45 protein-coding genes (2 of these 45 cut by a window edge) are annotated in these 57671 nt (G+C 58.2%); 15 read left to right on the top strand and 30 right to left on the bottom strand.

What is annotated here, in order from left to right; all coding sequences use genetic code 11:
• The 12 genes from hisF to HFP54_RS20225 form a co-directional block, all read right to left on the bottom strand.
• Positions 1-364, bottom strand: partial view of an imidazole glycerol phosphate synthase subunit HisF gene (gene hisF / locus HFP54_RS20280; protein WP_146416355.1) — the 5' portion only. The gene continues 404 nt to the left of window position 1, outside the view; the window shows 364 of its 768 coding nt (coding positions 1-364); its start codon is at positions 362-364; its stop codon lies beyond the left edge, outside the window.
• A gap of 202 nt (positions 365-566) precedes the next feature.
• Positions 567-1466, bottom strand: a complete 900-nt coding sequence (locus HFP54_RS20275; RefSeq protein WP_168566569.1) for a fructosamine kinase family protein — start codon at positions 1464-1466, stop codon at positions 567-569.
• Positions 1467-1485: 19 nt separating this feature from the next.
• Positions 1486-2568: a transglutaminase family protein gene (locus HFP54_RS20270; RefSeq protein WP_235952104.1), complete on the bottom strand. Its 1083-nt coding sequence runs from the start codon at positions 2566-2568 to the stop codon at positions 1486-1488.
• On the bottom strand, positions 2565-5267 hold the full coding sequence (locus HFP54_RS20265) for a circularly permuted type 2 ATP-grasp protein (RefSeq protein ID WP_168566568.1): 2703 nt from the start codon (positions 5265-5267) through the stop codon (positions 2565-2567). The genes HFP54_RS20270 and HFP54_RS20265 overlap by 4 nt, the downstream gene beginning before the upstream one ends.
• Positions 5268-5407: 140 nt before the next feature.
• Complete coding sequence (locus HFP54_RS20260) at positions 5408-8842, bottom strand: transglutaminase family protein (RefSeq protein ID WP_168566567.1); 3435 nt, start codon at positions 8840-8842, stop codon at positions 5408-5410.
• Positions 8839-9786 (bottom strand): alpha-E domain-containing protein, encoded by a 948-nt coding sequence (locus HFP54_RS20255; RefSeq protein WP_168566566.1) that lies wholly within the window; start codon positions 9784-9786, stop codon positions 8839-8841. Before HFP54_RS20255 ends, HFP54_RS20260 begins: the two co-directional genes overlap by 4 nt.
• A gap of 83 nt (positions 9787-9869) precedes the next feature.
• A complete protein-coding gene (locus HFP54_RS20250; RefSeq protein WP_168566565.1) occupies positions 9870-11435 on the bottom strand; it encodes a circularly permuted type 2 ATP-grasp protein in 1566 nt (521 codons plus the stop codon).
• Positions 11436-11770: 335 nt separating this feature from the next.
• Entirely contained in the window at positions 11771-13678 is a 1908-nt protein-coding gene (gene asnB / locus HFP54_RS20245; protein ID WP_168566564.1) for an asparagine synthase (glutamine-hydrolyzing), read from the bottom strand.
• A gap of 4 nt (positions 13679-13682) precedes the next feature.
• Entirely contained in the window at positions 13683-14681 is a 999-nt protein-coding gene (locus HFP54_RS20240) for a serine/threonine protein kinase (protein WP_146416348.1), read from the bottom strand.
• 288 nt (positions 14682-14969) lie between these two features.
• Complete coding sequence (locus tag HFP54_RS20235) at positions 14970-15989, bottom strand: glutamine synthetase beta-grasp domain-containing protein (RefSeq protein ID WP_146416347.1); 1020 nt, start codon at positions 15987-15989, stop codon at positions 14970-14972.
• A gap of 298 nt (positions 15990-16287) precedes the next feature.
• Entirely contained in the window at positions 16288-17919 is a 1632-nt protein-coding gene (locus HFP54_RS20230; RefSeq protein ID WP_168566563.1) for a sulfatase family protein, read from the bottom strand.
• Positions 17919-18605, bottom strand: coding sequence for a HEAT repeat domain-containing protein (locus HFP54_RS20225; protein WP_206036314.1), 687 nt, complete (start codon positions 18603-18605; stop codon positions 17919-17921). The genes HFP54_RS20230 and HFP54_RS20225 overlap by 1 nt, the downstream gene beginning before the upstream one ends.
• A 445-nt stretch (positions 18606-19050) precedes the next feature.
• Between HFP54_RS20225 and HFP54_RS20220 the strand changes: the two genes are divergently transcribed.
• The 4 genes from HFP54_RS20220 (at position 19051) to HFP54_RS20205 (ending at position 22680) form a co-directional block, all read left to right on the top strand.
• Positions 19051-19587: a hypothetical protein gene (locus HFP54_RS20220; protein WP_145292636.1), complete on the top strand. Its 537-nt coding sequence runs from the start codon at positions 19051-19053 to the stop codon at positions 19585-19587.
• 150 nt (positions 19588-19737) lie between these two features.
• On the top strand, positions 19738-20172 hold the full coding sequence (locus HFP54_RS20215; RefSeq protein WP_168566561.1) for a peptidylprolyl isomerase: 435 nt from the start codon (positions 19738-19740) through the stop codon (positions 20170-20172).
• Positions 20173-20205: 33 nt separating this feature from the next.
• The gene (locus HFP54_RS20210) at positions 20206-21288 is read left to right on the top strand and encodes a hypothetical protein (RefSeq protein WP_168566560.1); all 1083 of its coding nucleotides are present in this window, start codon (positions 20206-20208) and stop codon (positions 21286-21288) included.
• 15 nt (positions 21289-21303) lie between these two features.
• Entirely contained in the window at positions 21304-22680 is a 1377-nt protein-coding gene (locus HFP54_RS20205; RefSeq protein ID WP_168566559.1) for an MBOAT family O-acyltransferase, read from the top strand.
• 10 nt (positions 22681-22690) lie between these two features.
• Here HFP54_RS20205 and HFP54_RS20200 read toward each other — a convergent pair whose 3' ends face one another.
• From HFP54_RS20200 to msrA, 8 genes are all read right to left on the bottom strand, one after another.
• Positions 22691-23542 (bottom strand): ABC transporter permease, encoded by an 852-nt coding sequence (locus tag HFP54_RS20200; protein WP_146416340.1) that lies wholly within the window; start codon positions 23540-23542, stop codon positions 22691-22693.
• A complete protein-coding gene (locus HFP54_RS20195; protein WP_168566558.1) occupies positions 23539-24213 on the bottom strand; it encodes an ABC transporter ATP-binding protein in 675 nt (224 codons plus the stop codon). The genes HFP54_RS20200 and HFP54_RS20195 overlap by 4 nt, the downstream gene beginning before the upstream one ends.
• Positions 24214-24256: 43 nt before the next feature.
• On the bottom strand, positions 24257-26809 hold the full coding sequence (gene hrpB, locus HFP54_RS20190; protein WP_168566557.1) for an ATP-dependent helicase HrpB: 2553 nt from the start codon (positions 26807-26809) through the stop codon (positions 24257-24259).
• Positions 26809-28113 (bottom strand): alpha/beta hydrolase family protein, encoded by a 1305-nt coding sequence (locus HFP54_RS20185; protein ID WP_168566556.1) that lies wholly within the window; start codon positions 28111-28113, stop codon positions 26809-26811. The genes hrpB and HFP54_RS20185 overlap by 1 nt, the downstream gene beginning before the upstream one ends.
• Before the next feature lie 46 nt (positions 28114-28159).
• Positions 28160-28717: a DinB family protein gene (locus HFP54_RS20180; protein ID WP_197138451.1), complete on the bottom strand. Its 558-nt coding sequence runs from the start codon at positions 28715-28717 to the stop codon at positions 28160-28162.
• A 4-nt stretch (positions 28718-28721) separates the two neighbouring features.
• Positions 28722-29576 carry a sugar phosphate isomerase/epimerase family protein gene (locus HFP54_RS20175; protein WP_168566660.1) on the bottom strand — a complete coding sequence of 285 codons (855 nt, stop codon included), beginning with the start codon at positions 29574-29576 and terminating at the stop codon, positions 28722-28724.
• 297 nt (positions 29577-29873) lie between these two features.
• Entirely contained in the window at positions 29874-30365 is a 492-nt protein-coding gene (locus tag HFP54_RS20170; protein ID WP_206036312.1) for a hypothetical protein, read from the bottom strand.
• A 27-nt stretch (positions 30366-30392) separates the two neighbouring features.
• A complete protein-coding gene (gene msrA, locus HFP54_RS20165; protein ID WP_146416334.1) occupies positions 30393-31118 on the bottom strand; it encodes a peptide-methionine (S)-S-oxide reductase MsrA in 726 nt (241 codons plus the stop codon).
• A gap of 324 nt (positions 31119-31442) precedes the next feature.
• On the opposite strand from msrA, the gene HFP54_RS20160 reads away from it, so the two are divergent.
• Together HFP54_RS20160 and HFP54_RS20155 are read left to right on the top strand one after the other, a co-directional pair.
• On the top strand, positions 31443-31877 hold the full coding sequence (locus HFP54_RS20160) for an acyl-CoA thioesterase (protein ID WP_146416333.1): 435 nt from the start codon (positions 31443-31445) through the stop codon (positions 31875-31877).
• A complete protein-coding gene (locus HFP54_RS20155; RefSeq protein ID WP_168566554.1) occupies positions 31874-32290 on the top strand; it encodes a hypothetical protein in 417 nt (138 codons plus the stop codon). The genes HFP54_RS20160 and HFP54_RS20155 overlap by 4 nt, the downstream gene beginning before the upstream one ends.
• Positions 32291-32303: 13 nt before the next feature.
• Here HFP54_RS20155 and HFP54_RS20150 read toward each other — a convergent pair whose 3' ends face one another.
• Together HFP54_RS20150 and HFP54_RS20145 are read right to left on the bottom strand one after the other, a co-directional pair.
• Positions 32304-32924 (bottom strand): hypothetical protein, encoded by a 621-nt coding sequence (locus tag HFP54_RS20150; protein WP_168566553.1) that lies wholly within the window; start codon positions 32922-32924, stop codon positions 32304-32306.
• The gene (locus HFP54_RS20145) at positions 32924-34228 is read right to left on the bottom strand and encodes an ArnT family glycosyltransferase (protein ID WP_168566552.1); all 1305 of its coding nucleotides are present in this window, start codon (positions 34226-34228) and stop codon (positions 32924-32926) included. The genes HFP54_RS20150 and HFP54_RS20145 overlap by 1 nt, the downstream gene beginning before the upstream one ends.
• A 395-nt stretch (positions 34229-34623) precedes the next feature.
• Between HFP54_RS20145 and HFP54_RS20140 the strand changes: the two genes are divergently transcribed.
• A complete protein-coding gene (locus HFP54_RS20140; RefSeq protein WP_168566551.1) occupies positions 34624-35436 on the top strand; it encodes a hypothetical protein in 813 nt (270 codons plus the stop codon).
• Between the two features lie 143 nt (positions 35437-35579).
• Positions 35580-37946, top strand: coding sequence for an efflux RND transporter permease subunit (locus HFP54_RS20135; protein WP_168566550.1), 2367 nt, complete (start codon positions 35580-35582; stop codon positions 37944-37946).
• Here HFP54_RS20135 and HFP54_RS20130 read toward each other — a convergent pair.
• From HFP54_RS20130 to HFP54_RS20115, 4 genes are all read right to left on the bottom strand, one after another.
• On the bottom strand, positions 37895-38383 hold the full coding sequence (locus HFP54_RS20130) for a PilZ domain-containing protein (protein ID WP_168566549.1): 489 nt from the start codon (positions 38381-38383) through the stop codon (positions 37895-37897). The two genes, HFP54_RS20135 and HFP54_RS20130, sit on opposite strands and share 52 nt — an antisense overlap.
• The gene (locus HFP54_RS20125; RefSeq protein ID WP_168566548.1) at positions 38344-39300 is read right to left on the bottom strand and encodes an HD-GYP domain-containing protein; all 957 of its coding nucleotides are present in this window, start codon (positions 39298-39300) and stop codon (positions 38344-38346) included. The genes HFP54_RS20130 and HFP54_RS20125 overlap by 40 nt, the downstream gene beginning before the upstream one ends.
• A 464-nt stretch (positions 39301-39764) precedes the next feature.
• Positions 39765-40832: an NAD-dependent epimerase/dehydratase family protein gene (locus HFP54_RS20120; RefSeq protein WP_146416325.1), complete on the bottom strand. Its 1068-nt coding sequence runs from the start codon at positions 40830-40832 to the stop codon at positions 39765-39767.
• Between the two features lie 144 nt (positions 40833-40976).
• Entirely contained in the window at positions 40977-42311 is a 1335-nt protein-coding gene (locus HFP54_RS20115; RefSeq protein ID WP_146416324.1) for a UDP-glucose dehydrogenase family protein, read from the bottom strand.
• 241 nt (positions 42312-42552) lie between these two features.
• Between HFP54_RS20115 and HFP54_RS20110 the strand changes: the two genes are divergently transcribed.
• Positions 42553-43131 (top strand): MogA/MoaB family molybdenum cofactor biosynthesis protein, encoded by a 579-nt coding sequence (locus HFP54_RS20110; protein ID WP_168566547.1) that lies wholly within the window; start codon positions 42553-42555, stop codon positions 43129-43131.
• Between the two features lie 60 nt (positions 43132-43191).
• On the opposite strand, the gene HFP54_RS20105 is transcribed toward HFP54_RS20110, so the two are convergent.
• Positions 43192-45735: a serine/threonine-protein kinase gene (locus tag HFP54_RS20105; protein ID WP_168566546.1), complete on the bottom strand. Its 2544-nt coding sequence runs from the start codon at positions 45733-45735 to the stop codon at positions 43192-43194.
• A 403-nt stretch (positions 45736-46138) separates the two neighbouring features.
• Here HFP54_RS20105 and glgA point away from each other — a divergent pair, with 403 nt between their 5' ends.
• The 3 genes from glgA (at position 46139) to HFP54_RS20090 (ending at position 51772) form a co-directional block, all read left to right on the top strand.
• The gene (glgA, locus tag HFP54_RS20100; RefSeq protein WP_146416321.1) at positions 46139-47659 is read left to right on the top strand and encodes a glycogen synthase GlgA; all 1521 of its coding nucleotides are present in this window, start codon (positions 46139-46141) and stop codon (positions 47657-47659) included.
• 233 nt (positions 47660-47892) lie between these two features.
• Entirely contained in the window at positions 47893-49038 is a 1146-nt protein-coding gene (locus HFP54_RS20095) for a galactose-1-phosphate uridylyltransferase (protein WP_168566545.1), read from the top strand.
• A gap of 568 nt (positions 49039-49606) precedes the next feature.
• The gene (locus tag HFP54_RS20090; RefSeq protein ID WP_168566544.1) at positions 49607-51772 is read left to right on the top strand and encodes an alpha-amylase/4-alpha-glucanotransferase domain-containing protein; all 2166 of its coding nucleotides are present in this window, start codon (positions 49607-49609) and stop codon (positions 51770-51772) included.
• Positions 51773-51880: 108 nt separating this feature from the next.
• Here the strand turns inward: HFP54_RS20090 and HFP54_RS20085 are convergent, their stop codons facing one another.
• Together HFP54_RS20085 and HFP54_RS20080 are read right to left on the bottom strand one after the other, a co-directional pair.
• Positions 51881-53290 (bottom strand): Lpg1974 family pore-forming outer membrane protein, encoded by a 1410-nt coding sequence (locus HFP54_RS20085; protein WP_235952102.1) that lies wholly within the window; start codon positions 53288-53290, stop codon positions 51881-51883.
• 416 nt (positions 53291-53706) lie between these two features.
• The gene (locus HFP54_RS20080; RefSeq protein ID WP_145292687.1) at positions 53707-54444 is read right to left on the bottom strand and encodes a sensor histidine kinase; all 738 of its coding nucleotides are present in this window, start codon (positions 54442-54444) and stop codon (positions 53707-53709) included.
• A 137-nt stretch (positions 54445-54581) separates the two neighbouring features.
• Between HFP54_RS20080 and HFP54_RS20075 the strand changes: the two genes are divergently transcribed.
• Together HFP54_RS20075 and HFP54_RS20070 are read left to right on the top strand one after the other, a co-directional pair.
• Positions 54582-55235: a hypothetical protein gene (locus HFP54_RS20075; RefSeq protein ID WP_146416317.1), complete on the top strand. Its 654-nt coding sequence runs from the start codon at positions 54582-54584 to the stop codon at positions 55233-55235.
• A gap of 131 nt (positions 55236-55366) precedes the next feature.
• Complete coding sequence (locus tag HFP54_RS20070) at positions 55367-56626, top strand: LL-diaminopimelate aminotransferase (RefSeq protein ID WP_168566543.1); 1260 nt, start codon at positions 55367-55369, stop codon at positions 56624-56626.
• A gap of 284 nt (positions 56627-56910) precedes the next feature.
• On the opposite strand, the gene rpsT is transcribed toward HFP54_RS20070, so the two are convergent.
• Positions 56911-57180: a 30S ribosomal protein S20 gene (gene rpsT / locus HFP54_RS20065; protein ID WP_145292693.1), complete on the bottom strand. Its 270-nt coding sequence runs from the start codon at positions 57178-57180 to the stop codon at positions 56911-56913.
• Positions 57181-57542: 362 nt separating this feature from the next.
• Between rpsT and cobA the strand changes: the two genes are divergently transcribed.
• Positions 57543-57671, top strand: the beginning of a protein-coding gene (gene cobA, locus HFP54_RS20060) for a uroporphyrinogen-III C-methyltransferase (protein WP_315853944.1). 1419 nt of this gene lie beyond the right edge of the window; 129 of the gene's 1548 nt are visible here — the first part of the coding sequence; it begins with the start codon at positions 57543-57545; its stop codon lies beyond the right edge, outside the window.

The raw sequence follows: 57671 nt of genomic DNA, 5'->3' as shown, positions 1-57671 counted from the left end.
TGCCGAATCGGTCCGCCGCTTTGCGAACGAAGTCCGGGTCTTTGCATGCAGCGGAATTGATTGAGACCTTGTCGCACCCCGCTGACAACAGACTGCGAACGTCGTCGATGGTTCGGACGCCACCGCCGACGGTCAGCGGCATGAAGACCTGTTCGGCAGTCCTTCGAACCACGTCCAGGATGATGTCCCGTTCTTCGTGGCTGGCGGTGATGTCCAGATAGACCAGTTCATCGGCACCCTCAGCCTCATATCGCTGGGCGACTTCGACCGGATCACCGGCGTCACGCAGATTGACAAAGTTGGTGCCTTTGACGACGCGGCCTCCGTGGACGTCTAAGCAAGGGATCACTCGGGCGGCAAGCATGGCAGGGTCGTAATCGGCAGCGGCGCTGGAATCAAAAAACGAAATTCGGAAACATCAACGGGCCGGTGGATCCAAATTGATCCCAGTGGATCTGAATCAAAAGTCGGCCCGCAGGTTCGGACAACGTACCGCGAAAATCGGTCGGATCCCAGATCCCGCGATTCGGTGCCGATGCGTGGCCCCCGAACGGGAAATCGCCGGGCTATCGACCTCGCAGCACCATCGCTGCCGTCCGCTGGCACTGGGAAAGGTATCCACCGCCGAACAAATTCAAATGGTTCAGCAGATGATAAAGCACATACACCTGAACGCGGCGCCGCCATCCGTCGGCCAAGGGGCGAACGTCTTGATAAGCATCATAAAACTCGGGTGGACATGATCCGAACAGTTGGATCATCCCAAACTCCGCTTCGGCACACCCGCGGTACACCGCGGGGTCGATCAGCGCGACCCGCCCGCCGTCGGTGCACAAGTAATTGCCGCTCCACAAATCGCCGTGCAACAGACTGACGGTCGAATGACGTCCGGATAACAAATCATCCATGTGGTCAATGATTTTTTGGACGTCCGATATCAGTCGCGAATCTGACCATCCGTTTTCGATCGCAAGACTTAATTGGTGCCCGATGCGTTGTTGGGCGACAAAGGCCACCCAGCTTTCGCACGGTTGGTTCGGCTGGACCGTGGCACCCAAGAAATTGTCCCGGTGCCAACCGTGCCGGTCATCGGTCATCTCCGATGCGACGTGATGTTCGGCCAGGCGACGGCCAAACCCGGAAAAGAAATCGGCCGTCGGAGGTTCTGATGGGATCCAACGGGTGACCAGAAAGCTGTGGGATGCATCGATACCGGTCGCGATTGGTTCCGGGATGTGGATCACACCCGTCGATCGTAGCGCGTTCAAACCGTCCAATTCGCAGGCAAAGTTCTCCGCGAAGTCGACCGTGTTGGTTTTGACGAACCAGGTTTCCGGTTTGTCTTGATCGCTAATGCCTCGGACACAGACGGCGTCGCTGATGCAACCGCCACCCACCGAGTCGACTGAATCGATCCGGCGGATTTGCGGAACGTGCCGGGGCAACCAATCTTTCAACATCATCATCGATGGTGTCGGTTACGTGTTAGACTACTGCGACATCCACGCTGACATATAAATCGGCGGTTCCGCCGCCGATCGCGACGCCACGCATGGGGCTGACGTCGCGGTAGTCTCGCCCCAGACAAATCGGTATATGGTCACGACCCGCGATGCATCCGTTGGTCGGATCCAAATCCAACCAACCATGATCCAGGCCCATGAAGACACTGAGCCAAGCATGCGATTCATCGGCACCGACCAGTTTTTCTTTCCCCGGTGGTGGCAGCGTCCGCAGGTAACCGCTGACGTATCGTGCCGCCAGCCCCATCGATCGCAAGCATGCGATTTGGACTTGGGCGAAGTCTTGGCAGACACCCGCCTTCAAATCAAATGACTGGTGGACCGGCGTGTCCACGTTGGTTGCCGTGGTGTCGTACCGGAAATCGGCGTGAATGCGACGCGTCAGATCTTCCACCGCGTCGTACAACGATTCGTGCGCATCAAATGACGGCTGGGCGTACTGGCGGTACCGTGCACCGATCGGAATCACGGGTGATGCGAAACGAAACTCCGCGACGTCAAAGAGGGCCAGATCGATTGGTGTGGCCAAGTCGTCACAGACTTGTTTCCACCGAATGCCGCGCGCTTGATCGTTCCAAACCAGACTGGTCACTTGGACTTCGCTGTCCACGTCGACCACCAAGACGTCATGCAATGCTTCGATCGAAAACGTTTCGACTTCGTTGCCGAAGTAATCGATATGCGTTTCCTGGGAATCTGGGTTTGGCGAAATCGTGGTGCCGCTGCGCAACACTTGGACTGTCGGCAACGGACGCGGTCGCATCCGAAGTTGGTTTTGGCACACCGCGACAGGCCCGGCATAGCTGTACCGCGTCTGGTGACGAATGCGATACCGCACCGAGGTTTCCCCGGCGTCGGTCTGATCGGCAGGCGATGGATCGGCCGCCACGGGCGGTGTGGCCAAAGGCGGCGTTGTCGCGGATGTCGCCTGGCCGTTGCCCAATGCCGGAACGTTCTCTGGCAGAACCGGTTTGGCAGGATCCGGAACAGGGGCCTGGGCCGACGAGTCAGGGTTTTCTGGTGGCGGATCGGATGACTGCATCATGGTTGCGACGTCCCACGTGTCGTTGATGACTGGGATTGAGATTGGGACTGTGACGCCTGATCGGTTGTCGGGTCCGGTTGTGAATCGGTTGCCGACGCGTCGGCGGATCCACTTTCGGTGGTTCCCTCTGACGCATCAGGGCGATCGCGATAGCGAATCCCCGTCAGTTCTTGGGTTGTGGCGGTGTGGAAGAAGTACTGTGCGGCAATCGCGTCGGACAATCGCGGCAGTCCTTCGCTGATCCGCTGAAGTAAGATCTCCAATTGCTCGCGACGCTGGCCGTTGCTGACTCCCAACGCTTTGGGATTCGCCATTTCGACTTCGTGCAATAACGACTTGGCCTGCAACTGGTCGTCACGCAGGCTGGTCGAATTTGGGTCGCGTGGCAATTCGCTGACGAAACGGTCGATGTCCTTCAGTTGGAACGCCAAGGAACGTGGGTTACTGTCGTCGGTAACCAGCAAATCGATCACGGGGATCGGACGTACCAGGTTCATGTACCTGGCGTGATAGGTCATCAGGCTGTCGCTGGCTTCCAACACGGCTTCGAACACATTGCGTTCATTCTTGATCGTCGAAACGAGTCCCGCGGAAATCAATTCGATGGTCTGGTTGGTTCGTTCAATGCGACGGCCCAATTGCAAGAACCGCCATGCGTGGGTCCGGGTCATGCTGTCGCTAGACAGGCCGGCGAACGCCAACAGGTCGACCAACAATCGATTCAGCTTTTCGATCACAAAGCCGATGTCGCTGGTGGCCCGAGACGGACGACGGCTGAGTTCTTCGGCGACACGTTTGAGAACGCGATAGGCATCGGTCGACAATCGGTCGCGAACCGCCGTGGCGTTGGACACGACCAGCTTGGCGGCGGACTGAAGGCCTTCGGGTTGGATCGTGTCGAACACGCTTTCGGGCAACACGGTTTCCAACGATGGAAATGATCCGCCCAATTCGTCGATCGCATAATCGGGTTCGATTTGGCCGATGCCCGCCAACGCAGCGATCAATTGCGGGATCTCGCTTTGCCGTGACGTACTGCCTTCGCCCGCCAGACGACGCAAAGTGGTTCGCAACAGACGAGCGATCGATTCGCAGCGTTCGACATAACGACCGAGCCAAAACAGGTGTTCCGCAACGCGGCTGGATAGATCGCTGCCGCCCCGCTGAAGTTCAAGCGGCGAATTCGGATCGGGCAACAACGATACGTCCCACGCGGCGGGCTGTTCGTCGACGACCCAACAATCCATCGTCAGTTGGCCCGAGGTGGGCGATCGGAACATGCGGTTTTCTTCCGGATCGGCACGCGCCAAACCGCCCGGCAGAACTTCGACCTGATCCCCGTCCAAAATCTGAAACGAACGCAACGAAAAATGCCACGAACGAAATTTGCCTTCGTGCCAAACCGGCGTCGTCGCATGGTTCATTGTCTGTTGGGCGACGAAGGCGGCCGGGTTAGCCCGGATGCGACTGGCCAGTTCCGCTTTTTGATCCGATGACAGACTGCCGGCAAACTGGGGCGGTTCACGATCGATGACAAATGCCGGACGAATCATGAACTGGTCCAAGTTTGCCAAAACGTGTTCGCGTTCTTTCAAACCGCCGCACCAATACGTGTCGATGCTGGGCAGTTTTAGGTCTTCACCCAACAGGTGTTTGCACGCGGCCGGCAAGAATGGCAACAACGCCGGCATCTGGACCAGGGCACTTCCGATGGCATTTCCGATCGCCACACTGCCGCGTCGCACCATCCGCAATAAACCGGTGACGCCCTGCGCCGAATGCGGATCCAATTCCAGCGGATCACACTGTCGATCCGAAACGTGCCGCCAAACGACTTCGATCGGAACCAGTCCGCCCAAGGTGCGAAAATTTAACCGGTCGCCGCGGACCGCCAAATCGCTGCCCTGGACCAGCATGTACCCCAAGTAGCGGGCCAGATAAGCGTCCTCGAAATATCGATAGCTCTTTTCCCCCGGGGTCAACAAAGCGATCCGGGGATTCTCATGCATCCGCGGGGCCAACGATTGCAACCGCGACCGCAACTTGACGAAGAACGCGGCCACCCGACGGACGTTGCATTGCCGAATCAGATTGGACAAGGTCTGTGACGTGACGACACGGTTTTCCAACAGATAGCCCAGACCGCTGGGGGCCCGAGTGCGATCACCGACCACCCACCAGGATCCGTCCACACCGCGTGCCAGATCGGTTCCCGTGACGATCAGACGCTGGGCTTGGCCCGTGTCGTCGACTGCGACCGGCAATCCGTGATAGACCCGGCGAAAGGACGGGTTTTTCCAAAGCAGTTCGGGGGGCAAGATCCGCTGGCGGATCAAGGTTTGCGGCCCCAAAAGGTCATCCAAAACGGCTTCCAACAACCGGGCACGTTGCTGCAGCCCGACTTCGACGAATGACCAGGACGACGCATCGATCGCGTGGGGGACGGTCGCCAATTTCCAGGGTCGGCCGGGGCTGCGTTCGCCGTCGGTCGCGACGCTGGCGGTTTCGGCGGCCGAACGGAACGTCGCCCCGCTGTCGCGGATCATCATTTCCAGCTGGTTGGTCCGCTTGTCCAAGCCTGCCGGGCCGATCTGGGTGGACCAATCGACGATCGGCTGCCAGCCGCGACGGACGCTTCCGTCGGCCGATTTGCAGCCGTCAAAAAGCGCACCGCCGGGAAGATAGTCGGCAAGATTCAAGGGTCCGGTCGCCTGTAGTTCCACGAAGGGTCCGCCTGGAACGAGTCATCGGGATGCGATCTGGGATCGCCTTCCTAAAAGTCGCACTATAGCGAACCAGGATTTCACGTCGTCAGGACTTGTCGAACACTTTTTTGGTCCTAGGCCAAGCCCAACCCACAACTGGCCCGTAACAGATCAAACGTCACCGGATAGGCTTCATCGCTGCCGATCGGCGGCATCGGTGGCAACTGGATCAGGCCGCCGGTCAGCGACTCGGTATCGAATCGCGATGCGCGTCGTGATTCCGCTTCCACACTGTTGACCGGGAAACTGTCGGTGCCGCGACCGCCCGGATGAACGACGTGGTAGGTACATCCCCCGATCGATGCGGCGGTATTGATGTTGACCACTTCGAACCGCAGGGGTGAATGGATCCCGATCGTGGGGTGCAAACACCGCGGCGGCTGCCACGCCCGGTATCGAATACCGGTGACGTAGGTGCCTTTGATCCCCGTCGCATGCATGGGGACTCGCAAACCGTTGCACAACAGCGCATGGCGGCTGGGGTCAAAGTTTTCCGCTCTGACTTCCATGCGTTCCACGCTGCTGTCGACGAATCGTGTCGTGCCGCTGGCTCCCGGTTCTTCGCCCATCACGTACCAGGGTTCGATCGCGTTGCGTAAGGTCAGCGATACATTTTCGTAGGTGACTTCGCCGATCCGGGGGAATCGAAACTCGTAATGCGTTCCGAACCAATCCGGTTCCAAGCCCAAGCCGCGGTGCTTCATGAAACGCAGCACGTCCAGGAAATCGCTCCAGACAAAGTGCGGCAACATGAATCGGTCGTGCAGCGACGTGCCCCAGTGCGACAGTTTTTCGCGATACGGTTGTTGCCAGAACGCCAAAACCAAACCCCGAATCAGCAATTGCTGGGCAAGGCTCATCCGTGCATGTGGCGGCATTTCAAACCCACGCAGTTCGATCAGGCCCAAACGGCCGGTCACACTGTCGGGTGAATACAGCTTGTCGATACAGATTTCCGCGCGGTGGGTGTTGCCCGTCAAATCGGTCAACAAGTCACGGAACAAGCGGTCGGTCAACCATGGTGGTGTGCTTTCCCAGCGTTGGGGCACCTGGGCCAACGCCATCTCCAATTGATAGGCCGCGTCGATTCGACCTTCGTCCGCCCGCGGCGCCTGGCTAGTCGGTCCGATGAATCGACCGCTGAACAGATATGACAAGCTGGGGTGATTGTTCCAAAACGCGATCATGCTGGACAGCACGTCGGGACGTCGCAGGAACGGACTTTCCGACGGATTCGATCCGCCCATGACGATGTGGTTGCCGCCACCGGTGCCGGTGTGCAGACCGTCCAAATCAAACTTCTCGGTGCCCAGACGGCTCAACCGTGCTTCTTCGTAAAGCGTTTCGGTCAAATGGGCCAATTCACGCCATGTCTTTGTCGGCTGGGTGTTGACTTCGATCACCCCGGGATCCGGCGTGATCTTGTAGTACTCCACACGACTGTCCGGTGGGGGCAGATAGCCTTCGATGATCACGGGCAACTGCAGCCGCTCGCACGTTTGTTCGATCGCGTTGATCAAATCCAAGTAGTCTTCCATGCGATTGACCGGCGGCATGAAGACGTGCAATCGGCCGTGTCGACATTCAATACACAGCGCGGTGTGAACGACGTCTTCGCTGGTCGGCAAATCATCGTCTTCGTCGATTTCGTCGATGACCTGTTCATTGATCGGTTGGCCGCCTGGTCCACCGCTGCCGGGTCCCAGTGGTCCACCACCACCGCCGAATCCGTTTTCGCCACTTCGGGCTGGCATTTCTTGACGGATCTCGCGCAGCGGATCTGCGGAGACTCCTTTCATGCCACGCTGCATCGTCGGCAGTGGCCCGTTGATGGCGGTGGGATCATACGGTGCGGAATAGAATGCGTTCGTGCTGAAACTGCTGACCGGCAGTGTGTCCAACGGCAAACGCAGACCGATCGGTGAATCGCCCGGAATCAAATACACCTTTTCCGACCGAACCGGCCAGCGTCCACCCATCCAACCCGGGCGTGCCTGCCACCAAGCGCGACGCAGTGGCAACGTAAAGCCGATCGGTTTGCCAAGCCCGTGTTGGAACGTGCGAATCATCATCGCCCGTTCGTTGGGGTCCTTCAGCTTGGGTTCAGTCGTGTCGACATCCACCGGCAATCGGTTTTCACGCCACAGGTAGTGAAACGTGTCTTCGAAGACTGGGAACGTCATCTTGGCGCTGATATTTAATTCTCGCGCCAGGGTGTAAATGAATCGCTTGGCATCTTGAACGGTGTGTCCGTAGTCGACGCCTTCGTCGGCCAACCACTGTTGATCTTTCCAAATCGGATGGCCGTCCTTGCGCCACATGCAAGTCAACGCCCACCGCGGCAATGATTCACCGGGGTACCATTTGCCCTGGCCATAGTGCAGTAGCGATCCGTTGCCAAAGTGCTTCTGCAATCGTCGCAACAGCACGTTGCTAAGCACGCGTTTGTCTTCGCCCACCGCATCGGTGTTCCACTGCGGGTCGTCCATGTCGTCGATGGACACGAACGTGGGTTCGCCGCCCATGGTCAAACGCAGATCGCTTTCTTGCATGATTTCATCAAAGCGATCGCCGGTCGCCATGATCTGTTGCCACTGCTGTTCGCTGTACGGCTTGGTGACGCGTGGGTCTTCGTGGACACGACGAACCGACATGTCAAATGAAAATTCGACCTCGCATGGTTCGTGTGCACCGGTGATGGGAGCGGCGTCACTGAAGAAAGGCGTGCAGGCCAGCGGAATATGCCCTTCCCCGGCAAACAACCCACTGGTCGGATCCATCCCGACCCAACCGGCGCCGGGCAGATAAACTTCGGTCCATGCGTGCAGGTCACAAAAGTCTTCGGTGGGTCCAGACGGTCCGTCCAGCGACGGCAGGTCCGACGCCAATTGGATCAGATAGCCGGAGACGAACCGAGCCGCCAGACCGACGTGTCGCAACGTTTGGACCAACAGCCAAGCGGAATCACGACACGAACCACGGGCAAGTTCCAGTGTTTCTTCGGCCGATTGGACGCCTGGTTCCATTCGCACCGTGTAATCGATGCGACGTTCCAGTCGCTGATTCACGTCGACCAAGTAGTCGATGACGCGGTCGGCCGACGTCGGCAGTTCACCAACCCACTGTGAAAACAGTGGCGTCATCGGTGGCTTTTCCAAGTATGGCAACAGCTGTTTGCGTCGCACTTCATCGTATTCAAAGGGCCATGCTTCGAATTCTTCTTCGACAAAAAAGTCGAACGGGTTGATCACCGTCATGTCGGCGATGAAATCGACCGTGACTTCCAAGTGATCGGCCGGCTTTTCAAAGACGTAGCGGCCGATCGGGTTGCCGAACGGATCTTGTTGCCAGTTGACGAAATGATCCGCCGGGGACACCCGCTGGCTGTACGCGATGATCGGGGTCCGCGCATGATAGGCGGGCTTCAACCGAACCAATTGCGGGCCCAGACCGATCGATCGGTCATACTGGTACTTGGTCTGGTGGTGCAGAGCGACGCGGATGGTCATGCGTTTAACGTTACCTGAAAGTAGTCTTGGTTGAGAGCTTCGCCGATGTCGTTCAGTTCAACTTGCAATGTGTCGATGAATTGGTGCATGCCGCCGGCCAAAACTTCTTTGACGTTGGTGTTGGCCAACCGGTGACGCAGCCCCAATGATGCTTGTTTGGCCGATCGCGGTTGAGCCGACGAACAGGCGTCTTCGATTTGGGAAAGCGACCAATCGGCCCCCGCGACACAGGAAAGAATGGATCGCGGAAACCGACGGTTGAAGATGAAGAAGTCGACGACTTTTTCGATGTCGATCAAATGATGTTCGCGGCGATAGGCTTCGAAACCGCTGATCGCCAACAGCAATGCAGACCACTGGATGTCATCGACCGCCGTGCCGACATCGTCGACGCGTGGCAGCAGATTGAAATACTTGACGTCCAAGATTCGTGACGTTTTGTCGGCGCGTTCGATCAGCCGTCCGAAATTGGCAAAGTGCCAACCGATGTCGTGGGACATCGTTCCATCCAAAATGCCATTCCAAAGCAACGCTTGCTGGCGGACCTGGTCGAAAAAGTCGGCGGTCGGTTCGACCTTTTGCAATGCCGCGTCGTTGACGAAATGGTAAAAGTCGTTGATCTGTTCGAACGTCTCGCTGGACAACGTCTCGCGAACGCCACGGGCGTTCTCCCGGGCATACCGCAACGATGAAAGCATCGAATTGGGATAGCGATCGTCGAAGGCCAGGAAGTGGATCACCGACGGTCGATCAAAACGCGAATAGTGTTCGGAATACCATTGCGTGTCTCCGGTCACTTGGATCAAGGGTTCCCAAGGATCCACCAGGTTTTCCGGTTGGTCCAAGATGAAGTTCAACGTGACTTCCAAAAACCGTGAGAGGTTTTCGGCCCGTTCCATTTGACGGGACATCCAGTAAATCGATTCGGCAACGCGTGCGAGCATGGACCCGTCGGTATCTGTACTTGCTGTTTTCGGGGCAAACAAAAAGGCGACCGTGTCGGACGCCACGGTGCTGGGCGAATGGATCAGGTGCTTGCGGTTTCTTCGCCGGGATTGGCAACGACCCACGTGTCTTTACTGCCGCCGCCCTGCGATGAATTGACGACCAGCGATCCACGCTTCAGTGCCACGCGGGTCAGCCCGCCGGGAATCACATCCACATCGGTCGGCGATCGGCACAAAATGTACGGACGCAAATCCACGTGGCGTCCTTCCAACGATTCACCCACCAAGGTCGGCACCCGCGACAGCGAAAGCGTCGGCTGGGCGATGTAGTTTCGAGGGTTCTCGCGAATCAGTTCGCCGAATTTTTCACGCTCGGCGGGCGTCGCGTGCGGGCCGATCAAGATGCCATAGCCTCCCGATTCGTTCGCCGCTTTGACCACCAGCGTGTCTAAGTTTTCCAGCACGTGGCGGCGATCGTCTTCGTCCAAGCAAACGTAAGTGGGAACGTTTTCCAGAATCGGTGTTTCGCCCAAGTAGTAGTCGATCATTTTGGGCACATAGGCGTAGATCACCTTGTCGTCGGCGATGCCCGTTCCCGGTGCGTTGGCCAAAGCAATGTTGCCCGCACGATAGGCTCGCATCAAACCGGCAACGCCCAGCACCGAATCTTCGCGAAAAACTTCCGGGTCCAAAAACATGTCGTCCACACGCCGATAAAGGACGTGGACTTGCTGCAACCCTTCGGTGGTCCGCATGTAAACGCGATCGTCTTTGACCATCAGATCGCGGCCTTCGACCAATTCGACACCCATTTGTTGGGCCAAGAACGAATGCTCGTAATAGGCGCTGTTGTAAACACCCGGGGTCAAGACGGCGACGACCGGGTTGCGAACGCCTTCGGGGGCCATCGACACCAGCGTGTTGTACAGTCGTGCCGGGTAATCATTGACCGGTCGGACTCGACTGGCGTCGAACAACTGGGGAAAGTTCTTCTTCATCACCGCGCGGTTTTGCAGCACGTACGAGACACCCGATGGGCACCTCAGGTTGTCTTCCAAGACATAGACCGTGCCGCTGGAATCGCGAATCAAATCGGTGCCCGTGATGTGACACCACACGCCGTTGGGCGGCGTCAATCCGATGCACTGTGGCCGAAAGTCTTTCGACGTGTCGACCAATTCGCGCGGGATCACCCCATCGTTGATGATGTTCTGGGGACCATAGATGTCCGACAGGAATCGATTGAGCGCGCCGATCCGCTGCTTCAGTCCGGCTTCAATATGATGCCACAGGATCGCCGGAACCACACGCGGAATGATGTCGAACGGCATGATCTTTTCCGTCCCACGGGAATCACTGTAAACCGTGAACGTGATTCCCATCCGGTACATCGCCCGTTCGATGGCCCGCTGGCGCCGCGCCAATGTTTCCCCCGAAATGCGATTGATCATGTCGACCAGGACTTCGGTATCGGGCCTCGCGATCGATTGATCGTTGACCAGTTCGTCGAAAAATCCGCCAGGGTCGTAATCAATCAATCGCGGAAGAGGCTGCGCAGACGGTTTTTCCGATGCATCCGCTGATGCCGTGCCGGACGCCTGAGATTGAGATTGTGACTGCCACGAGGAAGATGGATCGGTGGACATAGAGACGGTGACAGGAGTCGATTGGGACGCGGACATCCGCCGGTGCTTGGTCCACACGCCGATCGACGCATGGACGGAAACACGCGGCCCACGTTTGCTAAATAGTTTTTGAATTCAGATCCGCCTAGGCCGAGAGTCTAGTATGCCCAACCCCACTGGAGCGAACATAGATTGCCCAGAAATTTAGATGTACGGTAAATAACGCTTGTACCGCCGTGATGGCGGATTGCCCCGCGTTAGCAAATCCGGCTGCAGACCCGGATCGTCCCGGAACGAAAAGTCACCCCGAAACGGCACCCAGGTTGCGCCTCGCACGTGGACCGGTGGCTTGTGTCTCAGGTCCAGCGTCGCAGCCACAATTCCAAGAACAACAGGTTCCACAGCCGATAGCAGTGGTTTTGCTGGTGGTTTTCGTGCGCGGCGACCAGATCGGCGACCGAATCAGGCCGCAGAAACTGGGATACCCGGGCGTCGTCGGCCAACAGGGTGTCGTGGACCATGGGTTTCAATTCGTTGCGGAACCACGTCGCGATCGGCACCCCAAACCCCATCTTCTTGCGGGTGAAGATCTCGCCCGGGATCAACGATCCGAACGCGTCCTGCAACAAGAGCTTGCCGCGACTGCCCCGGCGTTTCAGTTCGATCGGCAGCGTTGCGGCAAATTCGACCAGTCGGTAATCCAGCATGGGTTGGCGGACTTCCAATCCGTGTGCCATCGCCGCGATGTCCACTTTGGTCATCAAATCGCAGGGTAAATAGGTCACCACATCGCTGGTCGATGCCCGGGTCATCAGGTCGCGACCTTCGCTGCGATCCCAAGCGGCCAGCAGGAATTCGATGGGATCGTCCGCCGGCAACTGCTGCACAAAGGCATCGTTGTACAGTTCGGCCCGCATGGTGAATGAAAAGATTTGCAGCCAATTCATGTACCGCTGTGGGGACGATTGTCCCAACGCTTCGGCGAACCGTTTGGCCCGCCGAATCAAGCTGCGGCGGCGTCCGGAGTCGGGCAACCGTTGGATCAACGAAAAGCCCGGCAACCGATGGACAGGAAACACTCGCGGCAGACGTTCGCTCAGGTGCAACGCATGGTAACGTTCGTATCCGGCAAACAATTCATCCCCGCCGTCGCCCGACAGCGCCACGGTCACGTGTTGTTTGGTCAATTCGGACAGATACCACGTCGGGACGGCGCTGGAATCACCAAAGGGTTCATCGTAGTGCCAAACCAATTTGTCCAGCACATCAACGCCGCTGGGCTGGACCACGAACTTTTCGTGCCGGGTTCCCAGGTGGCGGGCGACCATGTCGGCATAATGCGTTTCGTCAAAGTCGGCGACCGGGAAACCGATGCTGAACGTCCGCAACGGTTGGTCGGAATGCTGTTGAGCGATTGCCGTGATCAATGACGAATCGATACCGCCGGACAAGAACGAACCAAACGGTACATCGCTACGCATTCGCAGTCGTACCGAATCGGACAGCAATTCCCGTAAGCGATCGATTGCATCGGTGCGACTGATGTCGGCCTGCGTCGACGGGTCGTACGTCCAGTAGGGGTGAACGCTTAAACGTCCGTTCTGAAACACCGCGTAATGACCCGGTGGCAATTTCCGAACGCCTTTCCAGATTGTGTTCGGGTGGGGAACGTACTGATACGTCAGGTACTGGTCGATCGACCCTAAGTCCAGTTCGTCACAGACACCGTCGACCGCGGCCAGGCATTTCAATTCGCTGCCGAACACCAAGCGTCCGTCTTTGACGGCGTAGTACAGCGGTTTTTGACCGATGCGGTCGCGAGCCAGAACCAAGCGGTGTTGTCGCGCATCCCACAACGCGATCGCGAACATCCCGTTCAGCTGGGCAAAGCAGTCGGGCCCCAGATCTTCGAACAGGTGCAGAATGCTCTCACCATCGCCGTTGGTGGCAAAGCGGTGTCCCGCACCTTCCAACCGCAATCGCAACGTTTGGTAGTTATAGATTTCACCGTTGAAGACCATGTGGATCGATTGGTCTTCGCAAGCCATCGGTTGCCGGGCGCCCGCCAAATCGATGATGGACAACCGTCGAAAGCCCAGGCCAACGCCCAACGCTTGTCCACGTGCGTCGATGTGATGATCGTCACGCCAGGTCTGCGAATCGTCCGGCCCGCGATGCGCGATCTGCTGCGTCATTCGCAACAGCTGGTCTGGGTCAATTCGCTGGTTCGGATCCGTCCAAACCGCTCCGGTGATTCCGCACAACTGACTATGGGTCCTGGGGCTCGTGGATTTCCTGGTCGCGGATTTCGCCGATCGCTGCGATCAAATCCCGCATCGATTGATATCGGTCGCCCGGTCGCTTTTGGATAGCTTTCATGACGACCTGATCCGCCAAGGCCGGAATCTGACGGTCCGGCGCGGTTTCGCTGGGCGGGGGAACGTCCTTGCTGCGAATGTTGTTGAATGTTTCGTCAATGTTTCGGCCTCGGAAAGGTTCCCGCAGGGCCAGCATTTCGTAAAGGACCACGCCGACGCTGAAGATGTCCGATCGTTCATCAATGCCACGATTACCGGACACCTGCTCCGGTGACATGTACAGCGGCGTACCGGGACGCTGGCCGCCACCGGTCAGGGTGGTTAGTTGTTGGTCTGCTTGGTCGGGTTTCTGCGCCAGTGTGCTTTGCCGGATCGGTTCGTTGTCGTCGGCGTGGCCCCAGACCTTGGCGGTCCCCCAGTCCAGCAGGATGACTTCGCCGAAGTTTCCGACCCAGATGTTTTCCGGTTTGACGTCACGGTGAATGACGCCACGTGCGTGTGCATAGGCAAGCGCCTGGCAGGTGTCGGCGACGACCTCCAGTCGCCGACGCAACGGGAACGCTTTGATCGTGGCTTCGTCCTTGCGGGCGATTCGCTTCAGGATTTCGAAAAAGTTTTCCCCCGAGATTCGTTTCATTACGAAGAAAATGCCGTACATCAGATCGTTACCGATCTCGTAGACGGGCACGGTGTTGGGGTGCTGCAGTTGGGCGGTCACACGGGCTTCTCGCAAGAACCGTCGCCGTTCCTTGCGGTTGTTCTTGGTTTCCGGCAGCAGTGTTTTGATGGCCACGGTACGACCGACGATACGGTCAAAGCCGCTGCGGAGAATGGCACTGCCGCCCCGCGCCATTTCTTTCAGGCCCGTGTAGCGCTGCAGTCCCGACGGCAATTTGGTCGGCAGATCGGGATCGGTTCCCGACAAGATGATCGACGGTTCGACGGTCATGGCGTGAAGTTCAGCAGATCGATTGAGCGACGTGGGGTGCGCGACGGTGTTTCGAAGCGACGTCGGCGGTTTTTGCCGTATCGCGTTACATCCCGAAACGCCGGGCCGGTCTTGTCGGCCGGGGCCGGCATGTCTGCCGGGTCGGCCGTGTCTGCTTCATTGTATCGTGCAACGGGGTGATTCACGCAGCGGTCATGATGGCGTGGTCGGTCAACAAAAAAAGGCCCGATCGCGTTGTCATCACGCGATCGGGCCTGAGAGATGTTCGACGTCGTCAAACGCAGTCGCTTACGCGGGAACCGCGGCGCTCTTGACGGTCGCGATGATCGCGCTGGCGACCATGTACGGGTCGGCGTTGGATGCCGGGCGACGGTCTTCCAACCAGCCCTTCCAGCCGCTTTCGACGGTTCCGATCGGGATTCGGATCGAAGCACCACGGTCCGAAACGCCGTAGCTGAACTTGTCGATCGACTGGGTTTCGTGCAGACCGGTCAAACGTTGATCGTTGTCGGCACCGTAAACGTCGATGTGTTCCTTGATCCGCGGCTCGAAAGCTTGACAGATCGCTTCGTACACGTCTTGGCTGCCGCAGGTCCGCAGGGTCGTGTTGCTGAAGTTCGCGTGCATGCCGCTGCCGTTCCAGTCACCCTTGACCGGCTTGGGCTCGTAATTGATCGACAGGCCGTGATTCTCGGCGGTGCGGTCCAACAGGTAACGGGCGATCCAGATTTGGTCGCCGGCTTCCTTGGCACCCTTGGCAAAGATTTGGAACTCCCACTGACCCATCATCACTTCGGCGTTGATGCCTTCGACGTTCAGGCCGGCTTGCAAGCACAGTTCCAAGTGTTCTTCGACGACTTCACGTCCGACAGCACGACCGCCACCGACGCTGCAGTAGTACGGGCCTTGAGGGCCGGGATAACCTTCGGAGGGGAAGCCCAGCGGCTTGTCCGTTTCCGGATTCCACAGCGTGTATTCCTGTTCGAAACCGAACCAGAAATCGTTGTCGTCGTCGTGGATCGTGCTGCGGCCGTTGGTGCGGTGCGGGGTTCCGTCGGAGTTCAAGACTTCGCACATCACCAGGAAACCGGTGCCGATGCGGCCCGGATCGGGAACGATGTAAACGGGTTTGAGCAACAAGTCCGACGAGCCACCATCGGCTTGTTCGGTGCTGCTTCCGTCGAAGCTCCAAACCTTCGCGTCTTCCAGCTTGCCACTGAAATCGTCTTCGATCTTGGTCTTGCTGCGAAGCGTTTGGGTCGGCTGATAGCCATCCAGCCAGATGTATTCCAACTTGCACTTGGTCATAAGATTGATTCCCCCTTGGTGAATCAGAACGAGTTTGACCTGTCTGTGCCGCCTTATGTCGTCAAACCCGACACAAATGAAGCACACTCAATATGAACACGGTTCTACCCAACCGATGCCCGGTGTGGCTCAGAATCGACCAGCGGGGCCATACTTCCAAGCGGAACCATAAAATAGCCGAAATTTCAAGCGTGGGTAGTCTGGTCCCCATGACCGGCGCCTAGGGAACATGGTCTCCCCTAGGCTGCCGGGTAACGTGAAAGCGGGTCCGTTACCACGTGGCGGTCTGGTCCCAGCCCTAGCGATCCGTTGGTCGCCAGTCGGACAGTTTGCTGTCGCGCAGACCCGCGCGACATGCCATCGCCTGCAGCGGTACCGCCGGCGCATCGAACGGTCCGACGTACAGCCGCCAGCCGGACCACTGATCCCCCGTGCGGATGCGATAGACCAGCGAGCCGCCCTCAGTGGGGCTTCGCAAATGGACTTTTCCATCGGTGAACTCGATTTCCGGCGGAAGCGTTCGCGGCTTTTTGCCCCCCGGCTTCATTTCCTCCATCAACACCGCTTCGGGGATCATTCCGGTATCGCCGATGCGTGTTTGCCATCGCTCGGTGGCCAGTCGCATCCGCGCCAACCGATCCGCATATTGAGGCAGTTCCGCCAAGTTGTTCAGTTCCCACGGGTCTTTTTCGGTGTCGTACAGTTCCTCGATCGGCTTGGGCAGTTGGAACCAGTTGGCTTGGCCGCCAGACAACCGACCGGCGGCATTCAGCCGACGCCAATCTTGCATCATGGGCATTTCGTCCATGTAATCCAAACGCTGGGAATACGGGCGATCCGGATGATAGTTGCGGATGTACTTCCAGCGTCGATCGCGGGCGCCTCGTTGAAGCTCGTAGACTTCGTCCATCCGGTCACGGTGCAAAAAGATGTACGGCGGTTCCTTGCTGACATCGTCACTTTGGTCCGCCGTGAACAACGTGCGTCCGTGCATGTAATCGGGGACTTCCACTCCGGCGGCCTGCAACGTGGTCGGTACCAAGTCCATCAGTGTGACCAAATCAGGACGACGGCCGCCGGCGTCCAAATGATCCGGCCAGCGGGCGATCACGGGCACCAGCGTTCCGGTGTCATAGATCCAACGTTTTCCACGCGGCAGCCCCATGCCGTGGTCGCTCCAAAAGAACACCAGGGTGTTGTCCGCCAAGCCGTCTTGTTCCAATCGGTCCAGCACCTCGCCGGCCATTTTGTCCATCAACGTGATGTTGTCGTGATACCAAGCCCAGTTCTTTCGCGCCGCCGGCGTGTTGGGCATGTAATCGGGCATCGTGTCGGCGCATTCGATGGGATCATGACGGTTGGCTTCGCCGATTTCGTTGATGACTTCGGCATGACGTTTTTCGCCATGACGCACTTGGCTCTCGTGCGACACGGTGAAGTTGATCACTGAAAAGAACGGCTGATCCGGATCGGGGCGTTCCCGCCAGTCCAGATGTTTTTTGCCTTGGCGGTCCCAGATCGCTGGTGTGGGTTCGAATTGATAATCGGTCTTGTCACGATTGGTCGTGAAGTAACCTGCGGCCCGCATCAGTTCTGGAAATGGTCGTACGCCCGGCGGCAAAATGATCCGGCTGCGCATGTGTTGGGAACCGATTGCCGGCGGGTACATTCCCGAAATGATGCTGCTGCGGACGACCGCGCAGACACCCGCGGTCGTGAACGCACGATCGAACCGGACGCCTTCGGCCGCCAAACGATCCAAGTTGGGTGTGATCGCGTGCGGATCGCCATAGCAACCGAGGTTCGGTGAGATGTCTTCGCAACTGATCCAAACAATGTTGGGGCGGTCGTCGGCGATGGCTACTTGTCCTGCGCCCGACAGAAACAAACAGGCGATGACGAACCGTTGAATGATAGGTGTTGGCTTCATCAGTCCACCGCTCCCAATTTGCGAAGTGCGTTCTTGGCGGCACCGCCAATGTGATAGTCACCGCCACCACCCGGCTTGTGTGTTCGGTAAGCCTTCTGCAACGCGGGCACGGCGTCTTTGGCATCGGGACCCAACCGGCCGATCAGTTCCGCCGCACAGCACGCCATGCCACGTTCGGGATATTCCAAGCGATCGGTCAGTGTTGCCAAGTACTGCTCCATCTCTCCACCACGGCACAGCGCGTAGGCCGCAGCCATCTGCGTCGACTTCATCGGGTCCGTTTTGACCATGCGTTTCAGAGTGTTGCTGAACGGCTTGACCGCTTCGGGGCCCAGGTCGCCCAGAATGCTGCACGCCAGGTATCGCATCGCAGCATCATCGTGTTCCAGGCATCGGCCAACCTGCGGCGCGACGGAGACGCCCATGGGAGCCAGGGATCGCAACGCCCGCAGTCGATCGGTTCGATCGGTTGAATCCAATTCGCCCACCCAGTCATCGGCGGTGCGACCGGCCACGACATCGACGGTCAATCGATCATCCGGCTTCGCCGAATTCGCGTCGTCGGCTGATACCCAAGGACAGGCAAGGCACAAAAGACTCAGGACAAACAACAATGGTGACTGACGTCGCGGACGGTGCCGATGTCGGCGGTCCCGCGGCCAGCGGAAGGAGAGGTGTGATTTCATGGTCTTGGGGAATGTTGGTGCTCGGCCACCGAAGCCAAGTCCGTGCGGGTGCGGCCGAAAACAGGGGCCGTCGTCCCGGCCAAGCGGGATCGGCCGATTCGGCCGTGGCGGGTGCGAGCGATGGGCCGTCACAAAAACAACGCTGACGCATTTTATCGGAATTGCCCAAAGTCATGTTCAATGCCGCCGAATGACGCTAATTTCGGGGACAATTCGCAGCGCCGCATCGACTGTTCCTGGTCGAACCGTTCCGTTCTAATGACCGCTACGGTGAAGGACAACAACGAACGGTCGCATGACGATCGGGGCAACGGTCAAATGCGATCGTGACCGGATGTAGCGCCGGTGGCGGCGTCTGCTGTCAACGTTGCCCTTCGATCAGAATCAGTTTTACGCACGGCCTTTTCTTTTTCGGTCAAGGCAAACACGCAAGGATTGTCACGTTATGTCCAACGCGCCCAATGATCCGTTCGGAAACCAGAACCCAGGCGCCGGTTATCAGCAACCGCCGGCCAAGAAATCCAACACCTGGCTGTGGGTCTTGGGCATCCTGGCGGCGCTGCTATTGGTGGGTGCCCTCGCATGCTGTGGCGGCGGCTACTTCTTTGCGTCCAAGTTCACCGAATTTGCCGGCATGGCGATCGTCGAACAGTTGAGCGACAACCCGGTCATCCAGGACAACGTTGGCGACATCGAATCGGCGTCAATCAATCTGCAGGAAACGGCCCAATACGCCCAAGACAATCCCGGCGAAAACCGAATGATCGTCGACATCGTCGGCTCCAAGTCGGATGCCCAGTTGGCAATCGAACAACAGGGTGAAGACGTCGCTTCGGCCGAATTGATCATGCCCGACGGAACCACCTACGATGTTCCGTTGGAAGGCACCGGGTTCGACACCGATATGGGCGACATTGATGCCGGCGATCTGGAAATGGGCGAAGACGACTTCAGCATCGAAGTCGAAACGGATGCCCCATAGTCGCTGTTGAATCCTTTCTGCTCTGCACTGCACTGTGCGGAACGTCCAACATCAAAGCGTGGCCAGGTGATCGCGTTCACCCGGCCGCGACGACGCAATACGAATATTGTTCTCCGACATACTCCATCTCCAACAACACGAACTGACACCATGAAAGTTGCCACCTTCGAAACCGATAAAGGCACCATCAAGATCGAATTGTTCGCCGACAAGACTCCCAAGACGGTGAAGAATTTCGAGGACTTGTGTGCCAAGAACTTCTACGACGGTCTGACGTTTCACCGCGTGATTCCGAACTTCATGATCCAAGGCGGGTGTCCCCAAGGCACCGGCACGGGCGGACCCGGCTATCAATTCGAAGACGAATTTCATCCTGAATTGAAGCACGACGGACCCGGCGTTTTGTCGATGGCCAATGCGGGTCCCAACACCAACGGATCGCAGTTCTTCATCACCCACGAAGCCCAACCGCACTTGGACAATCGTCACAGCGTGTTCGGCAAGGTCATCGAAGGCCAAGACGTCGTCGATGCCATCGAACAGGGTGACAAGATGACCAAGGTCAGCGTGTCTGACGAAGGCTGATCGTCATTGCCTGCCGATGCTTGTTGGTAAGCCATGATTGCGTTTTCGAAAAGGCTGATCAGCCGTTGGTTGATCGGCCTTTTTTTCGGCACTCTGATCGTCGCGGTGACCTCACCGTGGTTCGTCCGCAGCTATGTTCCGCTGACCATGGATCCGGTGCGCAAGACCTGGACCCTGCCCGAGGGCGCGGTCTATCGCTGGCGAAGCGAAGGCTATGCGGACACGCACATCGGGCCCCACGGCATGCCCGGTCGAACACGATTGGCCGATGGTCCGTCGGTGCGTCGTCGTATCGCACTGTGGGGCGACAGCCAGGCCGAAGGTGTCGCGGTCGACGATCCGGACAAATTGTTTGCGGCCATCGAACGGGCGATCGATCCTGATGGCTCGGTGGCCGTTTATCCGCTGGCCCGCAGCGGCGAAGACGCCGCCGTCTGGATCGAACAGATTTCGCGGGCCGAAGCATCACTTGGAATCGACGCGCATGTCATTCTGATGGTCGACTGGGAAGACTTGGCCGTGCTGCAACAGCACACCGCAACCCCGACTGAAATCGGTCAGAATGATGCCGAAACCGATGGTGCCGCCCCGGCGTCAAAAAATGCTTGGGCCGCCCTGCTTCCCGCTTTCGTCATTCAAGCGGCCAGACACGTTCTAACGCAGGACGATGGGGCCAACATTCGACGTTTGCGATGGACGGTAGGCCCCGTCGTGAAAGGTGACGTTCCGGTTCATTCTGGGTCGGTCGCCTCGGAAAACGAACGTGTCGATTGGCAGAAAGCCATGCAGACTTTGGCCGATTCCACCAATCGCCCGATTTTGATCGTTCACGCGCCTCGACGTCCCGAGATTGTCAATGGTCGCGTGGTGCGTTCGCTGGATCATCCGGACCAGATTCGTCTGTTGCGCGCCGCGGCTTCCGATACCGGGCTGTACTGGTTGGACGTGACGAACGATTTAATTGCCGCAGCCGATTCGGGTGAATGGCCGCATGGTTTTCACAACGGACAAATCGGAGTGGGACATCTCAACGCCCACGGGTATCAGTTGATCGCCCGGCGTATCGCCCAGCATGTTGCGTTGACACAAGACGTGATTGCGACACCGGAACGATAGGGAGCACGGTCTTCGGTGGGATTCACGCGACTGGAATTTCCGATCTTTCTGGCATTGGTGATCGCACTGGTCTGGGCGACACGTCGCGTCACACTGCGCAATGCGATTCTGCTTGCGGCCAGCTATTACTTTTATGCCTATTGGGATTATCGGTTCTGTGGCCTTTTGATTTTGTCCACGGTGGTCGACTTCATCGCCGCCCGGCAGATCGATCGTTCCCAATCACAAGGCATACGCCGCTTGTTTCTGTTGACCAGTTTGTGTGTCAACTTGGGGGTGCTGGGGTTTTTCAAATACTACAACTTCTTCATTGAATCACTGGCCGAGGTATGGGGGCACTGGGGATGGGGATCCCAGACGTTGCAGATCATTCTGCCGGTCGGGATTTCGTTCTATACATTTCAAACTCTCAGCTACACGATCGACGTTTATCGGCGAAAGTTGAGGGCGACATCCAATTTTTTGAACTTTGCGTTGTACGTCGCTTTCTTTCCGCAATTAGTCGCCGGGCCGATTGTTCGTGCAAAGGAACTGTTGCCACAGTTGGCGGTGCGTCCGACGTTTTCGAAACGCCGAATGTACGGCGGATTTCAGCAACTGTTGCGCGGCGCAGTGAAAAAGATCTTGATCGCTGATCGGATGGGGGAAGCGGTCGATGTCGTCTTTGCAGGACCGGATCTGTACAGCACGGTGACCCTATGGATCGCCGTCGTGGCGTATGCCGGTCAGATCTATTATGACTTCTTAGGCTACACCGACATGGCGACCGGAGCCGCGAAGATGATGGGATACCGGTTTCCGCCTAACTTTCGACACCCGTACCTGTCGTCAAACATGGCTCAATTTTGGCGACGTTGGCATATGACATTGTCACGTTGGTTGCGGGACTATCTCTACATTCCGCTGGGTGGAAACCGACTGGGACGCAGCCGGACCTATGTGAATTTGATGATCACGATGACATTGGGTGGGTTGTGGCACGGTGCGGCCTGGACATTCGTTTTGTGGGGGATCTGGCATGGTTTGGGACTGGCCGTTCACCGGATGTCCACCACACGAATTCGATTGTCTCGCGGCGTCGGGTGGGGGCTGACCACGATGGTCGTTCTGGCTGGTTGGGTCCTATTCCGCAGTCCCGACTTGGCCAGCGCCATGAGCATCTTGGGACGAATGTCATGGCCGACCGAAGGGATTTACTGGTTCCCACCGTTACCCCTGCTAATGATCGGCGTCATGGTGATTGAGCACGCGTGTTGGGCCGCGGGATGGCGACGTCCGCGAAGGTTGCCGGCGGATCGTTGGTATTCGCCGGTGGTGACGGCGATCTTACTATGGAGTTTGGTTTTGTACGCGCCCCAAGGATTCCGGCCCTTTGTCTATTTCCAGTTCTGAATGCCGATTCTTAAGACTTGGACCGTCGACGTGCCGATGTTGCCGATTTTCGTGCGTGCCAGTCGATTTGATGCCAAGGTGTGGTCAAGCGGCGAACGGTAAGGCTGAGTGCGGTGATGACGCCCAAGGCAATTGTTGATGCGATCACGAACATGATGGTGATCTGATAGGCGACCGCCTGAAGCGGTGGTGCACCGGCCAGTAATTGTCCGGTCATCATGCCGGGGATGCTGACGATTCCGGCAACCGACATGGTGTTCAAGATCGGGATCATTGATGCGCCTGTTGCGTGTGCCATGACGGCCTGAGTCGCCTCATACCGATCGGCGCCCAATGCCAATCGCATTTCAATTTCATCACGACGATGATTCAGTTCCGATAGGAATCGGTCCATCCCTAAAGAAATGCCCGTCAGCGAATTGCCCAGGACCATGCCCAGCAGCGGTATCAACACGGCGGGACTGAACCATGGTTGTGGTCGTACGATCAGCAACACCGTGATCGCCGTGATCAGCCAACTGCTGGCCCAAACCGAAAAGATGGCTGTTGGATAGATGCCACGAAACCGATCGGTGACTCGTCCCACCGCGGACACCCCCGCAATCACAGTCATTGCCGACGCCAATGCCAAAACGGGCAACAGATGAGTCAGACTGAAAATCTGGTGAAGGATCAGCCCCAACAAACCTAGTTGAACGCACAGCCGAACGGCTCCGATCAAGATCTTGCGTTCCAGTTTCAAACGCAGCCACCAAGAAATCAGACCGTTGACCGCCAACAGCAAAGCGGCGATCGCGACCTGCCACCAGTCCAACGTCGGTGCCGTCGATGTTGCATCGGACAATAAAAACAAACCGGTCATCGCAGCTTACCTTCATTCATCGTCCAAGTCCGGTTCGCAATCCGGTTCAATTGGTTCGCGTCGTGACTGATCCAGACCCATGCGCGGTCACCGGATGCCTGCAGCCAATCTTGCATCACGTTTTCCACGACGGCGGTCGCGTCGGCGTCTAGCGCCGATGTCGGTTCATCCAATAACAAAATTCTTGGATTGATCAGCATGCTTCGAATCAATGAAGCAATTTGACGTTCGCCGCCGCTCAGGGTTGCGACATCCTGATCCAGAAAAGCGTTGGAACGACCGAACGCCTTCAAGCGATCCACCGCCGCAGATCGGTCAAACTCTGGGTTGGCGGAATGATCCTGGCTGGCCGCATGGAATTGAAACGGCAGTCGTAGGTTGTCTTCGACGGTGCCGGCCACAAACCCTGGTCGCTGAGCCAAGTAGGCGACGTCACGTCGATATCGCGGTACGTCACCTTGTTGGATTCGGGTTCCGTCCAGATCGATCGACCCTATCGTGCGGCATTCCAGAAAGGCAAGGCTGCGAAGTAGCGTGGACTTTCCACTGCCACTGGGACCGGCCAATCCGATTCGATCCGAACCGCTGACCTGGATTTCCAGATCGTCCAGCAAAACCCGATTCGTGTCCGGGGCGACGTGCCGTAACTTTCGTGCGATCAGTTCGGTCAACGTGATGCCTCCGATAACGCCGTGACGATGAACGCCACAGGTATCAGCGTGGCTTCAATCCGTTTCGTGTGGCCGCTGCCGTCAACGGGTCCTCGGGCCAATGATGTTTGGGATATCGCCCTCGCAGGTCTTTGCGGACTTGCGGATAGGTGTTCTTCCAAAAGCTGGCCAAGTCGTCGGTCAATTGCTGTGGTCGGCCGTTGGGGGCGAGAAGCTGAAATCGTAACGCCACACGTGACATTGCCAATCGGGGCGATTCGGTCCAGCCGAACAATTCCTGCGGCTTGACGGACATGGTGGGTCGATCCGCTTCGGAATAGTCGATTTTGCGTTGTGATCCGCCGGGAACTGTCAGGCTGTCAGGAGCATTGTGGTCAATCTGTCGCAGTTGTTCGTAGGTATAGACCGCTCGCAGAAAATCGATCCATGAAGCATCGACAACCGATGAAAGTCGAATGTGTTGTGCACATAGCATTCGTAGGGTTGGTTCGATCTGTTCACGGCCGATCGGCGGCAGTTCAAGTTCCGGAGTGTTGCTCCGCAGGAACTCAACACGTGCAACAAATTCGTTGACGCTGTCGTGGCAATCGGGTGGGCACCAGCCGTATCGCTTCAGGTACTCACCTAGCAAAACCTCGGCCGTGGATTCATTGGGAACGCACTTGATAGGGGTTTCGCTGATCAACAGGTCTTGGACATAGATTCTTCGCCGCATCACTAGCGATTCGGTCGATGGATCGAATTCGGCTTCGTCGACTTGCGAAACCCGTTCGTCGTCCAGCCAATCCAGTTGGATGCCGACCGCCGAACGAACTTTGGCTTCTGTATCGCCACTGTCAACGTCGATGCACAGGAACAACGCGGAATTCGCGACGGTGCTGGACGGCGTCAGCCGCACGCCGCTACCTCCGATCATCACACCTTGGGCACTTGCCGTGTCACGACGCCGGGCGATCCGGTCGGGAAACGCCGACAACAAAGCCCGGGCCAAACGTTGACCCACCGGCAGCTTGGCTGCTGATTCGTCGTGGGCGGGGGCCGCATCACGATTGCTTCGAGCGATCTTTTCCAATCGCCGTGCGACGCGAATGATCTGGGCTTCGACGCCGGAGCGTTGTGTTTTCTGGTTCGACAGTGTTTGCAAGCGATCGACGGCATCGGCCAAATCGTTTTCGGCCCAACCGCTGGATACGGATGCATCCCCGGAAGCCGATCTGTTTGGTGAATCAGATCCGGAATCCGCATTCGCCAGCGATGGGCGTTCGCTTAGCATTGCGGCGGTCAGGCAAGCGGGCCATAACACATTCCAACGATTCGCGGATGCGATCAGTTTCGACAGCCTCGGGTGCAATGGCATGTTCGACATGCGATAGCCATCGGACGTCATTTTGCTGCCTTGATCGATTGCACCCAACTGGCGAAGCAGCGCTTTTGCTTGATCGACCGATTTCGACGGTGGCGGGTCGATCCATGGAAACGACGCAACGTCGATTTCTCCCCAACGCGATAAGATCAAGACGGTCTGACAAAGATCGCTTCGCCGACTCTCGGGGACATCGTAGGCGGGACGGGACCGGTTCATCGCTTCGGGCCACAGTCGATAGGCGATTCCCGGTTGGGTGCGCCCTGCTCGGCCGGCACGTTGATCGGCCGAAGCAACCGATATCGGCTGTCGCTGCAGTCGCGGCAATCCTACCGCTGCATGAAACGTCATGACTTTGGCTTGACCTCCGTCGATGACCGCGGTGACGCCCGGTATCGTTACGGAAGTTTCAGCGACATTGGTCGACAACACTACTTTGCGACGATCGGCCGGCCGAAGCACACGGTCCTGTTGCTCCGGCGACAGATCGCCGTACAGTTCTGCGACCTCGTAACCCAAGGATGATGCCAGGTGAGCCAAGCGTCGGGATGCACGTTTGATTTCGCCCACGCCGGGAAGGAATACCAGAACATCGCCATCGGTGGCATCGCGGACCTCGGGCAACAAATCGGCCACGGCATCTTCGGTTCGCTGACGCGATTGCATCGGCCGATAGCGAATATCCACCGGATACGATCGACCCTGGCTGACCACCGCGTCACCCTCGCCCAAAAAGTCAACGATGGGATCGGGATCCAAGGTCGCCGACATGACGACCAACCGCAGGTCATCCCGCAGCGTGGTTCGAATTCGGTGCAGCATGCCCAGACATAGATCCAATTCCAACGACCGCTCGTGAAATTCATCCAGCAAGACGCAGCCGACCGAATCTAAAAGCGGATCGTCGTTGAGTCGCCGCAGAAGCATGCCCGGCGTCATCGCAACCAGTTCGTTGCGCGTCCCGGTGCGACGGTCAAAACGCACGTGGTAACCAATGCGATCACCGACGATTTCACCCAACGTCGATGCGATCCGCCTGGCCGCGCTCCGCGCTGCCAAACGCCGTGGCTGGATCAACAAGATTTGACCGAACTGTTGAATCCCTTCTTTCAGCAACACCGGCGGTATGCCGGTCGTTTTGCCGGCGCCCGGCGGGGCTTTCAGAACCACAGGCCTTGCCGCTTGGATCGATGAAAGGATCCTGGGCAGCACTTCATCGATCGGCAGTGGCATTAACGTTTCAACAGATGCTTGTCCGCGAAGTCCAGATATCGCAGCCAATCATATTCGGCCAAGTCGTGTTTGCCGATACGCAGGTGATAGCTGATGTGTCCGTTTTGCAAAGGTTGTTCGGGACTTGGCATCTCCACCGAATCGCTGGCCAAGCCGATGCCGTTGACGCCGTAAAGTCGATAAACCGGACTGGCATGGACGCAGGACAAAAATTCGCCATGGGGGTCCGCCCAGCGGTCTTCGGTCGCGCTGGCCACGCACAATGGTCTTGGGGCGATCAACGCCAGCAATTGATGTTGGTCCACCGGCAATGCGGATTCGTTTTCGTTGTAGTCTTGAAAGCGATCGTTGAACCAATGCGGAAACGACTGATTGATCCGCCCAACGGTTTCACCGAATGCACGACGCGACAAAGCTGCGCCGCCGCATCCGGAATCATTGCTGATCACCATCGCAAAACGTGGATCGGTCGCCCCGGCCCAAAGCGCGGTCTTACCCAGTCGCGAGTGCCCGATCACGATCACGTTTCGGGCATCCACTTGTGCGTCGGTTTCCAAGAAGTCCAAAGCCCGACTAAGGCCGAACGCCCATCCGGCGATGCTGCCCCAGCGTGTTAGCGGATCAGCCGATGCATTCCAATCGGCGAACAGACCGTGAATGCCGTTTTTAAAATTGTCGTCTTGATCGGGATCGATGTCGCCGTAATAGATCGTCGCCAAGCCGTAACCTCGGCCGACAATAGTTTCGATCGGCCAGCGGTCGGCGGCGACGCCGCGACCGGCTTCGGTTGCACGGTGGCCGTCGGTCGTGCCGTTTTTGCGATTACGCATCCAACTGTTGGGGATACGAATCGCCGGATCCGGATCCACCGAATGATTGCCTTGAAAATTCAAACCCAAGAATGTTGGCACGGGGCCCTGAGACGATGCCGGGGTGTAGACCAGCATTTGCATCGTCAGCGATGCGTTGTTGTGACTCACCGTCACATCGATGTCACGACGGATCGCCCGGCCACCCAACGCATCATCTTTGCGGCTGACGACTTTGCCCCGCACCGTCACGTTTTGTTGCACCGGGTCGGGTGACACGCCATAGACGTGATCTTGGAAAAGCTTCAACGTTGCCGGGCGTCCGACACTTTCCCATTGCTGCGACGACGTGATTGGCGCACCGTCGGATACCGCCAATGGGTCCGGCAGTTGGTACTGCGGAACCTTGGCTTCATCATAGTTCGGTTCAAACGACCGGGCCGCGGTCACACCGAGGAACATGGCACACAGGGCGACAAAGGGGACTCGTAGCATCGTTTGGACTTCAGTGTTGAAAGGAAAGTTCCATTGCCCGCGGACATCAACTCTTTGGCGAACCGGCGGCAAAAGCGGGTTTGCTGGCCTGACCCAGGCCCTGCATCCGCCGCCAAGCACTTAGCTGGCCCAAGTGGATCATCAAGTGCCCGCCCAAATAGAACGCGTGCATGGATCCCATTGTCGCAAACTTGGCGCGACCACGTTCGTTCGGATTGACCGCCGACAGGGTTGCGTCATCGGCCTGGCGAAGCGCATCGACCGCGGAAGTGTAACTGGCAAAGAACCGTTCGGTGATTTCATCCATGGGCGGATAAATTGTTCCGTCGGGATCGTCGACGCATTCCGCCGCGGGCGAAAACAGTTCGTTGTATCGATCGGTTGGCATGACGGCCGACGCGTCGCCCCCCAGTTCATCCACCACGCGCGATCCGTACAAACTTAGGTGACCGAAAATGAACGCCGGATGATTGGACGCCACCACGGTGTCACCCAACCGTGCGAATCGTGCAAACTGCGAGGCAGGAATATCTTGCAGCAGCTGTCGAGCGTAATTCATACAGTGCTGGCCGCTTTCGGCGATTGCTTTGGCCATCATTGACATTCGATCAGGACTCCTTGGAAAGTTTGCTTTCGGCAACGGCCGCCGCCACAACCTTTCGTGACTTTTCGTAACCTTCACGGGCAACATCGGCGGCGTCTTGTTTCCAGTAGTCTGGATTGAAAAGCTCCAGTGAAAAAGTCCCACAAAAGCCGCGATCGATCAGACCGGCGATGATCGACACCAATGGACAGACGCCATCACCTGGAAAGACACGGTCCTTGTCGGCAATCTGACTGATACCCGGTTGGTCGGGATAATCATTGATGTGAAAAACCGGCATCCGAGACGCTTCGATCATTCCCAGGCCGGCAAAGTCATTGCCGCCTTTGTAAATGTGATAGAAATCGGGCAGCACACACGCGTCCGGATGCATCGCGCCGGCCGACACATACGCCAAATCACCCAGCGATCCCAGGACAGGCGAGAAACCCCATAATTCCAGCATCGGGATCACGCCGACATCCGCGCCGACGTCCAGCAAATCGTGATACCGTTGGGCAATGGTTTTCAAGCTGGGGATCGCATCACCGGGTTTGGGACGATGAACGCCGACCGGTGGTGCCGCCATGTGGGTCCCGCCAATCGCACGGACCAATTCCATGTCACGACGGGCTTCGGCCAAACCGGCGGCGCGTTGTTCGGGATCGTTGACGATCCATTGTGCAAACCCGATCGCGCTGACGACCTTCAGCCCCGCGTCATCGATCTGACGTTTCAGTGAATCCAAATCGCCACCATCATCGACGTATTTCCGAAGATCACGAATCCAAGGTTCGATTCCGTCGTAGCCGGCCGCGGCGGTGACGTCGATCTGTCGGCGAATGTCCAGTTTTTGTCCGCGGATGGTACTGGTGTTCAGCGCGATCCCGATGCCTGCCGTTTCCGGACCTTTTGGCGATTTTGGTTCGGCCGATGCAATTGAAGTGGGAATCAAGTCGGCCATCGTTGCCAGCAGACCGCCCGATGCGGCCAGCGTGATCAATCGGCGTCGGTGGGTTCTCATGGCAGGCGGTTCATCCAAGGTGGGAAAGATTCGATCGCAGCTGGATCTTTGATGGAATCGCCTAGGATACAGCGAACCAATGTCGACGTCAGAATTCGCCATCGATCAGGATTCGCCGTGGCAAAAAACGTCAAGAAATGGTGACCGATCACGTCACGGTCGCAGAAGACGCCGCGATTCGGCGGCGGCCAATTCGGCCAGCCGGCCGTCCAGTTTGCCGATGGCCATTTTATAGGCCATGCGGGCTTGGCTAAGCTTGCCCATCGACGCCATCTTTCGGGCGTAACGGACCAGCGATTTTCCCTCCTCGATTCGTTCGACGTGATCCGCCGGTGTCACGTCAGTTCGACGAGCGGTCGAATCGAGTCCACGCATTTTTCGATCCATCGCGTCTAAATCGATGATCGTCGCCGTCACCGAACCGCCGCCGAAGGATCGTGCCGACGATTGCCCGTTGCCTCGTAGTGATCGTGACCGGAACGCGGATGAATTGCCACCCAAAACCGCTGTCCCGCCATCGGGCACCAGAACGCTGCCGCTGTAGCTGAATGTACGGAACGTCGGCAGCTGAACGACTTGACCTTGGGCGACGAGGCCTGCCGAGGCCACCGAAAGTCCGACGGCAAAGAAAACAAGGGATCGCACCGGAGATAGCAGAGACGTCTTCACGAATCAAGGATCCAGCTTCAACTTGTCTTCGAACAAGTTGCGAGTCTTGCGAACCTTTTGGCTGACGACCATTTGGCAGTAGCCTTGGTAGGGATTTCGCCGAAAGTAATCTTGGTGGTACTCCTCGGCCGGATAAAACGTGCTGGTTTCGGATTTTCCGGTGCCGTCTTCCAGCAATGTGACGACCTCTCTGCGATACACCTTTTCCTTATTCAGTTTGTCGATGTAGGCCTTGGCCGCAGCTTTCTGTTCATCGTTGTGATAAAAGATGCTGGTCCGATATTGCGGTCCCTTGTCGGCGCCTTGTTGGTACAGACTGGTCGGGTCATGCGTCTTGAAAAAGACTTCCAAGATTTCTTCGAAACTGATCTTGTCTGGGTCATAGTGGACCTGGACGGCCTCGGCGTGCAGCGGTTTGCCGGGGATCGGACGCTTGTAACTGCACACGGCTTCGTAATTGGCTTCCGCCTTAGTGCCGCCGATGTAGCCGGAAACAACTTCGCCGACTTTTCCTGACTGTTGAAACTGTTCGTAGACCGCCTCGGTGCACCAGAAACAGCCGCCGGCCAGCGTGACGACTTCGGAAAAGTTTCCGTCGGATTTGATTTGCGATTGATTCACTCGTGCCGATCCTGAACGAGACGATTGGGCATAGGAGTCACAACCCCCGGCGGCAAGCAGCACCAACAGCGCGACGCCGATTGATCGATTGGACGGGGCGAATGTCATTGATGGCTCCGTGGGATCCGGTGGATTGCGTTTAGGGTCCTAAACGAAATGGGGCGAACGTTTCGCGAATATGTCAATGTCGGGACAGGATGGATTCCCGCCTTCGGCAAGCTGTCACACCCATCGTGGGCTGACCCGTTGCCAACAGTTTAGTCGTTTGAACAGCCGTCTTTCCGGCCAAACCGGGCGTGACAGGCCGATCGATCGGCCCCCTGGGCGAAAGACGTCGGGCGCGTTCGATTGGGGCACGCATCGGGAGGATTCCGCACAGGGGAATTCGCGCTAGGGGGGATTTTGCCAGTTTACCGCAAACGGACCAGAGGTATGCCGTCGGTTTTTGATCTGCAACACGTCGTCGAACAGGATGAAATTGATGCACAGGAACACGTCCACAATTTGCGGTATCTGCAGTGGACACTGTGGGCGGCGAGGGACCATTCGGCGTCGACCGGTTGGGATGCCTCGGCGGAACTGAAACGCGGATTCGGATGGGTGGTTCGTCAGCACGAGGTGACCTATCGCGCCGCCGCGCTGGCAGGCGACCAGTTGGTGATTCGCACCTGGATCAGCGAAAAGATGCGAATGGCAATTCGTCGAAAGTACTTGATTTGCCGTCCGGCGGATCGCATGATTTTGGCCCGTGTGCAAACCCGTTGGGTGCTGGCCGATTTGCGTGTCCGCAAGGCCGTCTCGTTGCCTGATGAAGTTTACGACCGCATGGTCATCCCGGATTCCACCCCCACACCGCCCTGGTCATGAGTGACAAGCCGCTGAAATGGTTTTTGCAAGCGGTCGGAGGTGTCAGCCTGTTCGCATTCGGCGCCGCCGTGATGCCGGCACACTGGATCACCCAGATCTCGCTTTCCCTCGGGTTTGATCCGTTCCCCGATTCGCCGTTGACGTTCTACTTGGCCCGTCATCTGTCACTGATGTATGGATTTGTGGGTGCCGTCTTGTTGGTCGTGGCTTCGGATCTGACGCGATATCGACCACTGATCGCGCTTGCCGCAGCGGGAACGGTGATATTGGGGGTGCTGCAGCTGTTGATCGATTGGCTGGCTGGCTTGCCAAGTTGGTGGACATGGGGCGAATCGATGTCGACGGTGGCCGGTGGCTTGTGCCTGTTCTGGTTGGATCGGAATTGTGGACCAGATGGCGACAAACAACGTTAGTGTCGGGCGACCTTCATCGGTCGCGAAAGATGATCGACTGCAGACGATCGATGGTGTCTTGAGTTTCTTCGATGGTCAGTAGCGGCGGGATCCGGGCCAGGAAGTCGGGCGGCAATCCGCGTTGGCAAAGAAATCGTTGCGTGTCTTCGAAGGCACCGTCGCGGAATCGTTCGGCCCGCCAGTAATTGGGCGGTCCAAAGATGCATTCGCGAATCCGTGCCAGATCATCATTCCAGCGGCCGACGTCATTCTCGTCCACGGCAGGAATATCGATTCCTTTTTGGCGGGCCAGTGAGACCACCGACTGACGCCAACGTTGGGGCGTGTCATCGTCGCCGATCTCCATGCCGATCAAGTCCCCGGCCTCAGCAAAAATCGCTTCGATGGCGGCTTCCCAGATTGCCGCCGCGTCCGGTGCGGGATCGGAACCAAGCATCGGCCGAACGACTTGGTCCAGAATCCACAGTCGTTGTCGCCAATCCCATTGGTCAAACAACGGAATGTCGTATTCGTAAGGAGCGGAGCGTTGCTGGCCTTCGGCGACCAATTGATCGACCATCATCCCGGCAAGGCCGCGAATCAGATCATGTTCGGCATCGACCAGCGTTCGCACGCCCTCGGTGGTGGGCCACATCAGCGGTCGTCCTCTCGCCGCGCCAGAGCGGTCGAACGAGCGATCGAACCGGCGGCGATGACCGCAAGTCCCGGCATGGCAGGCGTTCGCATGCGCAGGTTGCTCCAGTACACCGAATGCACCGCCGACAGAGCCAACACCATCGCCCAAATGGCCAGCCAGGGGGCACCTAGCAGTCGGCTCTTGTGCCGCAGCATCGAAACCAGAAACAGTACCCCGAACAAAACGTAATACACGCTGATGACCGCCAACCCGAGTGTCGATCGTTCGCCGGTCGACAGGGGAACGGGACTCCATAGCCGCATCAGCCGGACGCCACATGCCCAGACGAACATCGCCGGCCGTGATGTGATGGTGGCTTTGGCAACATCGCCCGCCCAGCGGTCCTCGTCGATCTCCGATGCGTTCTTTGGTAATGTTGCGACGGATTCCGGTGGGATCTGCCAAAGGTCAGCCATCGAAACACTTGCGTCATGGCGATCCTCGTACGCATTCAAAAAGGGTGTCGCATCCCACGCGGTCCATGAGAACGGTTCCGATAGATAGTCGTAAAAGAACCGATTGTTGCCAAGCAAGATCGTGTATCCGCCGTGCGTCGTCGCCCAAACGGGATGGCCCATCACACGAAAGTTTCGATAGGTCCATGCACCCACGGTCACGAGCATCACCGACGCGATAACGCCGAAGCGAATCATCGCTGTGCGGCGAGGCAGTTCGATCCATGCAAGTAATGCCAACAAGAACGCCCACACCAAAAAAGTGGGGCGACACAGAAAAGCCAGTCCTAATGTAGAAGCGATGATCAGAGATCGGACCCATCGTGATCCGGTGGTTTCGTCCCGGTGACGCATCCACCACCAAAGCGTCCAAGCGGTCAGTGCCGTTGCCAAGGGTTCGGTCATGACTAGCGTTGATTGACGAATCAGAATCGGGTCAACGCCGATCATCAGGCAGGCAAGTCCGGCGGATGCACGTCCAAAATGCTCGGCGGAGATTGCAGCGACACAGATCAGGGTGACTGCGTTTAGCAAGAGGTGCAGTATTCCGATTCGCCATTGTGGTAACGCGGCGATCGTTGCATCGCTTGCTTCGGTCGTGATCGTCGATAGCAAGATCGGATAAAGCGGCGGTCGGAAGGCGGTCGGTTTGGCTTCACTTTCCGGCCACATCACACCAAAAACGCCGGATTGATCCAGCGTCCAGGCGATCCGCCGGTAGGCGTCCGGATCATCGACGAAGCTGGACGGATTGACCCACATCACGCCGGCCTGGGCCATCAGGATTCCACCAATCCAGACGGCCAAAGCCAGGGGCGCTTTAGATCGTGACCCAATCTGACCATGCGGCGTTCGTGGCGGGCAATCGCTGGAGAAACTCAATGCAGTGTCGGACCAATGAAGCCAGCGGTGTTTGGCTGGCTGGGGTTTGATTCGGAGGTGGTGACGGGTGATCCGACCAATGGCACGTGGCGACGATCCAACAATGTGTCACGCCAAAGGCCACTGGGGAACCGTGCCCAAAGGTGTTTGCCGCCAGTGAAAACGACGTGGATTTTTCGACGTTCGACCATTGGCAGCGAATCCGGATGCTGAATTTCACAAAATGTTAACGCCAAAGGAACGTCAGGCACATCAAATTCAGCCGAGTCCTTTGATATTGGGGGGCCCTTGAGTCCAGCACCCCAAACGCAGCTTGAACAATGGTCACCGTCAAGAACCGCAATGAAATTGCAAAGCTGCCCAGAGTCGTTGTTGATTTCTCGGATCAGCCATCGGCCTTGGATTTAGAACGAGCCCGCGAAACGATCTATCACCGGATTCGCGATTCCGCACGGGGCGTCGTGGTCGACTGTACGGCGATCGGTGAAACCACCGTCGACGTGGTCGCCTGTTTAAACATGGCAAAGCTGTATGCCGAAAGCGAAGGCAAGCGGTTTCTGCTGTACGGCATTCAGCCCGCGTTTGATCGGTTGCTGAGACGATACGAACACACGTTTTCATTTCAGGTCTTTGGACAACGACCTCGCAGCGAAGTTGCCGCAGGCAAAAAGAAACGAAAGACGACTTGGCTATCCGACGTCGCTCGGGGACGGTTGCTGAGGATTGGTTTGCCGATTCTGATTTTGTTTCCCATCGTGGCGGCGGTGGAGTATTTCTATGTCATCAAGGGCGATACCGCTGATGCCTTTGTCGTCCGCAAGTCATTTGAGATTGGCGACGCGTTTCTGGTCCGTGGGGTGATCATGGAACAGACGGACCAGCAGACACGATCGGTCGATACCGCGACCGTGTTCGTCCGTCAGACCGATACGCAGGGTTTGAACGAATTGACGTGGACGACCCAGGTCCAAGCCGATGGAACGTTCGAAATCGCCCTGCCCGTTCGCCAGACATTGAATCAGATGAGCGTGGACGTCACCATCGTCGATGGCAATCGTGCCCAGACAACATCGCATCAAATCGCCAACGGCCGACCGATTCGCGTGTCGTGGATCATCGATTCGACCCGATAGCGGCACGAGCGATCCGTACCCGCCACGACCGCTCGGGCTTGTCGTCTGGGGCAAGCGATCTATCATCCCAGCCGTGAAGATTGGTTTCGTCCGGGCTGATGCGCTGACGAATCGTTGGCCCTGAATCGGAGACGCGACGGCGGATGATAGGTAAGACGCTGCTTCGTCTTCGCATCGCGCTGGCGGTGATCGGATTGGTTTTCTTCGCAGCCGCCTATCCGGTCTCGCGGCGTTTGACGATGGATCGCCAATTGGCGTCGATGTTCGCCGCGGACGATCCGTTGCTGGTCCAGTACCAGCGATTGCAGCGTGATTTTGGCGGCAATGCGATTGTGATGCTGGTCTATCACGATCCCGAGTTGCTGTCGGATGTGGGGCTGCGACGTAACCGTTTTTGGACCGAAAAGGTGTCCGATGTGCCAGGCGTCGTCGGCGTGCTGTCGCCTGCCGAATTGGATCGAGTGGTCCAATCAATGCGGCCACCGGCCCTGTTTTCGGGTGGCGAGTCGCCGGGACCCGCGTTGGCCGATCCCGATGATGCACTAGCGACGGGGTTTTTGGACTTGTTCAGCGGTTACACGCATTCGGCCGATCGTGACCAGGCGGCGGTCGTCGCGATTCTGGATCCCGAACGCGCCGACCAAGCGGTCCACTTACTGCGGTCGGTGGTCAAAGACGCGGAATCGACCCAGGGGCGTCCTGTGCTGGTGGGCGAACCGGTTTTGTTGAACGAGGGATTCGATCTGCTGCAGCGGGATGGAGATCGTTTGGCGACGTGGACGATCGCTTTGTTATCGCTGGTCATGGTGGTCACGCTTCGCAACCTGCGGTTCATGCTGCTTTCGGTGACATGCATTGCTTGGTCGGTGGTGATGACTCGTGCTTTGGCAGTGTTGGCCGGGATCGAGTTGTCGATGGTGTCGACCATCTTGACCGCCATCGTGACCGTGGTCGTCGTAGCTGCCGTTCTACATGTCGGGATCCTTTGGAAGCTGCAGATTGACAGGGGGCCGACAGCAAAGGATGACGATCCGACGTGGACAGGGGCTTCGGTGATCAATCGGCTGTGGATTCCGGTTGTCTGGACGTGCCTGACCGATGCGGCGGGGTTTGCATCGCTGGCGGCGTCTGGGATTCGTCCGGTCCGCGACTTTGGTTGGTTGATCGCGGTGGCCGCTTTGATGGCCCTGATCGCTTTGGCGATGTTCACGCCGATCGTATTGACGTTGTGGCCGCGTGACCATCGACGCAACAGCATCACTCCGGTGCATCGCCCCGGCGCGGTCGCCAACGTGGCAACCCGGTTGGTCGCTTGGGCGATCGGGTATCGTCGCGTCGTTGTCGCCACGGCCGTCTTTTTGGGAATCATCGCGCTGGTCGGGTTAAGACGGACGGAGACGGAAACGAGTTTTTTGAAGAACTTTCGTGACGACAGTCCGCTGGTCCAGGCGTACCACAAAGTTGAACGAGATCTGGGCGGTGCCGGTGTTTGGGACATCACATTGCCGGCGCCCGCGATCATCACCGATGACTATCTGGAATCCGTCCGTACGCTACAGACGGATTTACGTGCCATTCGTGTTGCCGACCAATCGTTGACCAAGGTGATCAGCATGGCCGATGCGGAACGTGTTGCGATGGCGGTGCCGCTTTTGTCTCTGGGCACGCCGGAAATACGTCTGGCAGCGATGCGAGCGGCCTTTCCCGCTTTTTCCGATGCTTTGTTGGTTCCACCGACTCAATCGCAGCGACGATTGCGAATCATGCTTCGCAGTCGCGAGCAATTGCCGGCCGACACCAAGCTGCGTCTGATCGGTCGTGTCCAAGACGTTGTCCGGCGGCACACTGCAACGCAGCAATGGCAGGGGATGGTCGGCGGGTTGGATTCCGATTCATCGCCATCCAAAGGGTCGAGACGTCCCGACAAATCGGCCGCGGTCACCGGATACTATGTGATGCTGTCGGCACTGGTGCGCCGACTGGTTGCGGACCAATGGATCTGCTTTGCCGTGTCGTTTGCGTTGGTGTGGCTACTGCTGGCCGTGATGACGGCCAGCGTTCGGTTGTCGCTTACCGCCGTGATTGCCAATGCATTGCCGGCGACGCTGGTGCTTGCGACCTTGGGATGGCTTGGTGGTCGGGTGAACTTGGGGGCCGCGATGATCGCGGCGGTATCCATCGGCATGTCGATCGACGGGTCGGTGCATTTCTTGCATCATTACCGACGCTGTCGACGCATGGGCATGAATGCACCACTCGCATCCGAATCAGCGGGATCGGCGGTGGGGGCCGCGATGTTGCTGGCGACCGTTGCTTTGGTGGTCGGATTCGGCGTGATGGCCAACAGCCGATTTGTGCCCACGGCGACCTTTGGGGTGTTGGTCGCGGCGACTTTGGTTCTGGGAACTCTGGTGAACTTGACGGTGTTACCGGCGGCGATCGTGGGGTGGGCGAAAGATCAGACCGATGCCGTCGACGCTTCCGATGATGGAAGCGACGACGGGCCGTGAACCGCACAGGGTTGAAAGGCTCGTTCTTCCGGATCAAACCGCTGATTCAATGTCGCACCGATCTCGTAGCAGTGCGACGTGATTCGACGGGCGCGGACGACCGTCAACCTGGTCCAGAACGAAGGCAACACCAAGCGGATTTCTTCTTCCGGAAACAGTTGTTCGTTGATCAGGAATCCACAACCCTGTCGCGAGAAATCTTTGGTATAGACGCCCATCGGACGACTGGACCGCGGGACCGAAGGCAACGGATTATCGAAGAAGACGACACCATGCGTGCGCAGACGGATTCTCGGGTGCATTCGTCCGTCACCCGGATAGGAAGGGGATGGCCCCTTTTCTTGGAAGTAGTTCTTCCAAGAACTTGGCAGTTCGATTCCCCAGGAAACCGATCGAGTCAGCTGTCGGAACCGTGCGAGATAATCGCTTTCCAGCATCTCACCATCTCCTCTTCAAAAGCGGTTCCGGAATCACGTTCGATCAGTTCGAACGCTTTCGCCCGAGGCATTGGCGTTCGATAGGGTCGCTGACTGGTCAGCGCTTCGAACACATCGACCACGGCACAGATCTTCGACCACGGATGGATCTCTTTACCCATCACGCCGACCGGGTACCCGCGACCATCGTTTCGTTCATGATGTTGGTACACCATCATCAGCTGGCCTTCGGACAGATCACCGCGACGAGCCAATTTGCGAAAGCCCACGGTTGGGTGCTGTTTGATGATGCGAAATTCGTCATCATCCAAACGACCGGGTTTGCACAGGATCTTTTCGTCAATGTCCAGCTTGCCCAAGTCATGCAGCAGCCCGCCGACAACGATCTGTGACACTGCTTCTTCGCCATAGCCCAGCTTGGAACCCAGCATCGCAGCGTAAAAGGCGACGTTGGCCGAATGGGTGAAGGTGGCGTAGTCGTGATGCAGCACGGCAAACAGATCACTGGCTTTGAATCCATCGCTTGAAACGACTTGGGCCGTGATGTCACCGAGTTGTTGGACGACCGATACGGTTTCGTTGGTATCGCCAGCGGCAAACGAGTTTTCAAGAACGTCGAGAACGACCTCGTTCATCGCACACGTGCGGGCCTGAATCTGTTCGGGGTCGCCATCAGCACCAGCGGCAACTTCGCGCAAGTATTCCTGATACTGGCTACGCGAATCGCGGGTGATGAACAGCTGGTGTATGCCCTTGTCCCGTAGCCTCTGTAGGTCATCGGGCTGCAGTGGGTATTCCGCACCACGGTACAGCACACAACGATCCGCATCATCACGCTGAAATAGGTCCAGACCCATCGTGGTCGATGGAACCAGCGTGGCGACGCTAATCGGAATAAGGCTGTCAGCGGAAAGCATCGGCTACGACGGCGACAAAGGAACTTCCAACACCCGAACGACTGGACAAGACTAGGTTGCAGAAGATCTAGCCCCTCTACAGATGTCGGCCGAATCGCCAGCCGGATTTCGATCGCCTTCTGACACAGCGTTGCGACCGGCATGACCCGCAGATCATGGCCCGTATCAGGGTGGCCGACCGGCGCGGTTGTGCCGGTTATCGGGCCGTTGTGATCATGATGAACGCAGAATCGGCGGTTTGATCGGCCGGGGTCCCGGGAATGCAGTATCGCCTCCGGCATGCCGATGCCGGGGAGGCCAGCGGGGAAGATCCGGGCGATTCCGATTCGCCTGCGGGGGCCGCCTCAGGTTCGACGGGCACATGGCGAAAGATCGGATTGATGGACGGGAAGTGCAAAAGAAAACGCTTCGCGGCACCGTGGCTCGCGAAGCGGTGGAAACCGAATATCGATGGAAAGCAGCGATCAGCTGGTCGCGTTTGCCGCCGACGCCTTCGCTTCTTCGGCAGCGATCATTTGGCTGATGATGTCCTTCAGCGAGACGCGAATATCCCAGTCCGGATAGTCACGGCGTAGCTTGGCAAGATTACTGATGTAACAAATGTGGTCGCCCTTTCGGTTCTCGTCTCCCAAGGTGTAATTGACCTTGTGGCCGCTGATTTCCTGGATCATGGCGATGCATTCCAGCACACTGGCGGCGTTGTCGCGACCACCGCCGATGTTGTAGACCTCGCCCGGGCGCGGGTTCTTTGCGAATGCTTCGAAGGCTTTGACCACATCGCTGCATTCGATCTGATCGCGAACCTGTTTGCCCTTGTACCCGAAAATCGTGTAGGGCTTTCCGGTGACCGCGACGTGCACCAGGTAACTGAGAAACCCGTGCAATTCGACGCCACTGTGGCTGGCACCGGTCAGGCAACCGCCACGGAAGGTGCCCGTTTTCAGACCAAAATATCGGCCGTATTCCTGCGCCAGCACATCGGCGGCGGTTTTGGAGGCGCCGAACAGGCTGTGCATCGTTTGGTCGATCCGACAGAATTCGTCGATCCCGTCGTAGTCTTTTTCGTCGGCGTATTCCCAACGAGTGTCCAGTTCTTTCAGCGGCAATTCGTTGGGTGCATCTCCATAGACCTTATTCGTGCTCATGTGACAGAACACGGCCTCCGGTGCATGTTGGCGCGTTGCTTCCAGCAGATTCAATGTGCCGACCGCGTTGACTTCGAAATCCAAAAATGGAATCGCCGCTGCTTTATCGTGGGACGGTTGTGCGGCGCAGTGAATGACCAAGTCGGGCGGACTGTTTTTGAACAGGTCCATCACGCCGTCACGATCACGAATGTCCAACACTGCGGTACGGAAGTTCGACGTTTCCGATTCCAAACGTTCCTGATTCCATCGCGTGCTGCCATCGGGACCGAAGAAAGTCGAACGCATATCGTTGTCGATGCCGATCACTTCGTCGCCGGCGGCATCCCAGTGCCGCACCGCCGCCGAACCGATCAATCCACTGGACCCCGTAACGATGACACGCATTGCAAATAAACTCGAAAGGTGAAGAGAAGAACAGCGACCGATGGCGTCGCACAGTGATTTCACAAAGGTGAAAGGATTCAACCAATGTGCCCGCGGTCGCGGCGGCGGAAACTGCCGCCGCCATGATGGGCTGGTCGACTGGCTTTATGCCGATAGCGGTTCGCTTTCAGCGACGCCGACGGTTCGTCCGATGCTGTGATAGGTGAAACCTTGTTCGACCATCTGGTCAGGCTCGTACAAATTTCGGCCGTCGAAGATGACGTGACCGTTCATGCGGGTCCGCATCTCTGAAAAGTTCGGGTTGTGGTAATTCTTCCACTCGGTGTTGATCGCCAACGCGTCCGCACCGTTCAACGCGTCCATTGCCGATTCGCAATAGATCAGTTTGTCGCCATAGATCGCCCGAATGTTTTCGGATGCTTCGGGGTCGTGGACTTGAGGTGTTGCACCTTGTTCCAGCAGGTAATCTAGCAGGGTAAGTGCGGGAGCTTCGCGGATATCATCGGTCCGCGGCTTGAATGCCAGACCCCAAACGGCGACCCGTTTTCCGGACAGATTGCCACCGTAGTGTTGATCGATCTTGTCTTTCAAAACCTTCTTCTGTTCCGAATTGACTTCATCGACGGCATCCATGATGCGAGGATTCAAGCCGTGGTCGCGGGCCATGCTGGCCAAGGCGCGAACGTCTTTCGGGAAACAGCTGCCGCCATAGCCCACACCGGGGAACAGAAACGCAAATCCGATGCGTTGGTCGTGGCCGATGCCGCGTCGGACATCGTTGATGTCGCCACCCATCTTTTCGCACAAATTGGCCATTTCGTTGATGAATGAAATCTTGGTCGACAACAATGCGTTGGCGACGTACTTGGTCAGTTCAGCCGACTGGGGGCTCATCGTCAGGAACGGTTTGTCGGTTCGCAGGAACGGTCGGTACAGTTCATGCAAGACTTCGCCGACCTCTGGCCGCCGCACACCAACGACGACGCGATCGGGTTTCATGAAGTCTTCGATCGCAGCACCCTCTTTCAAGAACTCGGGGTTGCTGGCCACATCGACCTCGCGACCCAGCAATTCCTTGAGTCGCCGAAAGATATATTCGTTGGTGCCCACCGGGACGGTGCTCTTGGTGACCACGATGGCGTCATCGGTCAAATGCGGGGCCATGGTATCGACGACCGTTTTGAGCGCGGTCAAGTCGGCCGAGCCGTCCGCTGCCGGTGGCGTACCGACGGCCAAATAGACGATCCGGCTGGCTTGCACCGCTGCCGCCAAATCAGTGGTGAATGTCAGCAAGCCTTCTTCGCTGCTTCGCAGAACCAAGTCACTCAGGCCCGGTTCGTAGATCGGAATTTTGCCTTCCCGAAGACCCTGAATCTTTGCCTCGTCGATGTCGACGCAGATCACATCATTGCCGCTGTCGGCGAAACAGGTCCCCGTTACCAGCCCCACATAGCCGGTGCCGATCATCGCGATTTTCATAAGTTTCGATTCCTGTGCTTGGGCAAGACCGCCCGGTTCTTCGAATGAGCCGATCGTCAACAAAACCCATGGTTGAACCGACCGGCAAGGTGCATGAAGTTGATCGGTGGCAATGGACCGATCAAACACGGATTCTAGTTCCCCGACCCGGTCGTCCGAGTCCCCCGTGCAGGAAACCTGTACCGATGCATCGGCTTAGGTGGGTTCACGCAGCTTAAACCAACTGGTAGGGAAAAATCGAATGAATGAGTCCGGTAACAAAAAACGGTCGGCCGACGAAAATTGTGGTTGTGTCCCGGTCGATGGCCCGATTCGCGTCGCGGTCATCACGCTGAGCGACACTCGTAGTCGCGACAATGATCGCAGCGGGGATCGAATCGTCGATTTGCTGAAATCAGCGGGCCATCAGTTGGTGCAACGCGAATTGATTCGCGATGAACCGCAACAGTTGATCGAATTGTTAGACGCGATCATCGCCCAAGGCGATGCCCAGGCGGTGGTCACCACTGGCGGGACGGGATTGGCCGCACGCGACCAGACGATCGACGCAATTCAGCGAATACTGGACGCGGAATTGCCCGGTTTTGGCGAGCACTTTCGTCGGCTCTCGATCGACGAGATCGGCCCCTCGGCAATGCTCAGCCGCGCCACGGCTGGCCGCATCGGACGGACAATGATCTTTTGTTTGCCGGGGTCAACCGGCGCGGTACAAACGGGTGTACAGCAGTGCATTCTGCCGATTTTGCGTCACACCGTCGGACTGGTTTGGGATGACGCCAAGAGCGAGTCGGATCGCAAAGACATTTCGTCCCGTCGGTAACCAATGGCAGACGCCGGCATCCAAAACGGCGACGCCGCATCGGACACCCCGAGAAGTCGTCTACAGATCGCCGAACGTTGGGTCGGGAATACGCTGGTAATTCCCCGCTGATTCCCGTGTCGTGATCAAAATCTTTTGAGAATCCGAAGTGGCGATCCAGATCAACGTCTGTTTCGGATCGGTCGGCCCGGTCGCCGTTCGATCCGGATTGGCTGACAACACGAGCCGTGTCAGGACGTCGGCCAGCGGCAAACGGTCGATTTGGAAATCGCGAATCTGTTGATTCTGGGTGATGCCCATCAACCGTAGATCGTTACCTTTGATTTCGATCACCGGCGCATCCGTCCCCGCAGGAAGATCCCGCGCAAATTCCTCTCGGATCACATCGATCGCCGACTCCAATGACTCTTGGTCGAAAGAGATCGACATCGGACGCTGTAGCAGCTCGCTCAGCGAAAGCGATTCCGTCGGTGGCGAAGCGGTGTCGATAGCGGGCACCGAATCCGGGGTGCGTAGCGCCAGTAAATTGCCCAGGACGATCTGGTCCAGCGTGTGCTTGGGAAGATAGCCGCCGGCCACCGCCTGTCGATCCTTCAAACCAAAACGAGTGTGTCGCAAAACAAAATCCCACATGCGTGGCAGCCGAATGGCCAGCGCCTTCCACGACACTTCCGGTTGTGATCGAATCAAAAAGTCTTCCGCGGTTGCGGGTAACTGATCCATTCGGCGACGAACCTGCGACAGCAAAGTCGCTTCGTTCGTGCCTCCGGCGGGCGACCAACGCGTGACCCAGTAAACGTCGTCACCACGCAGATCGATGGTAACCGCGACGCCGCTAACCGATGGCACCATCCAGCGTGCCAGTTCCGTCAGCCCTGACGGTGCAACGCGACGGACCCACTGACGTGCGTCGGTGAACAAGAAGTTTGGCGTCAACACGACGGACAGGCTCTGCGTTTGATCGCAGTGTTGCCACACCGATTGAAGGTTGCGTGGCAACGAGATCGCCAGTCCGTCGATCTCCGCGACTTCGCTGACCATCGGGACCGAACCCACGGTGAACTGTGACAACATCGACACATCGTCATGTTCCGGGATGTAATAGGCGTCCGAATCAGGATCGTCCCCGCTGTAAATCTTCTTGCCTGTCGCGGTCATCGACAGCGAAAGTCCGAGTTGCTCGATCCAAGTTTGCCGGTTCACCGGTGTGGCCAAGTCGACCGCCCAAGTCATTTCCGGGCGACCGGAATCGCCTGGATGAAGCGCGATCGTCAACGAAGCAATTTCCTGCGCCGCACGACCGGTGCGCGCAGCCAAATCGTCCACCGCACCGGACAATTCCGGTGACAAAGCCTTGATGACCGCTTGGCCGTCCGGGTCGGACATCCAATCGGCCGGGCGAAGATGGATCAACATTCCCGGTCCTGGTGGCAGGCCATCCAAGCGGAAAGCGGTTTCGGTCGGTCGCGGTGGTGCAAACAATTCCGAATCTGCACCTTCGTTTCCAGGTGTTGCATCGGAGTTGTTCCCGGATCGTGCCGTCGAACGATTGATGACCGGCGGAACGAAATCCGGCGAAACGCGTGGACGTGCGGCCGAGCGGTCGCCAGGATCTGGCTGGGATGATTGCCAAACCAGGACGATGCACAGGCACAACAGTGGAATGGCCAACATGCCCAACAGAATCGGGACTGGTGATCGGCGTCGTGATTGGCCGCGACGACGAGTGGAGGATGTGGGGGACCGGCGGGTCGTCGGGATGACCGTCTCTTTTGGATCCACAGCGACCGGCGCCGCTTGATCTTGGTTTGTCGGTTCGGGTTCATCGCGAATGGCATCGACGACGGCGGGTCTTTCGGGTGCCGAGATCGGTGTTGCTTCCGTTTGCGGCACCACCTGTGGCGATGGGGCGACCGTCTTTGGCGGCTTCGGTGCTACGTCGCTGGAACCTTCGGAACTTGTTTTGGCGGCGGCACGAATCGCTTGAACCAAAGCGTCGGCGGAAGTGAATCGTGCATCTGGATTGGGTGCCAGCAAATGGGCGACAATTCGGTCCAGCGGATCGCCCTTTTCACCAAGCCGGACGGCTTTCGCGATTTCCGGGATGTCGCGTCCGTCGACAAGTCCGGGCCACGACTGGGGGTACCGGAGGCGGACGATCAAACGGCCGAGCTCCAGAAAATCTCGCGAGGCCGACGCGTCCCTTAGATCCCGCGGCAAAGCGTCAGTGGGTGCCGCTGCCGTGTCGACCGCAGTCGAACCAATATCGACCGAACGGTCCGGCATCGACAGGTCATCGTCCGACCGGACATCGACCAGCAATGCAAACCGGCCATCAGAAGTCATCCACACGCGGCGGGCAGTGATTCCGCCATGGGGACGATTCCAACGGTGGATGGTTTGTAAGCCCCGGGCGACCGTGTGGGCCAGTCGCAGCAGGGTCTTTCGATCAAACGAACGATCGGGTTGATCCAAGGCATCCGCCAGCACGCGACCATCGGGGACCTGGCGGACCAGCGGTTCGGCGTCCGCATCCTTGGACCCGCTGCGCAGCGCGTACAGCCTGGCACGGTCGGTCCAAAACTGGGTCAGATCATTCGGCATTCCGAGTCGGCAACCGTTCGATGGGCGATGGAAGGGGACATTCGCCGAGACGGCCGGAACACGGTTCGCAGTGTCGGCGGTCACGTCCTGTCAATTTAGCTTGCCTGGCGACGGGGCGTCGGTCCGCCGGTTCTTCCGACCGCCAGGCTTCGGCGACGTGGGTCGCCAATTTCCAAGGTGTTCCGCGGTTGGTGGCGGCAAACTTTGGCGACTATGTTGTCTGCAGGGTCGGTCGTTACAACCGGTGCCGGTGTTCTGGCTTGACCCATCCGATCACACTGACAGTCGGGCATGGGCGTCTGGAGCCTAAAATCAGTGTCACGGAAGTATTTTCGACCCAGAGTCGATCAAGAGGATTAGGGCCGACGCGGCGCCGACGCAACATCACTGACGGACATCCAAGTTGAACATTGTCTACCTGACCACCGAAGCCGTGCCGTTTGCCAAGACCGGCGGTCTGGCCGACGTGTGTGGTGCCCTGCCTTCCCGCGTTGCCGCCAAAGGCCACCGCTGTGCGATCGTGATGCCTGCTTTTCGATCCATCCGTCAGTGCGGATTGCCGATCGAAACGACCGACATCAGCTTTGCCTTGCCGATGGGGCCAAAGTCGCTGGTGGGGGGACGTCTGCTGAAAAGCCAGTTGCCTGGATCGGGAATCGCTGGCGCCGACGTCCCGGTCTGGTTCATCGACCAGCCCAAGTATTTCGACCGCGAATCTCTGTACGGAACGGCGGCCGGTGATTATCCGGACAACGCCGAACGGTTCGCGTTCTTTTGCCGCGCGGCACTCGCGGCACTCTCTCGCATCGGCTGGTCGTTGGATGTGGTGCACTGCAACGACTGGCAAACCGGGTTGGTTCCCGCGTTGATGCGGGCGGGACAAGGCTCCGCCGGCCATGAGCCGATGCCCTGGACGTCGCGCACCGCCACCGTTTTTACGATTCACAATCTGGCCTACCAAGGCAGCTTTGACGCCGACGCGTATCCGTTCACCGGTTTGGATTGGGCCCAGTTCCAGCCCGAGTCGTTCGAATTCTTTGGGCGGCTGAATTTTATGAAAGCCGGGATCGTGACCGCCGACGCTGTGACCACGGTCAGCCCCCGGTACGCGAAAGAGATTCGCACGCCCGAGCATGGTCGCGGGTTGGATGAGGTTCTGCGTGGGATCGACGATCGTGTTTCGGGAATCATCAACGGCATCGACGGTCGTGTCTGGGAACCGACGACCGATCCGATGATTCCGCACAACTATGGCGTCGAAGATTGGGCCGAAGGCAAGTGGCAGAACAAATGGTCGTTGCAGCAGCAGTTCGGGCTGTTCGAAGACCGCGATCTGCCGCTGATCGGCTTGGTCGGACGCTTGGCCGATCAGAAAGGTTGGGATCTGATCTTGCCGGTGTTGAAGCAACACTTGGCCGAAGACCGACCGACCCAGTGGATTGTCTTGGGCAGCGGAGATCCGGCGATCGAAGTCGAACTGCAGCGACTGCACGCGGCTTACCCCGGCCGTTTTGCACTGCACATCGGGTTCAGCAATGAATTGGCACACCGGATCGAAGCGGGTTCGGATTTGTTTTTGATGCCCAGTCACTATGAACCATGTGGTTTGAATCAGCTTTACAGTCTGCGTTATGGCACGGTTCCCATCGTTACGCCGACCGGCGGACTGGCCGACACGGTGGTCGATGCCAGTGAAGCAACGCTGCGCGATGGCACCGCAACGGGCTTTCATGTCGGCGAGTTTGAACCCTGGGCGCTTGATCAGGCGATCGGACGCGCGCTGCACATGCGCTATCACGAACCAGAAAATTGGAAAAATATTGTCGAGACCGGGATGAAACAGGATTGGTCCTGGAGGAAGAGTGCCGACCGGTACGTCGAGCTTTACGAACGCCTAATTTCCCTAAACCGCAAAGGCCAGTGAAAACGGGATTGCCAGGTCGGTCTGTCAACAATTCATGGGGTTTTTTTAAGGTTTTCGCGGCGAGATTGTGTGATACGATCGGGGTCCGGCGGGGGGAATGATGCGGCGTAGTCCCCCAGTCGCGGTGCACAGACAATGGGGACCTGCAATTAATTGAGGTGCTTGGCATGGGCCGGCAACAATCACCAGATCTTTTGGATACTTCCGTTGGTGATGTTGTTGATGCCGTTCCTGTGCCCCCTTCTTCGTCGACCTCTTACGCCTTTCGTGGCGTCGACACGCATTCGCGATTTGATGCGTTGTCGGGACAATGGGTCCTGTTCGCACCGGACCGACAGAACCGGCCCTGTGATTTTGTCGAGCGTCCGCACGAACTAGCCGATGCATCGGGGTGCCCGTTTTGTGCGGGCAATGAATCGACCACACCGCCGTCTGTTTTTTCGATCCCCGCGGCGGACATTGACTTGGGGATCGACGGTCCACTGGATTCTCCGGTGGATGGTGATGTGTTGGATACTGATCCCACCGCGGATTGGGCCGTGCGCGTCGTGCCGAACAAATACCCTGCGGTTGGGCGTCATCAAAGTTCGGTCCAGGTTCGACACTTGTTGCCCGCAGCGGATGTCAGTTGGCCTGCCTGTGGTGTGTCCATTGCCGGTGGCCATGAAGTCATCATCGAATCGCCGCGACACATCGAATCAATCACCCAACTGGATTCCGAGCACGCCGGACAGATCTTTTTAGCGTTCAAGCAGCGGTTCTTGGCTTGGCGGGCGGATCCGGCGATCCGGTACATGTTGGTTTTCAAGAACGTCGGCCGCCAAGCCGGCGCATCGTTGCACCACAGCCACAGCCAGCTGATCGCCTTCAATCAGGTGCCTACCGAAACCGCACGCACCTTGCGGCGTAAGATGACGCACTACGCGAAGACCGGATGCTGTCTTCAGTGCGACATGATCCGCAGCGAAATGAAATCAATGGAGCGTGTGATTGCACGCACCGATCACTTGGTCGCCTACTGTCCCTTCGCCAGTGCATTTGCGATGCAGGTGCGGATCACCACCACCCAGCATGCCGACCGTTTCGAAAACTTGAGCGATGCGTTGGTGATGGAAGTCGGTCGTCTGACGCGGCGTGTCACCAGCTGGCTGGAACGGTGGCGGCCCGGCATCGCTTACAACTACCTGCTGCACACTCGCCCACCCCACTGGGATGGCGCCGAAGAAGCATTCCACTGGGCGTTGGACATCATTCCCCGCACCAGTTTCATTGCCGGCTTGGAACTGGGCTGTGGCACGATGATGAACACCATGTTGCCCGAAGAAGCGGCCAGCGTTTATCAGCGTCTGGCCAAACGCGACAGCCTGCGGTCGGTCTAGCCCGCCGCACTATCGGCCATGAAAGCCCGCTGGTTTGGGAGGCTTAGGTAGGCCTGGTTAGCGGTTCTTAGAGGTGTCGCAGAAAAATCGGAGTGCATGTCTTCGGCCGTTTTTGAAGTCGACTGTCTGTCCGTCCCTGTGTTTGTCCGGTTCGGGTCGCTGAAATTCGCGTTGTTCGATTACCGGCCTGCTGTGGCGGACAGCCGACCGAAAACGTGACTGGCAAAAAATCGAACCGGCGATCGATTCAGGGTCTTAGCGACGGACGATCGTCATCGGTCCGGGGCAAAAGGTTGAATTTTCCCCCCTTCACCGGCCGATAGCTTCGATGTTCGTCTTTGCCGGTTAAGTAGATCGTCGTGTCGGTAACGGATGCGTCGTGTCGGACAGCGGAAAAACCCGTCTCATCCGATCGATTTCCACATTTGGACCGTTCGATACAGCCGGCTGGGACCCTACAATTCGTTCGTTCTGTTGCGGTGACTTTGTTCATCCCAGATCCGTCCATCGTGAAACTTCTGGTCGGCATTTTGATCCGGCCCGTTCCAACCCGTGCTTGCCTGACGCCATGTCGACACCGAACGCATCTCTTTGCCTCGTCCTGCACAATCACCAGCCGATCGGGAATTTTGACGGCGTCTTTGAACAGGCGTATCAGGACAGTTACCTGCCGTTTTTGGATGTGTTCGAGCCCTATGATCGGCTGAACATTTCCCTGCACACATCCGGCCCGTTGATGTTGTGGTTGGCGGAGCATCATCCGGAGTACTTGGATCGTTTGCGTTTGTTGGTCGAAGCCGGGCGGGTCGAAATCGTCGGCGGTCCCCAGTACGAACCGATCCTGACGATGTTGCCGTCGCGAGACCGCGTGGGCCAAATTCAGGCCTACGCGCACTGGCTGCAGCGGAATCTTGGCGCGACGCCGATGGGGATGTGGACGCCCGAGCGAGTCTGGGAATCGACGCTGACCAGCGACGTGGTCGATGCCGGTATTCAGTACACCGTGCTGGACGACTATCACTTCAAAGCGGCCGGACTGGCCGATGACGAACTGACCAGCTACTTCTTGGTCGAAGACCAAGGGCGTGTGCTGCGAATCTTCCCGGGTTCGGAACGACTGCGTTACACGATCCCGTTCCGGCCGCCGTCCGAAACCATCGACTATTGCCGCGAAGTGGCCGCACGTCACCCGGGTGCCGTGCTGACGTTTGGCGATGACGGCGAAAAGTTTGGGACTTGGCCCGATACCAAGGTCCACGTGTACGACCGGGGTTGGTTGCGGTCCTTCTTTGACGCGTTGACCGAAAATTCGCACTGGCTGCACACCGTCACGCTGCAGGAAGCGGTTCAGAGCACACCGCCGGCCGGTCGAGCTTATCTGCCCGATTGCAGCTATCGCGAAATGACCGAATGGTCGCTGCCGGTGGCCGCACAGGACACGCTGCATGATCTGCAGCACGAGATGGAGAATGACCCGCACTGGAAATCGCTTCAGCAATTCATTCGTGGTGGCTACTGGCGAAACTTTAAAGTCAAGTACGACGAAACCAATGAGATGTATTCGCGGATGATGCACGTCAGCGGTCGTTTGGCCGATGCCGAAGCCGCCGGTCGTGACAGCGGTGAATTGGCGACCGTCCGCGATGACTTGTATCGCGGCCAGTGCAATTGCCCGTACTGGCACGGTGCTTTTGGCGGTGTTTACCTGCCACACCTCCGCAATGCGATCTTCCAACACTTGATTGCGGCAGACAACGAATTGGATCGCATTGTCGGTGGTGGTGCCGTTCAAGCCGACGCGGCCGATTACAACTTTGACGGTCAACAGGAAGTACGCCTGAGCAACAACCGACTGTGTGCTTGGGTTGCACCGGGGCGCGGCGGGCGAATGTACGAGTTGGACGTCCGCGACATCTGCCACAACCTATTGGCCACGCTTCAGCGGCGTCCCGAAAGTTATCACCGTCAAGTTTTGGCGGGCCCCAGCACCAGCGGCGACGATGAAGCCGCCAGCATTCATGATCGGGTTGTTTTCAAGCAAGCCGATTTGGACAAACGCTTGCAGTACGATCGATATGCTCGCAAGAGTCTGATGGATCACTTCTATGACGAAGACGCAACGTTGGAAGCCGTCATGCGTGGCGAAGCGACCGAGCGTGGGGATTTCGTGGAACTGCCATTCGAAGCCAAGTTGCGACGCGGATCGGATCGCGTTCAGATTCAAATGCGTCGCGACGGCAACGCCTGGGGCATTCCGATCACGATGACCAAGGCGGTGACGCTGTCGGAAAACAGCGACCGAATGCAGGTGACGTACTTGCTGGAAAACTTGCCGCCGGGACGCCCGCTGCACTTCGCAATCGAATTGAATTTCGCCGGGATGCCCGCCGGTGCGGATGATCGGTATTTCAGCGATGTTGACGGCAATCGCCTGGGGCAACTTGGTGAAATGCTGGACCTGAAAAACGTCCGCGGTTTGAAGTTGTCCGACCGCTGGTTGGGGCTGGATGTCGATTTGGCGATTGGTCGTGAATCCGGCATTTGGGCCTTCCCGATCGAGACGGTCAGCCTAAGCGAAGGTGGTTTCGAACTGGTTCACCAAAGCGTCTGTGTTCAGCCGCACTGGATCGTGACCGGCGATGCTGATGGGCGTTGGGCGGTTCAGTTCGAATTGGCCGCCACGTGCGAACAAGCGGCGAATCAGCCCGCCGAAAAAGCCGTTGCCCAAATGTAGAAAACGGCTCGGGCGGGTTCCGCCGCCGAGCCGTTTTTGAACGTCATCTTTGATCGGCAATGTGACGGTGATTCGTCGCGTTGCCGATCTTGCAATCATCCGGGGGCATCAGAAGCTAAGTCCGGCGCCCAGCGTGATGCCGTCCAATCCGATGGTGCTGTGCGAATCAACCGGTCCGCCAGCGTCGAACCACACTTGGGTTTCATACCCGGCACGCACGAACATGCCTGCACGGCGACCAATCGATTGGCCGAACTGGATGCCGAGGCCCATTTCCAAGTTCGTCAGGATTTCGCGTTGTTCGGCGATGTCGACCAACTCGGTCGTGTAAGCGCCTTTCATCTCGTAGATGTACTGCTCGGTTTCTGCCATTAGCAGCGAACCACGCAAGTTGCCGTAAAGCGAGAATCGTGACTTCCACAACGGTTGTGTGAACATCATCGAAACGGTCGGTCCGACGCCGCGGAACGACAAATCGTTGGTGACGATTTCTTCCAGCGTGCCATCGGGCAGGTAAACGCGGGCGTGAAGGTTTTGTTCCATCTCCGCCAATCGCAAACCGAAGCCCATGCGTGCACGCATCGCACACCATTCAAACAGGTGTGTCGCTTCCAAGTCCAACGACTGCAGTTCCAAGCGGTGTGACGACGTCAACGTTTCGCCGATCGCGTCGGCGTAGGCGTTGCGGGCCAAGTTGCCGCCGGCACCATAGACTTCCACGTAAACTGGAACCTGTCCGGCGGCGGCGGTGAATTGCTCGATGTCTGCTTCGTCCTCGTAGCGGAAATACGTGGCGCGAAATCCATTGCCGCGGCAGTTTTCCCATCCGAGCCAGACGCGGGGTGAAAAGTCATAGCTGTAATCAAACGGGACCAGGCGGTTGCCCACCGGCGGGTCGATGATCATTGCCACGTTTTGGTCGAAGTGGGCGCGAAGCCACAAAAATTCAAAGCCGCCGTAAAAGCCGGACAGCGAAAACCGCGGGCGATAAATCGGTTGGGGGGCCGGGGCGCACGCGGCTCCGTAACCATAACCGCCGGTCGGATATGCGTTGCCCGCGATGATGGAACCGCCATACCCGCCGCCATAGACACCGCCACCGTATGGTCCGCCGACGCCGACTCCGGCCGATCCGCACGCCCCAGACCCGGTCATGACGCTTCCGGCCATGGCAGATCCGGTCACCGTGGGGCCGACGCCGGCCGACGCGCCGCCGCTGATCATGCCCGGCGTGGCGGTGATGCTGCCACCATAGGCACCGATCGACGAATCGCCGGTCGAACAGCCTGGCCCCGGCGACACCACGTGTGGTGACGTGACGTAGGGTGATGGCTGGGAATAGTTTGGGCCGTAGGTCATCACCGACGGCCCGGTGTTGCATCCGCATCCGGAGCGACTGTTGGCAAGAAAGGTTTGCCAGTCCGAGGGCGCGGCGGGATGGTTCGCGCTGCAAGCCAGGCTACCGAGGCCAAAGACGGCCAGTGCCGGCAGGATCCTGGCAAAGAACTTCATGTTCATGCTTGCCTTCCAATGGAGCGAGCGTTGTGCGGGTTGGTCTTTCGCTGTCCGTATCGGGCAGCGGCGATCCGCGTGGCAACGCCATCGTTTCGGCACCTTCAAGCACGAACAATCCGCACAAAGCGTCCGATGCGCGGAATCTTCGCTGCCAAACCTCTTCACAACGACCGCTTGGGTGTCAGCAATCTGACAGCGGCATCGGGATTACACCGACCAATCGATCCGAAGCAAACGAATGTGACGAGTTTGCGGTGATCGCTTCGGCTCCGGTGCGACGTTTTGTACCAAGCGGTGCAGGCAAATTATCCCGACCGAAAAAGGATGGATTTCACTTTGCCCGTGGCGGAAAGCACCGGTTGTAATGGTTGTCACGCCCGGGGCACGCCGCACTTGGTGTCCGGGCCACAACCGCGACGTTACGAAGCGGTGCCGCTCAGCCGTGGTGGAACGGGGAATTCCAGCGTGAACTTGGTGCCCCGTCCGATCTCACTTTGCACGCTGATTCGGCCACCATGCGCTTCGATGATCTTCCGTGCCGTAGGCAGTCCCAGGCCGCTGCCGCCTTCCTTGGTGCTGTAGAACGGTTCGAACATGTGCATGACGGTGTTGTCTTCCAAGCCGCATCCGTTGTCGATCAAATCCAAAGCGACGCCGCCGCGAGTGGTGTAGGTGCGGGCCCAGAGTTCGCCGCCTTCGTCCATCGCTTCCAATGCATTTTTGACCAAGTTGATCAATGCGGATTGAAGCGAATCGCTGTGCAGCAAGATGGCGGGAAGGTCCGGATCCAAATACTCGTGGATGCGGATGTGCCCGGCATCGGCTTGAGCTTGGTAGGCCTTCAGCACACGGATCACTTGGTCGTTCAGGCTGCCGGGGACCAAGTCGATGTCGCGCAGACGAGCGTAACGAAGAAAGTCCCGCAGCAATGCCTCCATTCGCTCGCACTGATCGCGCACCATGTCGACACGGTCTTGGCAGCGTCTGGATTCGGCGCCATCCAGTTCTGCCAAGTCTTCGCTTAGCAGGTCGATGTTCATGTGGATGATCGACAGCGGATTCTTGATTTCATGGGCCAGCGATCCGGCCAGCTCGGCAAGCTCTTCGTACTGGCTGCGCAGTTGATCGGTCGAGGTCTGCGGATCGGACGGGGCCATGGTCGCTGCGTGCCTGGAATGAATGGTGGGGCGAGCGTGGGAGTGTCAATTCGAGTAAGGTGGTGGCCGGTCGTCAACCGAATGCCGGTGGGCGACGGTTCGTCTGTCCGGCTCGCGTCGGTTCCTGGTGCCGTTCGATGTCTGTTCCCGACACGCCGCTGAATCCTTATGCCGTGTCCAACGTCGAGGACGCGGATCAGATCGGCCAGCATTTGGCGGTTCCCGATGACGGTTCTTTCGATCCGCAAGTGGTCAGTACGACGGGCGTGCTGTTGGGATCGATCGGTGCGACGACCACCGCGGGGGCGCTGTTCGGCGCGCTATTGGCCATGGTCACGATCGGCTTTGCCTTGGTCCGAAATGACCCCGGCGAATTGGCGATCATCGTTGTCTACGGAATGATCGCGATCGTCATCGGTGGCCTGATCGCTTGTTTGGGTTCGTTGCCCGCGATGCTCTGTTGTTGGGGGCTGACGCGTCCGCTACGGTCGACAGTCGGACGCTGGACTGCGGCGTCGATTCGCGCCCAGTACATCGGGACCGGTACACTTGCGGGCTGGTTGTCGCTGACCGTGTTGTCCGGATTTGAAGGCTGGTTCGCGGTCGTTTCGCTGGTGCCCGCGGTTGTCGGTGCCGTCGTAACGGGAATTTTGGGCGAACGCAAACTTCGTCGAATTCGAACGATTCATCAACGGCTGGCTGGCCAGAACGGGACCACCGGACCGCTGCCCGTCCTGGATCCGACCGAGTCGGCCGCGGCGACTGACGGCAATCCACTGACCGGCGGCTAGTATCCCCTGGGCGGAAGCTCGGCACGTAATAGACTGAGGGCTTCTCTCGTCGTCTCGGGCGATCGACGGCCTCGCGTGGGTCGGTCCTGCCCCGATTTGTGACATCCCCCCGATTCAAAACCATGGCTGCCATGTCGACCGCTTCTTCCGAATCCGTTGCCGCCGACCCGTATTTCCAGGAACTCTTTGCCGATCGAATCGGCGGAAACAAGTACGGCAAAGACACCGAGATCTACAAGTTCGAAAAGATCAAACGTGCCAAGCGAAAAGCCCTGGCGGACCATCCCGACCGAAAGTTGCTGGATTTTGGGATCGGCGAAAACGACTCGATGGCCGATTCGGCGGTCCGCGAGGTCATGCGTCAGGAGATCGACAAAACGGAAAACCGTGGCTATGCCGACAACGGTGTCGGCGAATACAAGGAAGCCGCGGCGCGGTTCATGCAACGCAACTTTGGTGTCGAACTTGATCCGGCCAGCCAGATCAATCACTGCATCGGCAGCAAGCCCGCGTATGCGATGTTGCCAGCGGTTTTCATCAACCCCGGCGATGTGACGCTGATGACCGTCCCCGGGTATCCGGTCGCCGGGACCCACACCCGGTACTACGGCGGCGATGTCTTCAAGCTGCCGCTGTTGCCCGAAAACGGATTCCTGCCAGATTTGGACGCGGTGCCCGATGACATCTATCGTCGGGCCAAACTGTTGGTGATCAACTATCCCAATTCACCGACCGGGCGAACCGCGCCGCCGGAGTTTTTCGAGAAAGTGGTTCGTCTGGCCAAAGAGAAGCAGTTTGTCGTCGTCCACGATGCCGCCCACATCTTGTTGACCTTTGACGGCCCGCCCCGCAGTTTTCTGCAGACTCCCGGGGCGATGGACGTCGGCGTCGAAGTTCATTCGATGAGCAAAGGATACGACATGATCGGTTGGCGGATGGGATTCGTCGCCGGGCACCCGCGAATCGTTTCCGCTTTCGCCGATGTCAAAGACAACAGCGACAGCGGTCAATTCATCGCCACCCAAAAAGCGGCCGCCGCGGCACTGGACGACGATTCAATCCCCCAGCGGATTCGCGAAAAGTATCGCCGCCGGATGGAAAAGTTGGTTGCCGTGCTGAAGGACTGTGGCTTCGAATGCGAAATGCCCGGCGGAACCTATTTCCTGTACACCAAGGCGCCCACCGGAACGGAATCAGGCGAAACCTTTGCCAAGGCCGAAGACGCCACACGACACCTGATCGAACAGTTCGGGATCGTCACCGTGCCTTGGGACGACGCGGGCAGCTATCTGAGATTCAGCGTGACCTACGTCGCGGAGACGGAAGCCGACGAAGATACATTGATGCAGGAAACCAAGCGACGGCTGAGCGACGCGGCGTTGGTCTTCTGACCGTCGATCGAGGCTTTTGAGGAGTCGAGCTTTTTGGGAGTCGACCTTTCGCCTCCCGTGATGTTTCGCCCCCCTTGCGTTGCAACCGGTGCTGGCGGGTTGCCGCCGGCGCTTTTCACGCGATGTGGCGGCGAAGGAATTTCGCCGGCGCAGCAAAAAAGCCGACCCATTTTTGCGTCCGCCAGGGGCAGGAAGCGTTCGAGTCGGCTGATCGTTGCTGTTGATCGCGGTCGAATGGGGAAGCTGAAGAGCTTCCGGGCGTCGCGAGCGACGGATGCCGGGACTTAGGCGGCGGTGACGGTTTTCACCAATTTGTTCAGGCGTGCCTTGGTGCGTGCCGCAGCGTTGCGATGGATCAAATTCTTGGCGGCTGCCTGATCCAGTTGCTTCTGTGCAACGCGGTAGGCGGTTTGCGCGTCATCACCGTTGCCCGCCTTGACCGCTTCGCGGACTTTACGGATCGAGGTACGCACGGTGCTGCGAGCCGCACGGTTTCGCAGACGGCGGGTCTCGTTTTGACGAAGTCGTTTCTTGGCGCTGGCGGTATTTGGCATTTGTGTTGGAAGAAGGAAGGCGTTTGACGTTTTTCTTGGTCAACATCGGCGGAGCAAGCCCCAGAGTATGCCAATCGCCGGCCGACCTGTCCATAGCTTTCGCGATTCGCCCGCAAAGAAGACGGCACGGGACGATGGCGGGGTGGCGATCCAGCCAATCACGACTGGTGGGGACGACCCTGACAACGCATAACTTATCGGTTATGAGCCCTGATCCGAATCGGAACCGACCCCCGCAACCCGAAACGCCGCCACCAGCCGCCGCCCACGGCGTTGATCCGAGTGCGGCTGCTGGCGCTGTTCGCCCGATCGCGAATTGCGATGATCGCCGGCGGTGCGACGCGGATTCGGCCGACTGGCAGGTGGCCTTGGTTGGTGCCGGATGCGGTGACCCAGGGCTGCTGACGCTTCGTGGTCGCGATGCCCTGGCCTGCTGTGACGTCGTTTTGTTCGATGGTCTGGCCAATGCAGATCTTTTGCGTCATGTCCGT

Origin of the sequence: Crateriforma spongiae (assembly GCF_012290005.1) — a bacterium.
GTDB lineage: Bacteria > Planctomycetota > Planctomycetia > Pirellulales > Pirellulaceae > Crateriforma > Crateriforma spongiae.
This window is presented reverse-complemented; position numbering and strand designations above follow the sequence as displayed.

Bases quoted from the DNA above. Each gene is read 5' to 3' on its own strand.
- HFP54_RS20125 (WP_168566548.1), bottom strand. From the start codon at position 39,300: ATGCTTTCCGCTGACAGCCTTATTCCGATTAGCGTCGCCACGCTGGTT.
- HFP54_RS20150 (WP_168566553.1), bottom strand. From the start codon at position 32,924: ATGTGGCCCACCACCGAGGGCGTGCGAACGCTGGTCGATGCCGAACAT.
- HFP54_RS20140 (WP_168566551.1), top strand. From the start codon at position 34,624: ATGGTCACCGTCAAGAACCGCAATGAAATTGCAAAGCTGCCCAGAGTC.
- HFP54_RS20070 (WP_168566543.1), top strand. From the start codon at position 55,367: ATGTCGACCGCTTCTTCCGAATCCGTTGCCGCCGACCCGTATTTCCAG.
- HFP54_RS20220 (WP_145292636.1), top strand. From the start codon at position 19,051: ATGTCCAACGCGCCCAATGATCCGTTCGGAAACCAGAACCCAGGCGCC.
- rpsT (WP_145292693.1), bottom strand. From the start codon at position 57,180: ATGCCAAATACCGCCAGCGCCAAGAAACGACTTCGTCAAAACGAGACC.
- HFP54_RS20180 (WP_197138451.1), bottom strand. From the start codon at position 28,717: ATGTCAATGATGGCCAAAGCAATCGCCGAAAGCGGCCAGCACTGTATG.
- hrpB (WP_168566557.1), bottom strand. From the start codon at position 26,809: ATGCCACTGCCGATCGATGAAGTGCTGCCCAGGATCCTTTCATCGATC.
- HFP54_RS20250 (WP_168566565.1), bottom strand. From the start codon at position 11,435: ATGTCCACCGATCCATCTTCCTCGTGGCAGTCACAATCTCAATCTCAG.
- HFP54_RS20225 (WP_206036314.1), bottom strand. From the start codon at position 18,605: ATGAAATCACACCTCTCCTTCCGCTGGCCGCGGGACCGCCGACATCGG.
- HFP54_RS20200 (WP_146416340.1), bottom strand. From the start codon at position 23,542: ATGACCGGTTTGTTTTTATTGTCCGATGCAACATCGACGGCACCGACG.
- HFP54_RS20270 (WP_235952104.1), bottom strand. From the start codon at position 2,568: ATGATGCAGTCATCCGATCCGCCACCAGAAAACCCTGACTCGTCGGCC.
- HFP54_RS20090 (WP_168566544.1), top strand. From the start codon at position 49,607: ATGTCGACACCGAACGCATCTCTTTGCCTCGTCCTGCACAATCACCAG.
- HFP54_RS20275 (WP_168566569.1), bottom strand. From the start codon at position 1,466: ATGATGATGTTGAAAGATTGGTTGCCCCGGCACGTTCCGCAAATCCGC.
- HFP54_RS20075 (WP_146416317.1), top strand. From the start codon at position 54,582: ATGTCTGTTCCCGACACGCCGCTGAATCCTTATGCCGTGTCCAACGTC.
- HFP54_RS20120 (WP_146416325.1), bottom strand. From the start codon at position 40,832: ATGCGTGTCATCGTTACGGGGTCCAGTGGATTGATCGGTTCGGCGGCG.
- HFP54_RS20160 (WP_146416333.1), top strand. From the start codon at position 31,443: ATGCCGTCGGTTTTTGATCTGCAACACGTCGTCGAACAGGATGAAATT.
- msrA (WP_146416334.1), bottom strand. From the start codon at position 31,118: ATGACATTCGCCCCGTCCAATCGATCAATCGGCGTCGCGCTGTTGGTG.
- HFP54_RS20105 (WP_168566546.1), bottom strand. From the start codon at position 45,735: ATGCCGAATGATCTGACCCAGTTTTGGACCGACCGTGCCAGGCTGTAC.
- HFP54_RS20235 (WP_146416347.1), bottom strand. From the start codon at position 15,989: ATGACCAAGTGCAAGTTGGAATACATCTGGCTGGATGGCTATCAGCCG.
- HFP54_RS20240 (WP_146416348.1), bottom strand. From the start codon at position 14,681: ATGACCGTCGAACCGTCGATCATCTTGTCGGGAACCGATCCCGATCTG.
- HFP54_RS20255 (WP_168566566.1), bottom strand. From the start codon at position 9,786: ATGCTCGCACGCGTTGCCGAATCGATTTACTGGATGTCCCGTCAAATG.
- HFP54_RS20230 (WP_168566563.1), bottom strand. From the start codon at position 17,919: ATGAAGCCAACACCTATCATTCAACGGTTCGTCATCGCCTGTTTGTTT.
- HFP54_RS20260 (WP_168566567.1), bottom strand. From the start codon at position 8,842: ATGACCATCCGCGTCGCTCTGCACCACCAGACCAAGTACCAGTATGAC.
- HFP54_RS20155 (WP_168566554.1), top strand. From the start codon at position 31,874: ATGAGTGACAAGCCGCTGAAATGGTTTTTGCAAGCGGTCGGAGGTGTC.
- HFP54_RS20115 (WP_146416324.1), bottom strand. From the start codon at position 42,311: ATGAAAATCGCGATGATCGGCACCGGCTATGTGGGGCTGGTAACGGGG.
- HFP54_RS20215 (WP_168566561.1), top strand. From the start codon at position 19,738: ATGAAAGTTGCCACCTTCGAAACCGATAAAGGCACCATCAAGATCGAA.
- HFP54_RS20210 (WP_168566560.1), top strand. From the start codon at position 20,206: ATGATTGCGTTTTCGAAAAGGCTGATCAGCCGTTGGTTGATCGGCCTT.
- HFP54_RS20135 (WP_168566550.1), top strand. From the start codon at position 35,580: ATGATAGGTAAGACGCTGCTTCGTCTTCGCATCGCGCTGGCGGTGATC.
- HFP54_RS20185 (WP_168566556.1), bottom strand. From the start codon at position 28,113: ATGCTACGAGTCCCCTTTGTCGCCCTGTGTGCCATGTTCCTCGGTGTG.
- HFP54_RS20085 (WP_235952102.1), bottom strand. From the start codon at position 53,290: ATGAACATGAAGTTCTTTGCCAGGATCCTGCCGGCACTGGCCGTCTTT.
- HFP54_RS20130 (WP_168566549.1), bottom strand. From the start codon at position 38,383: ATGCTGGAAAGCGATTATCTCGCACGGTTCCGACAGCTGACTCGATCG.
- HFP54_RS20110 (WP_168566547.1), top strand. From the start codon at position 42,553: ATGAATGAGTCCGGTAACAAAAAACGGTCGGCCGACGAAAATTGTGGT.
- HFP54_RS20080 (WP_145292687.1), bottom strand. From the start codon at position 54,444: ATGGCCCCGTCCGATCCGCAGACCTCGACCGATCAACTGCGCAGCCAG.